General features: G+C 72.4%; 53 protein-coding genes and 2 pseudogenes (2 of these 55 only partly in view). 33 read left to right on the top strand and 22 right to left on the bottom strand.

Annotation, left to right across the window (positions count from 1 at the left end):
- A protein-coding gene (locus ACGFZK_RS10570) for a TetR/AcrR family transcriptional regulator (RefSeq protein ID WP_393848469.1) crosses the window boundary here: on the bottom strand, window positions 1–270 show its start. It extends 333 nt beyond the left edge of the window; 270 of the gene's 603 nt are visible here — the first part of the coding sequence; the start codon lies at window positions 268–270; its stop codon lies beyond the left edge, outside the window.
- Between the two features lie 142 nt (window positions 271–412).
- Between ACGFZK_RS10570 and ACGFZK_RS10565 the strand changes: the two genes are divergently transcribed.
- Window positions 413–1,402, top strand: coding sequence for an alpha/beta hydrolase family protein (locus ACGFZK_RS10565; protein ID WP_393848468.1), 990 nt, complete (start codon window positions 413–415; stop codon window positions 1,400–1,402).
- Window positions 1,403–1,409: 7 nt separating this feature from the next.
- On the opposite strand, the pseudogene ACGFZK_RS10560 reads toward ACGFZK_RS10565, so the two are convergent.
- The 3 genes and pseudogenes from ACGFZK_RS10560 to ACGFZK_RS10550 form a co-directional block, all read right to left on the bottom strand.
- Window positions 1,410–2,049, bottom strand: a pseudogene (locus ACGFZK_RS10560) (TetR/AcrR family transcriptional regulator).
- Window positions 2,050–2,194: 145 nt separating this feature from the next.
- Window positions 2,195–3,199: an SDR family NAD(P)-dependent oxidoreductase gene (locus ACGFZK_RS10555; protein WP_393848467.1), complete on the bottom strand. Its 1,005-nt coding sequence runs from the start codon at window positions 3,197–3,199 to the stop codon at window positions 2,195–2,197.
- Complete coding sequence (locus tag ACGFZK_RS10550) at window positions 3,196–4,398, bottom strand: glycosyltransferase (RefSeq protein WP_393848466.1); 1,203 nt, start codon at window positions 4,396–4,398, stop codon at window positions 3,196–3,198. The genes ACGFZK_RS10555 and ACGFZK_RS10550 overlap by 4 nt, the downstream gene beginning before the upstream one ends.
- A 73-nt stretch (window positions 4,399–4,471) precedes the next feature.
- Between ACGFZK_RS10550 and ACGFZK_RS10545 the strand changes: the two genes are divergently transcribed.
- Together ACGFZK_RS10545 and ACGFZK_RS10540 are read left to right on the top strand one after the other, a co-directional pair.
- Window positions 4,472–5,185, top strand: a complete 714-nt coding sequence (locus ACGFZK_RS10545; RefSeq protein WP_393848465.1) for a response regulator transcription factor — start codon at window positions 4,472–4,474, stop codon at window positions 5,183–5,185.
- Entirely contained in the window at window positions 5,182–6,570 is a 1,389-nt protein-coding gene (locus ACGFZK_RS10540; protein ID WP_393848464.1) for a sensor histidine kinase, read from the top strand. The genes ACGFZK_RS10545 and ACGFZK_RS10540 overlap by 4 nt, the downstream gene beginning before the upstream one ends.
- Before the next feature lie 35 nt (window positions 6,571–6,605).
- Here the strand turns inward: ACGFZK_RS10540 and ACGFZK_RS10535 are convergent, their stop codons facing one another.
- The 3 genes from ACGFZK_RS10535 to ACGFZK_RS10525 form a co-directional block, all read right to left on the bottom strand.
- Window positions 6,606–8,948, bottom strand: coding sequence for a catalase (locus tag ACGFZK_RS10535; protein ID WP_393848463.1), 2,343 nt, complete (start codon window positions 8,946–8,948; stop codon window positions 6,606–6,608).
- Window positions 8,949–9,056: 108 nt separating this feature from the next.
- Entirely contained in the window at window positions 9,057–9,266 is a 210-nt protein-coding gene (locus tag ACGFZK_RS10530) for a hypothetical protein (RefSeq protein ID WP_393848462.1), read from the bottom strand.
- A gap of 97 nt (window positions 9,267–9,363) precedes the next feature.
- Window positions 9,364–9,780, bottom strand: coding sequence for an SsgA family sporulation/cell division regulator (locus ACGFZK_RS10525; protein WP_393848461.1), 417 nt, complete (start codon window positions 9,778–9,780; stop codon window positions 9,364–9,366).
- 181 nt (window positions 9,781–9,961) lie between these two features.
- On the opposite strand from ACGFZK_RS10525, the gene ACGFZK_RS10520 reads away from it, so the two are divergent.
- The 8 genes from ACGFZK_RS10520 (at window position 9,962) to ACGFZK_RS10485 (ending at window position 14,485) form a co-directional block, all read left to right on the top strand.
- Window positions 9,962–10,123, top strand: a complete 162-nt coding sequence (locus ACGFZK_RS10520; RefSeq protein WP_393848460.1) for a hydrophobic protein — start codon at window positions 9,962–9,964, stop codon at window positions 10,121–10,123.
- Between the two features lie 195 nt (window positions 10,124–10,318).
- Entirely contained in the window at window positions 10,319–10,516 is a 198-nt protein-coding gene (locus ACGFZK_RS10515) for a CsbD family protein (RefSeq protein WP_393848459.1), read from the top strand.
- Between the two features lie 176 nt (window positions 10,517–10,692).
- Window positions 10,693–11,079, top strand: a complete 387-nt coding sequence (locus tag ACGFZK_RS10510; protein WP_393848458.1) for a hypothetical protein — start codon at window positions 10,693–10,695, stop codon at window positions 11,077–11,079.
- A gap of 54 nt (window positions 11,080–11,133) precedes the next feature.
- Complete coding sequence (locus ACGFZK_RS10505; RefSeq protein WP_393848457.1) at window positions 11,134–11,559, top strand: VOC family protein; 426 nt, start codon at window positions 11,134–11,136, stop codon at window positions 11,557–11,559.
- A gap of 112 nt (window positions 11,560–11,671) precedes the next feature.
- Entirely contained in the window at window positions 11,672–12,295 is a 624-nt protein-coding gene (locus ACGFZK_RS10500; RefSeq protein WP_393848456.1) for a dihydrofolate reductase family protein, read from the top strand.
- 57 nt (window positions 12,296–12,352) lie between these two features.
- Window positions 12,353–13,597, top strand: a complete 1,245-nt coding sequence (locus ACGFZK_RS10495; RefSeq protein WP_393848455.1) for a ClC family H(+)/Cl(-) exchange transporter — start codon at window positions 12,353–12,355, stop codon at window positions 13,595–13,597.
- A gap of 188 nt (window positions 13,598–13,785) precedes the next feature.
- A complete protein-coding gene (locus tag ACGFZK_RS10490; RefSeq protein ID WP_393848454.1) occupies window positions 13,786–14,061 on the top strand; it encodes an isoamylase early set domain-containing protein in 276 nt (91 codons plus the stop codon).
- Window positions 14,062–14,083: 22 nt separating this feature from the next.
- Window positions 14,084–14,485, top strand: a complete 402-nt coding sequence (locus ACGFZK_RS10485; protein ID WP_393848453.1) for a hypothetical protein — start codon at window positions 14,084–14,086, stop codon at window positions 14,483–14,485.
- Between the two features lie 92 nt (window positions 14,486–14,577).
- Here the strand turns inward: ACGFZK_RS10485 and ACGFZK_RS10480 are convergent, their stop codons facing one another.
- Window positions 14,578–15,027 carry an SRPBCC family protein gene (locus ACGFZK_RS10480; RefSeq protein ID WP_393848452.1) on the bottom strand — a complete coding sequence of 150 codons (450 nt, stop codon included), beginning with the start codon at window positions 15,025–15,027 and terminating at the stop codon, window positions 14,578–14,580.
- Between the two features lie 210 nt (window positions 15,028–15,237).
- Here ACGFZK_RS10480 and ACGFZK_RS10475 point away from each other — a divergent pair, with 210 nt between their 5' ends.
- The 3 genes from ACGFZK_RS10475 (at window position 15,238) to ACGFZK_RS10465 (ending at window position 17,704) form a co-directional block, all read left to right on the top strand.
- Complete coding sequence (locus ACGFZK_RS10475; RefSeq protein WP_393848451.1) at window positions 15,238–15,810, top strand: cytochrome b; 573 nt, start codon at window positions 15,238–15,240, stop codon at window positions 15,808–15,810.
- 45 nt (window positions 15,811–15,855) lie between these two features.
- Window positions 15,856–16,179: a divalent-cation tolerance protein CutA gene (cutA, locus tag ACGFZK_RS10470; RefSeq protein WP_393848450.1), complete on the top strand. Its 324-nt coding sequence runs from the start codon at window positions 15,856–15,858 to the stop codon at window positions 16,177–16,179.
- A 358-nt stretch (window positions 16,180–16,537) separates the two neighbouring features.
- Window positions 16,538–17,704: an alanine--tRNA ligase-related protein gene (locus ACGFZK_RS10465; protein WP_393848449.1), complete on the top strand. Its 1,167-nt coding sequence runs from the start codon at window positions 16,538–16,540 to the stop codon at window positions 17,702–17,704.
- A gap of 31 nt (window positions 17,705–17,735) precedes the next feature.
- Here the strand turns inward: ACGFZK_RS10465 and ACGFZK_RS10460 are convergent, their stop codons facing one another.
- Window positions 17,736–20,216, bottom strand: coding sequence for a CehA/McbA family metallohydrolase (locus ACGFZK_RS10460; RefSeq protein ID WP_393848448.1), 2,481 nt, complete (start codon window positions 20,214–20,216; stop codon window positions 17,736–17,738).
- A 209-nt stretch (window positions 20,217–20,425) separates the two neighbouring features.
- Window positions 20,426–21,217: an SDR family NAD(P)-dependent oxidoreductase gene (locus ACGFZK_RS10455; RefSeq protein ID WP_393848447.1), complete on the bottom strand. Its 792-nt coding sequence runs from the start codon at window positions 21,215–21,217 to the stop codon at window positions 20,426–20,428.
- A 153-nt stretch (window positions 21,218–21,370) separates the two neighbouring features.
- On the opposite strand from ACGFZK_RS10455, the gene ACGFZK_RS10450 reads away from it, so the two are divergent.
- Complete coding sequence (locus tag ACGFZK_RS10450; protein WP_393848446.1) at window positions 21,371–21,943, top strand: TetR/AcrR family transcriptional regulator; 573 nt, start codon at window positions 21,371–21,373, stop codon at window positions 21,941–21,943.
- Window positions 21,944–21,965: 22 nt separating this feature from the next.
- On the opposite strand, the gene ACGFZK_RS10445 is transcribed toward ACGFZK_RS10450, so the two are convergent.
- On the bottom strand, window positions 21,966–22,502 hold the full coding sequence (locus tag ACGFZK_RS10445; RefSeq protein WP_393848445.1) for an NUDIX hydrolase family protein: 537 nt from the start codon (window positions 22,500–22,502) through the stop codon (window positions 21,966–21,968).
- Between the two features lie 96 nt (window positions 22,503–22,598).
- On the opposite strand from ACGFZK_RS10445, the gene ACGFZK_RS10440 reads away from it, so the two are divergent.
- From ACGFZK_RS10440 to ACGFZK_RS10430, 3 genes are all read left to right on the top strand, one after another.
- A complete protein-coding gene (locus ACGFZK_RS10440; RefSeq protein ID WP_393848444.1) occupies window positions 22,599–23,384 on the top strand; it encodes a hypothetical protein in 786 nt (261 codons plus the stop codon).
- A gap of 404 nt (window positions 23,385–23,788) precedes the next feature.
- On the top strand, window positions 23,789–24,427 hold the full coding sequence (locus ACGFZK_RS10435) for a GNAT family N-acetyltransferase (RefSeq protein ID WP_393848443.1): 639 nt from the start codon (window positions 23,789–23,791) through the stop codon (window positions 24,425–24,427).
- 178 nt (window positions 24,428–24,605) lie between these two features.
- Window positions 24,606–26,201, top strand: a complete 1,596-nt coding sequence (locus ACGFZK_RS10430; RefSeq protein WP_393848442.1) for a hypothetical protein — start codon at window positions 24,606–24,608, stop codon at window positions 26,199–26,201.
- A 22-nt stretch (window positions 26,202–26,223) separates the two neighbouring features.
- Here the strand turns inward: ACGFZK_RS10430 and ACGFZK_RS10425 are convergent, their stop codons facing one another.
- On the bottom strand, window positions 26,224–26,799 hold the full coding sequence (locus ACGFZK_RS10425) for a MarR family transcriptional regulator (protein ID WP_393848441.1): 576 nt from the start codon (window positions 26,797–26,799) through the stop codon (window positions 26,224–26,226).
- Window positions 26,800–27,120: 321 nt separating this feature from the next.
- Between ACGFZK_RS10425 and ectA the strand changes: the two genes are divergently transcribed.
- From ectA to ACGFZK_RS10395, 6 genes are all read left to right on the top strand, one after another.
- Entirely contained in the window at window positions 27,121–27,681 is a 561-nt protein-coding gene (gene ectA / locus ACGFZK_RS10420; protein WP_393848440.1) for a diaminobutyrate acetyltransferase, read from the top strand.
- A gap of 69 nt (window positions 27,682–27,750) precedes the next feature.
- Window positions 27,751–29,019 carry a diaminobutyrate--2-oxoglutarate transaminase gene (gene ectB / locus ACGFZK_RS10415; protein ID WP_393848439.1) on the top strand — a complete coding sequence of 423 codons (1,269 nt, stop codon included), beginning with the start codon at window positions 27,751–27,753 and terminating at the stop codon, window positions 29,017–29,019.
- A gap of 109 nt (window positions 29,020–29,128) precedes the next feature.
- Complete coding sequence (locus ACGFZK_RS10410; RefSeq protein WP_393848438.1) at window positions 29,129–29,533, top strand: ectoine synthase; 405 nt, start codon at window positions 29,129–29,131, stop codon at window positions 29,531–29,533.
- Between the two features lie 62 nt (window positions 29,534–29,595).
- Window positions 29,596–30,498, top strand: coding sequence for an ectoine hydroxylase (gene thpD, locus ACGFZK_RS10405; protein ID WP_393848437.1), 903 nt, complete (start codon window positions 29,596–29,598; stop codon window positions 30,496–30,498).
- Window positions 30,499–30,616: 118 nt separating this feature from the next.
- The gene (locus ACGFZK_RS10400) at window positions 30,617–32,089 is read left to right on the top strand and encodes an MFS transporter (protein WP_393848436.1); all 1,473 of its coding nucleotides are present in this window, start codon (window positions 30,617–30,619) and stop codon (window positions 32,087–32,089) included.
- Window positions 32,090–32,222: 133 nt separating this feature from the next.
- A complete protein-coding gene (locus ACGFZK_RS10395) occupies window positions 32,223–32,852 on the top strand; it encodes an ABC transporter permease (protein ID WP_393848435.1) in 630 nt (209 codons plus the stop codon).
- On the opposite strand, the gene ACGFZK_RS10390 is transcribed toward ACGFZK_RS10395, so the two are convergent.
- The 4 genes from ACGFZK_RS10390 to ACGFZK_RS10375 form a co-directional block, all read right to left on the bottom strand.
- Window positions 32,827–33,432: a hypothetical protein gene (locus tag ACGFZK_RS10390; RefSeq protein WP_393848434.1), complete on the bottom strand. Its 606-nt coding sequence runs from the start codon at window positions 33,430–33,432 to the stop codon at window positions 32,827–32,829. The genes ACGFZK_RS10395 and ACGFZK_RS10390 overlap by 26 nt on opposite strands.
- 163 nt (window positions 33,433–33,595) lie before the next feature.
- Window positions 33,596–35,785 (bottom strand): catalase/peroxidase HPI, encoded by a 2,190-nt coding sequence (gene katG, locus ACGFZK_RS10385; RefSeq protein ID WP_393848433.1) that lies wholly within the window; start codon window positions 35,783–35,785, stop codon window positions 33,596–33,598.
- 188 nt (window positions 35,786–35,973) lie between these two features.
- On the bottom strand, window positions 35,974–36,774 hold the full coding sequence (locus ACGFZK_RS10380) for a VOC family protein (protein WP_393848432.1): 801 nt from the start codon (window positions 36,772–36,774) through the stop codon (window positions 35,974–35,976).
- 34 nt (window positions 36,775–36,808) lie between these two features.
- Complete coding sequence (locus ACGFZK_RS10375) at window positions 36,809–38,374, bottom strand: oleate hydratase (protein WP_393848431.1); 1,566 nt, start codon at window positions 38,372–38,374, stop codon at window positions 36,809–36,811.
- Between the two features lie 190 nt (window positions 38,375–38,564).
- Between ACGFZK_RS10375 and ACGFZK_RS10370 the strand changes: the two genes are divergently transcribed.
- From ACGFZK_RS10370 to ACGFZK_RS10360, 3 genes are all read left to right on the top strand, one after another.
- Window positions 38,565–39,233 carry a HEAT repeat domain-containing protein gene (locus ACGFZK_RS10370; RefSeq protein WP_393848430.1) on the top strand — a complete coding sequence of 223 codons (669 nt, stop codon included), beginning with the start codon at window positions 38,565–38,567 and terminating at the stop codon, window positions 39,231–39,233.
- Window positions 39,234–39,236: 3 nt separating this feature from the next.
- On the top strand, window positions 39,237–40,241 hold the full coding sequence (locus ACGFZK_RS10365) for a HEAT repeat domain-containing protein (RefSeq protein WP_393848429.1): 1,005 nt from the start codon (window positions 39,237–39,239) through the stop codon (window positions 40,239–40,241).
- Between the two features lie 337 nt (window positions 40,242–40,578).
- Window positions 40,579–41,004 carry a subtilase-type protease inhibitor gene (locus ACGFZK_RS10360; RefSeq protein ID WP_393848428.1) on the top strand — a complete coding sequence of 142 codons (426 nt, stop codon included), beginning with the start codon at window positions 40,579–40,581 and terminating at the stop codon, window positions 41,002–41,004.
- A 144-nt stretch (window positions 41,005–41,148) separates the two neighbouring features.
- Here ACGFZK_RS10360 and ACGFZK_RS10355 read toward each other — a convergent pair whose 3' ends face one another.
- Window positions 41,149–41,574 carry a hypothetical protein gene (locus ACGFZK_RS10355; RefSeq protein WP_393848427.1) on the bottom strand — a complete coding sequence of 142 codons (426 nt, stop codon included), beginning with the start codon at window positions 41,572–41,574 and terminating at the stop codon, window positions 41,149–41,151.
- A gap of 267 nt (window positions 41,575–41,841) precedes the next feature.
- Here ACGFZK_RS10355 and ACGFZK_RS10350 point away from each other — a divergent pair, with 267 nt between their 5' ends.
- Window positions 41,842–44,622 carry a BTAD domain-containing putative transcriptional regulator gene (locus tag ACGFZK_RS10350; protein ID WP_393848426.1) on the top strand — a complete coding sequence of 927 codons (2,781 nt, stop codon included), beginning with the start codon at window positions 41,842–41,844 and terminating at the stop codon, window positions 44,620–44,622.
- Here the strand turns inward: ACGFZK_RS10350 and ACGFZK_RS10345 are convergent.
- From ACGFZK_RS10345 to ACGFZK_RS10335, 3 genes are all read right to left on the bottom strand, one after another.
- Window positions 44,573–45,496 carry an alpha/beta fold hydrolase gene (locus ACGFZK_RS10345; RefSeq protein WP_393848425.1) on the bottom strand — a complete coding sequence of 308 codons (924 nt, stop codon included), beginning with the start codon at window positions 45,494–45,496 and terminating at the stop codon, window positions 44,573–44,575. The genes ACGFZK_RS10350 and ACGFZK_RS10345 overlap by 50 nt on opposite strands.
- A gap of 75 nt (window positions 45,497–45,571) precedes the next feature.
- Entirely contained in the window at window positions 45,572–47,902 is a 2,331-nt protein-coding gene (locus ACGFZK_RS10340) for a macro domain-containing protein (protein ID WP_393848424.1), read from the bottom strand.
- 94 nt (window positions 47,903–47,996) lie between these two features.
- Window positions 47,997–49,079, bottom strand: coding sequence for an AraC family transcriptional regulator (locus tag ACGFZK_RS10335; protein WP_393848423.1), 1,083 nt, complete (start codon window positions 49,077–49,079; stop codon window positions 47,997–47,999).
- A gap of 187 nt (window positions 49,080–49,266) precedes the next feature.
- Here ACGFZK_RS10335 and ACGFZK_RS10330 point away from each other — a divergent pair, with 187 nt between their 5' ends.
- The 5 genes and pseudogenes from ACGFZK_RS10330 to ACGFZK_RS10310 all read left to right on the top strand — a co-directional run bounded on the left by ACGFZK_RS10330 (window position 49,267) and on the right by ACGFZK_RS10310 (window position 55,294).
- Window positions 49,267–50,052, top strand: a complete 786-nt coding sequence (locus tag ACGFZK_RS10330) for a type 1 glutamine amidotransferase domain-containing protein (protein ID WP_393848422.1) — start codon at window positions 49,267–49,269, stop codon at window positions 50,050–50,052.
- 316 nt (window positions 50,053–50,368) lie between these two features.
- Window positions 50,369–50,881: pseudogene (locus tag ACGFZK_RS10325) on the top strand (ATP-binding cassette domain-containing protein); the annotation flags it as partial.
- A gap of 106 nt (window positions 50,882–50,987) precedes the next feature.
- Window positions 50,988–53,084, top strand: a complete 2,097-nt coding sequence (locus tag ACGFZK_RS10320) for a SpoIIE family protein phosphatase (protein WP_393848421.1) — start codon at window positions 50,988–50,990, stop codon at window positions 53,082–53,084.
- A 182-nt stretch (window positions 53,085–53,266) separates the two neighbouring features.
- Entirely contained in the window at window positions 53,267–53,500 is a 234-nt protein-coding gene (locus ACGFZK_RS10315; RefSeq protein ID WP_393848420.1) for a hypothetical protein, read from the top strand.
- A 60-nt stretch (window positions 53,501–53,560) separates the two neighbouring features.
- The gene (locus ACGFZK_RS10310; protein WP_393848419.1) at window positions 53,561–55,294 is read left to right on the top strand and encodes a HEAT repeat domain-containing protein; all 1,734 of its coding nucleotides are present in this window, start codon (window positions 53,561–53,563) and stop codon (window positions 55,292–55,294) included.
- 117 nt (window positions 55,295–55,411) lie between these two features.
- On the opposite strand, the gene ACGFZK_RS10305 is transcribed toward ACGFZK_RS10310, so the two are convergent.
- Both ACGFZK_RS10305 and ACGFZK_RS10300 read right to left on the bottom strand, forming a co-directional pair.
- Window positions 55,412–55,753: a hypothetical protein gene (locus tag ACGFZK_RS10305; RefSeq protein WP_393848418.1), complete on the bottom strand. Its 342-nt coding sequence runs from the start codon at window positions 55,751–55,753 to the stop codon at window positions 55,412–55,414.
- A gap of 185 nt (window positions 55,754–55,938) precedes the next feature.
- Window positions 55,939–56,020 carry the final stretch of a deoxynucleoside kinase gene (locus ACGFZK_RS10300; RefSeq protein WP_393848417.1) on the bottom strand. Its footprint extends 581 nt past the window's final position, so the window shows 82 of its 663 coding nt (coding positions 582–663); its start codon lies beyond the right edge, outside the window; it ends in the stop codon at window positions 55,939–55,941.

Raw genomic sequence — 56,020 nt, 5'->3', positions numbered from 1 at the left:
CGCCCCGGCCAGCAGGCTCGGTCCGGCCTCGGCGCACGCCTCGACCTGGTGCCGGTAGACGGCGACGACCAGATCCGCCCGCGTCGGGAAGTTCCGGTAGATCGTCCCCATCCCGACGCCGGCTCTGGCCGCGATCTCACGGATCGGCGCATCGACGCCGGAGCTGACGAACACCTCGGCGGCTGCGGCGAGCAGCGTCTGCTGGTTGCGCAGCGCGTCGGCCCGCTTGCTGCGTGCGGGAACCTCCCCGGACCGGCTCGTAGTGGGCACCACACTCTTCCTTCCGCTGCCGTCGACAAACGGAACACTACTCCGTTTACAAAGCGGAGCGCTGTTCCGTATATTAAGCGGAACGACGCTCCGCTTTCGGTTCGGGGCCGTCGGCCGGGGCGATCGAAGGGACAGACGCATCATGAGCACATCGACGTACGCATCCGGCACCGACGTTGGCACCGACGTTGACACCGCCGGCGCACCCGTTCCCGTTCTCTCGGTCGCTCCGGTGGTGCTGCCGGCCCCCGACCGCGCCGTGGACCTGCAGGTGCGCGTCTCCGCGCCCCTGACCGGGAGTGATCTGCCGGTCATCCTCCTCTCGCACGGGCAGGGGTACTCGAACCACCTCTCCTCGATGAACGGCTACGCCCCCCTGGTCGACTACTGGGCGGCGAACGGCTTCGTCGTGATCCAGCCCACCCACCTGAGCTCGAGCACGCTGAAGCTGGCCCCCGACACCCCCGGGGCGCCGCTGTACTGGCGATCGCGGGCCGAGGACATGCGGCGCGTTCTGGACCGGCTCGACGAGATCGAGGCCGCGGTCCCGCAGCTCGCCGGGCGCCTGGACCGCGGCAGGGTCGCCGTGGCCGGGCATTCGATGGGCGGGCACACCGCGGGCCTGCTGCTGGGCGCCCGGCTCACCGACCCGGAGGACGGAACGGAAGTGGACCTGGCCGAGCCCCGGATCTCGGCGGGTGTGCTGCTCGCCGCGCCCGGCAGGGGCGGCGACGCCCTCGTCGAGTCGATGGCCGAGAACCTCCCCTTCCTCTCGACCACGGACTTCTCCCGGATGGCGACGCCCACGCTCGTCGTCGCGGGCGACAAGGACGTCTCCGCCCACCTGACGGTTCGGGGCCCGGACTGGCACGCCGATCCGTACGTCCTCGCCCCGGGTCCCAAGTCCTTGCTCACCCTGTTCGGCGCGGAGCACGGTCTCGGCGGCATCTCGGGATACGACGTGGCCGAGACCACGGACGAGAACCCCGAGCGGGTGTCCGCGGTCCAGCGGCTCACCCGGGCCTATCTCCGTTCCACGCTCTATCCCGGGGATCCCGCGTGGCAGTCGGCGTGCGAAGCGCTGACGCTCGGCCCCGACCCGCTCGGACGGGTCGAGTCCAAGGAGGCCTGACGAGGCGTCACTGCAGCCCCGCCGGGCGGGATGGTCGGTCCCCGGCGGCCGGTCCCCGCCGTGTGCGGGCGTCGAGGACCGCGGCGGTGAAGCCCGCCAGCTGGGCCCGCATCTCCGCGCGGGAGACGCCCTTCTCGCCCGCCAGGTACGCGACCAGGTCGGCCCGGGTGGCGGCGAGCGGCGCGTGGGCGGTGAAGTCGCTGTCGGCCGGACCGGGGATGCGGTGCAACAGGTCCCGGAGCAGCGCGTGCCAGCGCTCGTAGTGCTCCGTCCGGTAGGGCTGTCCGCGCCGCTTCCCTCCAGCGCCGGCGCGAGGTGGCGGTTGTCGAGCTTGAGGCACAGGACCGCGTCGAGCAGGGCCGGTACGCGCTCGAGGGCGGGCGTTGCCGGCCCCCCAGCGGCCGCGGACCCCGTTCGACCGCCTCCCTGACCGGTTCGAGGCGCGCCTCGTACAGCGCGCGGATCAGCCCGGTGCGATCGCCGAAGGCGCGGAAGAGGGTCGCTTTGCCGACGCCGGCCGTGGCCGCGATGTCGGCCATGGTCACTTCGTCCGGGCTCCCGCAGTCGGCGACGAGGGCGTCGGCGGCGGCGAAGACGGCCGCCCGGTTGCGAACCGCGTCCTTGCGGGGCTTGCGTTCGGCGGTCATGCGGTCATGCGGTCATGCGGTCATGGGGTTCCCTCCCGGTTGCGATACGGACCCTCACCGGCCGCCCGCCCCACCGTTTCCGGCTGGTCGCCGAACGCGATCTGTCCGCGTTCGCCGCGAGCCCGGCCTGATCGGCAAGACACCCCTAGACCGCGTAACGGTCCGGGGCGAACAGGGAGGGGTTCGCCGCGATCCAGTCCGATGTGCGGCGCAGGCCCTCCTCCAGGCCGACCCGGGGCCGCCAGCCCGCCCAGTCGCGGGCCCGGGAGTTGTCCGACAGCAGCCGCTGGACCTCGCTGCCCGACGGGCGCAGCCGGGTCGGGTCCACCACCACCTCCGCATCCCGGCCGGAGGCCGTGATCAGAGCCTCGGCCAGGGCTCCGACGGAGATCTCCTCGCCGGTGCCGAGGTTGACCACCTCGCCCAGCGCCCGGTCGCACTCCGCCACCGCCAGGAACCCCTCGGCCGTGTCCGTCACGTACGTGAAGTCCCGGGTCGGTGTGAGCGAGCCGAGCCGGATCTCCCGGGATCCCGCGTGCAGTTGGGCCAGGATCGTCGGGATGACCGCGCGCGCCGACTGGCGCGGCCCATAGGTGTTGAAGGGGCGTACCACCGTCACCGGCAGTTCGAAGGCGTGGTGGAAGGAGAGCGCCATCATGTCCGCGCCGATCTTCGACGCGGAGTACGGGGACTGCGGCTGCAGGGGGTGGCCCTCGGAGATCGGTGCGGTCAGCGCGGTCCCGTAGACCTCGCTGGTCGAGGTGTGCACGAGGCGGCGCACGCCGTGCCGGCGGCAGGCCTCCGCCACGTTCTGCGTACCGGTCACGTTCGTCTGCACGTACGCGCCCGGCGAGGCGTAGCTGTACGGGATGCCGATCAGCGCGGCCAGGTGGAAGACGGTGTCGCAGCCGGCCACCGCGTCGCTGACCCGGCCCGCGTCGCGGACGTCGCCCGCCCACATCTCCACCGGGCCGGCCGCGCCGTCCGGGTCGGCGAGGTAGCGCGCCAGGTGTCCCTTCTCGGCGTACGGCTTGTAGTGGACGAAGGCGCGCACCCGCGCGCCGCGGGACACCAGCAGGTCGACCAGGGTCGAGCCGATGAACCCCTCGGCGCCGGTGACGAGGACGGTGCGGTCGGTCCAGCTGTTCATATGCGCTCCAGGCGGGGGTGGGGGTGGGAGTCGGGGTGGGGGACGAAGCCGGCGACGCGCAGGACCTGCGCCGCCAGCAGTTCGGCGGCCCGCGCGTGCGGGCCGGGGTCGGCGGCGCCCGCCATCGCCGCGAGCCGCGCCGGATCGGCCAGCAGCGGGCCGATGAGGCCGGCCAGGCGTTCGGCGGTGGTCTCGGCGTCGGGCAGCAGAAATCCCGCGCCCGCGTCGGTCAGCACCCGCGCGTTGTGGGTCTGGTGGTCGCCGGGGGCGTACGGATACGGCACCAGGACCGCCGGGACCCCGGTCGCCGCCAGCTCGGCGACCGTCGCCGAGCCCGCGCGGCACACCACCAGGTCGGCGGCCGCGTAGACGAGGTCCATCCGGTTCAGGTACGGCACCGCCCGCGCGATGCGCTGCCCGCCGGAGGCTGCGAGATCGGCCACCGCGGCGGGGAGCGCGTCCGGGCCGGTCTTGACCAGGAGCTGTACGTCGTCGCGGTACTGCCACAGACCGGCCAGCGCGGCCGCCGCCCGGGTGAGGCGGACGGCGCCCAGGCTGCCGCCGTTGAAGACGACCAGCCGCCGCCCCGCGGGGACCCCGAGGGACCGCCGGGCCTCGGCGCGCAGGACAGCCCGGTCCGGCCCGGGGAGCTCCGCGAGGCTCGCGAGCGCCGCGGAGATCGGCATCCCCGTGGTCAGGGCCCGGTCACCGCCCGAGAGATGGACCCGGCTGCGGTCGAAGGCCACCGCGACGTGGGGGGTGAGGCGGGCCGCGAACTGGTTGGCCCGGCCGGGCACCGCGTTGGACTCGTGGATCACGGCCGGCAGCCCGGCCAGCCGTGCCCCGAGCACGGCGGGCGCGCTCGGATAGCCGCCCATGCCGACGACGACGTGGGCGCCCTGGGCCCGGATCACCGTGCGGGCCTGGTGCGCCGAGCGCAGCAGAGCCGCGGGCAGCAGATAGCGCTTCGCGCCCAGCGCCGGGTCGAAGGGGATCATGTCGACGGTGTGCAGGCGGTGGCCGGCGCCGGGGATCAGCTCGGTCTCCAGGCCCCGCTCGGTCCCGATGAACGAGACCACGGCTGCGGGGACGGCGGCGCGGAGCGCCTCCGCGAGGGCCAGGCCCGGATAGATGTGCCCGCCGGTGCCGCCCGCACCGATCACGACGGAGAGGGCCGCAGGTGTGTGTGGTGTGGTCATGGGCGCACACTCCCGGTGCGCCCTAAGAACGTTCTAAGAGGTTCTCTCAGAAGCCTTTGGCAGGCTTTGCCCCATGAGCTCCACGGACAGCACAGGTAACACGGCCGGGCAGCGGATCCTCGTCGTCGACGACGAGCCCGAGGTACGGGTGGCCGTCGAGGACGGGCTCAGCGTCGAGGGGTACGAGGTGCGGGGCGCCGCGGACGGACTGGCGGCCCTCTCGCAGGTGGCGGTCTGGGAACCCGACGCGGTCGTCCTGGACGTGATGATGCCCGTACTCGACGGGCTCGCCGTCTGCCGGCAGCTGCGGGCGCTGGGCGACCGCACCCCCGTCCTCGTCCTCACCGCGCTCGACTCCGTCAGCGAGCGCGTCGACGGGCTGGAGGCGGGCGCCGACGACTACCTCGTCAAGCCGTTCGCCCTGGACGAGCTGGTCGCCCGGGTACGTGCGCTGCTGCGGCGGGCCGCGCCCGGACCCGCCGGCTCCACCCAGCTCGCCTTCGCCGACCTCGTCCTCGATCCCGCGACCCGCACCGGGCGCCGGGGCGGCCGCCCGCTGGAGTTCAGCCGTACCGAAGCGGCCCTGCTGGAACTGCTCCTGCGCCACCGCGGCCAGGTGCTCCCGCGCGAGCTGATCCTGGAGCTGGTCTGGGGACGGGACTTCGGGCCGGACTCCAACTCCCTGGCCGTCTACGTCGGCTACCTGCGCCGCAAACTGGAGGCCGGCGGCGAGCCCCGGCTGGTCCACACCGTCCACGGGGTCGGCTACCGGCTGGATGCGGCGTGAGCGGCGGCCGCCGGCGGCTCGGCCGGGCCTGGCGCAGGCGCCGGCCCCTGCGGACCCGGCTGGCGCTGTCCGTCACCGCCGCCGTGGCCCTCGTGGCCGTCGGGGTGTGTGCGGCGGCGTTCCTGGTGGTCCGGACCGCGCTCTACCAGCAGCTCGACCTCAGCCTGACCCAGTCCGCGCGGCTCGCCGCCCAGCGCAACCCCGGGTCAGCGCCGGGCACCCTGGCGGGGGAGTGCCGCTTCCTGGCGGCTCCCGCCTGCGCGGACGTGGTGGCCGCCGACCCGGCCAAGGACCCGGCAACGCCGGGACTGCTCCCCGTGGACCCGGCCGCGCGGGAGGTCGCCGAGGGCGAGCGGGCCCCGTACTACACCAACATCACGCTGGCCGGGCACCCCGCCCGGATGCTCACCACCGACTACGCCAAGGGCCGGGCGCTCCAGGTCGCGCTGCGGGCCGACACGGTCGAGGACGGCATCGAGGAGGCGGCCTGGTGGCTCGTGCTGACGGCGGCGACCGGTGTGCTGCTGGCCGCGCTCCTCGGGTACTGGGTCTCGCGCACCGGGCTGGCCCCGGTCACCCGGCTCACCGCGACGGCCGAGCGGATCGCCGCCACCAGGGACCCCCGGCACCGGATCGAACTGCCGCCGCCGGGGCGGGAGGACGAGATCACCCGGCTGGCCACGAGCTTCAACACCATGCTGGGGGAGCTGGAGCAGTCCGTCACCGCGCAGCGCCGCCTCGTCGCGGACGCCTCGCACGAACTGCGCACCCCGCTGACGGCACTGCGGACCAACGCCGAACTGCTGGCGCGGGCCGACCGGCTCACCCCGGACCAGCGCGAGCGGGCCTCCGCCGCGCTGGGGCGGCAGCTGCGGGAGGTGACGGGCCTCGTCAACGACCTGATCGAGCTGGCGCGCGACGAAGAGCCGCAGCCGCTGGTGGAACAGGTCCGGCTGGGCGCACTGGTGGAGCACTGCGCGCAGGCCGCGCGGACGCACTGGCCGGCCGTTCCGTTCCGGGTGCGGGTGCCGGCCGAGCCCGTCGTGGTGCCGGGCGTCCCGGCGCGGCTGAGCCGGCTGCTGGGGAACCTGCTGGACAACGCGGCCAAGTTCAGCCGCAGCGGGCTGCCCGTGGAGGTGGACCTGGTGGCGGGCGTCCCGGGCGGCCGGGGCCCGGAGCTGACGGTCCGTGACCACGGGCCGGGCATCTCGACGGAGGACCTGCCGTACGTCTTCGACCGGTTCTACCGGGCCGGGGCGGCCCGGGCCCTGCCGGGGTCGGGGCTGGGCCTGGCCATGGCACGGCAGATCGCACGGGCGCACGACGCCGAGCTGACGGCCGAGGCCGCCCCGGGCGGGGGCGCCCTGTTCCGGCTCACGTTCTGAGCGCCCCGGCGTCTCGTACTCCTTCGGGGTGGGCGTTACGGGGCGGGCGGGGCGGGGAACCGGTCCCACACGCGGTGCTCGGCGAGCAGGGCTGCCAGAGCCTTCGACGCGGAGACCGGGGTGGCTGCGTCGACGACGCCGGGAGCGCCGGCCGGGACCCCTGCCTCCTCCAGTACGGCCCCCGCTCCGTCCCAGCCGCCGATGGCCTTGGCGTGCCGGAACATCTCCGATACCAGCAGGAGCACCCGGGGGTCGGTGGCCGGGAGCCGCACGCCCTTGCTCCGGCCGCCCTTCGCCCGGCCCGCCTTGGCGTCACGGGCCCCGGCGGCGTCCGCCGCGGGTCCGGGTGCGCCGGCGAGGAGCAGGGCGTCGAACTCGATGGACCGGGCGGTGGCGAACGTCCGCTGTACGGTGACGGCGGCCTTGCCCGTGCCGAGGGAGCCGCCGGTCGGGGCGATCACCAGGGGCGTCATCCCGGCGGCGCGTACGGCCTTCTGCGCGGCGGCGACCCCCTTCACGTCGCTGTCCGGGCCGGCGACGATGCCGACGACCCGCCCGTCCAGCGGCCAGGTCCGCCCGACCTGGGACAGGGCGGGGCTGGGCTCGACGCTCGCGAGCGGCTCCGCGGCGGCGGGGGCGGGGAGGCCGAGACCTGCGGCCACCTGCTCGCACAGTGCGGGGTCGATGCGGGCGAGAACGGTGAGCACGCGCTTCCTGATGGTCTCCTCGTAGCACTTGGACAGTTCGAAGGTGTAGGCGGCGATGATGTGCTCGCGCTCCACCGGCGTCATGCTGAGCCAGAACTGACGGGGCTGGCTGAAGTGGTCGTCGAAGGACTCCGGGGCCGCCCGTTCCTTGCGGGCCGGCGGCAGGCCGACCGGTACCTCGATGAAGGCGGCCGTGTCCTCGCCCGCCAGGAACGGGCAGCCGCCGTCCAGGCTGTTGGGGCGGTAGGGGGCGACACCCGAGTGCACTGCGGTCTGGTGCATGCCGTCGCGGAGCATGTCGTTGACGGGTGCGTGGGGCCGGTTGACCGGAATCTGGCCGAAGTTGGGGCCGCCGAGCCGGCTGATCTGGGTGTCCAGGTAGGAGAAGAGCCGTCCGGCCAGCAGCGGGTCGTCCGTGACGTCGATGCCGGGAACCAGGTGGCCGGGGTGGAAGGCGACCTGTTCGGTCTCGGCGAAGTAGTTCTGCGGGTTCGCGTTCAACGTCATCAGGCCGATCGGCCGGACAGGGGCCAGCTCCTCGGGGACGATCTTCGTCGGGTCGAGCAGGTCGATGCCCTCGAAGGTCTGGTCCGGGGTGTCGGGGAAGGTCTGGATCCCCAGTTCCCACTGGGGGAAGGCACCGGCCTCGATCGCGTCGGCGAGGTCGCGCCGGTGGAAGTCCGGGTCCATCCCCGCGGTGATCTGGGCCTCCTCCCACACCAGCGAGTGCACACCGAGCCTGGGCTTCCAGTGGAACTTCACCAGCGTCGTGGCGCCCTCGGCGTTGACCAGGCGGAAGGTGTGGACACCGAAACCCTCCATCATCCGGAAGGAGCGCGGGATGCCCCGGTCGGACATGTTCCACAGGGTGTGGTGCGTGGCTTCGGTGTGCAGGGACACGAAGTCCCAGAAGGTGTCGTGGGCGCTCTGGGCCTGCGGGATCTCCCGGTCCGGGTGCGGCTTCCCCGCGTGGATGACGTCGGGGAACTTGATCGCGTCCTGGATGAAGAAGACCGGGATGTTGTTGCCCACCAGGTCGAACGTGCCCTCGGCCGTGTAGAACTTCGTCGCGAAGCCCCGGGTGTCCCGCACGCTGTCGGCCGACCCGCGGGATCCGAGCACGGTGGAGAAGCGCACAAAGACCGGAGTCTCGGCGCCCTTCGCCAGGAAGGCGGCCTTGGTGACCTGGGCCGCGGTTCCGTAGCCGGTGAAGACGCCGTGCGCGGCCGCGCCCCGGGCATGGACCACGCGCTCGGGGATCCGCTCGTGGTCGAAGTGCGTGATCTTCTCCCGCAGGTGGTGGTCCTGGAGGAGGACGGGGCCACGGGCTCCGGCCTTGAGGGAGTGGTCGCTGTCGTACAGCCGGGCGCCCTGCGCCGTGGTCAGGTACGGGCCGGCCTGGGCGACGGCAGCGGCCGGCGCCCCGGTGGCCTGACCGGTGGGACTCAGGGTGTCGGGCCCGCTCTGGTCGGCCTTGGGCGGCAGGGGCTCCCGCGGCGTCACGGGTTCGGCGAGCGAGGGCGGCCCGGGAGCGGGCGCCCCCGGGGTCACGTCCCGGCCGCGGGGCGTGGACCGAGGGGTGGGCGCAGGGCCGGCGGTGGCCTTGCCGGACGTCGCCTTGCCGGGCTTGACGGCCTTGCCGGACGTCGTCTTTGCCGCCTTCTTGACCATGACGTTCCTTCCACTGATCGAGGCATGGCGGGTTCCCTCACCCGAGGTCGACCGCCGGTGAAGCATCGACTACCCGATATACCCCGAATAATCCATTTCGCACCGCTGCTATCCGGCGCGGTACTGCCCCTGGCCCTGACTCTGACCTCGCCCCTGCTCCTGATGACGGCCGGCGCTGTCGCCGTCGAACCAGTAGTCGCCGGCCGCGAGGTAGCGGAAGGAGCGGCCTGCCCCGGCTGCCAGGGCGGCGGGCGGGGCCTCGGTCGGCCCCGCGAGCGGGACCTCGGTCTGATCCATACGGCGCTTGCGTTCGAGCACGGCGGAACTCCAGTCCGGAACGGGAGATACGGGGGTCCGCATCAGGATGACCCAGAGGCGTGTGCCACGCAGGTCGACCCCGGCCTCCGCAGTGCCCTCAGTCCGGGCACTGGATCCTGTGGAGGAACCCGTCGACGTCCCAGGACTCGGCCCCACGCGCCACCAGGAGGTAGGACTGCTCGAGAAAGTCGCTCACCTGGGCTGCGTCAGCGATCAGCACCGCCGACTCGTAGCCGGCCTGGGTGTACCCCCACAGCTCCATGACCAGAGTTCTGTGTCCGTCCGCCCACCGGGGGCGGAGGCTGATTTCGCCGGCCCCCACCGGGCGGTGCACTCCCTCGGCCAGCATGTCCCGCTCGAAGTGCCACGGAATGGGTTGCCCGCTGTCGAGCAGGAAGTCGAACCGGACCGCGTAGGGGTCGGACGGGTCGTAGACGGCCCGCGTCGGCACCGGCAGGAGGCTGCCGGCCACGGCGAGTTGCGTCGAGATCGTGTCGGAAAGACAGGTCGGCAAGGGGACCTCCACGGGGCAAACGGGTGACCGGCCCTCGCATGCCCGCCGAACGTGCCCCGCACTCTGGGCCAACCGTATGAATCCCGCCTCGTGCGGTGTGATCGTCATCCGGAGGGGATCCGGAAACTCCCGCGTATGCCGCGAGGGCGGCAGGGCACACGGGCTGTCGGAGGTGGTAACCGTGGTTCCCCTGTTGCTCGTTCTGCTGCTCGTCCTGGTCCTCTTCGGCGCGGGTTTCGCGGTCGAGGTCCTGTGGTGGGTCGCGCTCGCGGTCCTGGTGCTGTGGCTGATCGGCTTCGTGGCCCGCCCGGCGAGCGGTGGCGGACGCTGGTACCGCTGGTAGCTCGCGATCGACGGCGTGAGCCGGACCGGCCCGGCTTCGGCCGGCCGAACGGCACGGCCAGGACCCCGGGTGGGAACGGCGCGGCCGCGCCGATGCCCGGGGGACGATGCGAAGGCCGTCGTCCTCGCCGCGCGAGATAGTCCCAATTCGTCTAGTTTGTCCCCGTCAGGGTTCCTCACGACAAAGGAGTTCACCATGGCTGACAAGGGAAAGATGGACCAGGCCAAGGGCAAGGCCAAGGAGGCCGCCGGCAAGGTCACCGGAAACGACCGGATGAAGACCGAAGGCAAGATGGACCAGGCCAAGGGCAAGGCCAAGGAAGCGATGGGCGAAACCGAGGAGCGCGCCCGTGGCGTCCAGGACTCGCTGCGTGACAAGCGCGACAGGACCTGATCCCGCCCCGACGGGTCCCCTCGGGGCTCGTGGGTGAACAGGATGCGGCCCCCGGCGCCTCGGCGCCGCGGGGCCGCCCCCCTGTTCCCGACGCCCCGGCGTCCCGACTTCCCGGTTCCGCACCGCAACCGCACCACACCGTGCCACAGGGCGCGGCACGAGAGAGGCAGCCCCCGATGGACAGCCAGGACAAGGACAACCCGGCGGCCGAAGTGGTGGTGGCAGTCGGCGACTGCTCTTCCGAGGACGCGCACGCCGTTCTCGACCTGCTCGAGCGTTCCTTCCCGGCGGAGGCCGCGGCGGGCGGCCCGGCGGAAGGCGGCCGGGCCGCAACCGTGTGGAGCGCGACCCTCGACGCCGCGAAGCCGGCGAGGCCCGCGGAAGCGGGGGAGCGGCAGGCAACCGCCGTCCGGCTGAAGGACACGGTCAGTGTCACCCTCCAGGGAGGCCCCCGTGCGGTGGAGCGGGTGCAGGCCGCGCTCGCCGGGCACTTCACCGTCGAGGACCTGGGAGCCGTATCGGGCGACCAGGAGAAGGAGATCGGCCTGCGCATCCGGTCCTGAGTGCGGACCGTGCACGGACCGTGTACGGGCGCCGACTCAGGGCAAACGCGCTGCATGACCGTACCCAAGACAACCGTTCTCGTCCTCGACAGCGCCGAGCCCGAGCTGCTGGCAGGGTTCTACGCCGAACTGCTCGGTGGCACGACGGCGCCGGCGCCGGACGACGGGGACCTCCTCCTCGTCACCGGCGGCACCGGAGTGGTGGTCGGAGTCCGTCGCGACCCGGACCACGTCCCGCCGAGCTGGCCGCTCCCGGAGGGTTCCCAACAGGCCCATCTGTGCATCCTCGTGCAGGAACGGTGCCTCGACGACGCCGAGCGCGAGGCCGTGAACCTCGGCGCCCGCCCGGTGGCCGCGGAGGACGACGGCAGCCTGCCGGGCAGCCGGACGACCCTGCGCCGCTACGCAGACCCGGCCGGCCACGGGTTCGTCCTCATCGCGGTCCGCGAGGACCTCCCCGCCGGAAGCTCTCCCCGATAGGCGTTCCCGGAGCGGACGACGTGCGCTTCGCCGGGTCGGGAGGCGTCCGGCTGCCGCGTGCCCTTGGATGGGCCGTACGCGGACGGACCGACCACCAGCTCCGGAGACCGGCATGAGGAAGATCAAGGCGCAGCTGTTCATCTCGCTCGACGGCGTCGTCGAGGCGCCCGACCAGTGGCACTTCCCCTACTTCAACGAGGAGATGGGGGCAGCCGTCGACGCCACCCTCGGCCGGGCCGACACCCTGCTGCTCGGGCGCAGGACCTACGACAGCTTCGCGGGCGCCTGGCCGGACCGGGAAGCGGGAGGCGGGGAGGACGCCCCGTTCGCCAAGGTGCTCGGTGACGCCCGCAAGATCGTGGTGTCCAACAGCCCTCTCGACTTCACCTGGCGCAATTCCGAGCAGCTCGCCGGCGAGCTCACCACCGCGGTCGCCGCACTGAAGAACGAGCCGGACGCGGACACCCCCGTCTGGATCAGCGGCTCGGTCTCCGTCGTACGCCAGTTGGTGGCCGCCGGGCTCCTGGACGAGCTGAACCTCCTGCTGCACCCGATCGCCGTGCGCAACGGCCTGCGCCTGTTCGAGGAGGACGCGCCGTCGATCCCGCTGGAGCTGGTGTCCGCCGAGACCTTCCGGACCGGTGTGCTGAACCTCTTCTACGCCGTGGCCGCCGCACCCGGCGAAGGGTCGTACGAGGATGCCACGACCCACCTGCCCCAGCCCCCCCAGCCCTAGCGGGTGCGGCGCATGCCCGGCGTTCGGCCCGGTCGGGGGAGTGACGGGCGCGTCTTCTTGATCGCGGCGCTGGCGGGCTGTCCGGTCGGGCTGGTCGGCGGCGGATTCCGGTGGTGCCTGGAGCACGCCGACAGCCTGCGCGCTTCGGTTCTGGAGGCGGCTGCCCGGCTGGGGGCGGTGGGCTGGCTGATCCCTGTCGTCCTCACCGCGGTGGGCGCCGCGGTGGCGTGCCTGATCGCCCAGCGGGTCCCGCACGCGGCGGGCAGTGGGATCCAGCACGTGGAAGCCGTGTGGCGGCAGGAGGCCGAGGCCCGTACGGCCTGGCTGGTGCCAGCGAAGTTCGTGGGCGGTCTCGTCGCGATCGGCTCGGGCCTGGTCCTGGGAAGAGAGGGGCCGATCGTCCACATGGGCGCCGCGATCGGGTCCGCGGCGGGCCGGCGCGGCCGGCTGGTCGCCGAGGACGCCCGCATGCTGCACACCGCGCTCGGTGGGGCGGGCCTGGCGGTGGCGTTCACCGCTCCGCTGGGCGGGGTGCTGTTCGTCTGCGAGGAGGTGACCCGCACGGTCCGGCCGCGTCTGGTGCTCCTGACGATCGTCGGCACCGTCACGGCGGTGGCCGTCTCCCAGCTCATCGTGGGCGACGCGCTCGTCCTTCCGCTGCCGGCCGTCCCCGCCCCGTCGTTGTGGATGCTGCCGGTGTTCCTGCTCTGCGGGATCGCGGCCGGGGCGCTGGGCGCGGTCTACGGCGCCCTCGTCGTACGGACACTGGAGGTGTGCGACCGGCTGACGCGGGTGCCCCTCGTGGTCCGTGCGGCGGGCATCGGAGCCGGGGTCGGCGCGCTGATGGCCCTCGATCCCCTCCTCACGGGCGGTGGTGACCAGCTGAGCGAGCGCCTGCTCGCGGGCGGAAGCCTGACGGTGGCGGCGCTGGTGGTCTGCCTCGCCGTACGGTTCCTGGCCGGGCCGCTGAGCTACGCGGCCGCGACTCCCGGCGGGCTGTTCGCTCCGCTGCTGGCCCTGGGAGCCCTGTGGGGGACGCTCACCCACGCGCTCGCCTCCCCCCTGCTGCCGGCCGACTCGGCGGGCCCGGCCGTGTTCGCCGTGGTGGGGATGGCGGCCGTGTTCACCGGCGTCGTACGGGCACCGCTCACGGGAGTCGTCCTGGTCCTGGAGATGACGGGTGCCGGCGTCCTCCTGATGCCCTTGCTGGTCGCGTGCTTCGCCGCGACCGTGACCGCGGACCGGCTGGGGAGCGAACCCATCTACGACACCTTGCGGCGCCGGATGCTGGAGCGCGCCTGACGACTGCCGGGCCGGACCGGGCTCTCCCTTCCCTTTCCTCCCCTTCCCGCCGGTGCGGAACGGCCACCACCCACAGGCGGCCACCCGGGTGACTTCCGCCCGGACCGCGGCCCGGCACGGGCCCCCGCACGCACGGCGGCGTGAGGATCCACGGGCTGATTCCGTTTCTTTACGGCTGGAGGCTTTCCGTGCTCGAACGCAAGCAGCTCAAGGGCCGCACACAGGTCACCTTCATCCTGCCCGAGGACACTCCCGACGGGCCGGTCAGTGTCGTCGGGGACTTCAATCACTGGAACCCGGCAGCCCACCCCCTGGAGCCCCGCGGGGACGGAAGCCGCGCCGCGGCCGTCGCCCTGCCCGTCCACAGCGCCCACTCGTTCCGCTACCTCGCGGCCGGCGACTACTGGTTCGACGACGAACAGGCGGACGGCCACGACGGCACCAACGGCCGTATCCACACCTGACGACGACCGAGGTGAGACCCCTGTGAGCAGCCCGATCGGCCTTTCGGAGGACGGCCTCGCCGCCCTCCACCATCTGAGGGAGCTGCGGGAGATCAACACCGTGGTCCTCCGGTTCGCCGACACCCCGGACGTGCTGGTCCCGGAGATCGAGGGCAACCTGACCCCTGACGAGCTGGTGCAGGGCCTGCCCTCGGACGAACCGCGACTGGTCGTCCATGAGCTGGCGTTCGCCAGCCCGGAGGGCATGCGGCGGAACGAACGCCTCCTCATCTTCTGGATGCCGCCGCCGGCCGGTGAACAGGAAGAGACCTACACGGCCGGGTACACGGCCCTGAAAGAGCTCCTCACCGACGTCCACGTCCACCTCATCGCCAGGCGGGCGGACCAACTGGGGTACCGCCGGCTGGTCGCCCTGGCCGGCTGAAGCCCTCTGAAGGGCCGGCCGCAGACCCAGGCCCGGCGGGCGCCCGCCGGGCCTGGACACGGCGCAGGGGGAACGCGGCCCTGCGGGCCGTGTCAGACCTGACCCCGCCACTGCCCGGTGGCCGAGCCGTGGTCCTCGATGAAGTGCTTGAACCGCTTCAGGTCTCCCTTGACCTGCCGGTCCACGAAGCCGAGCTTGTCGCCGATGTTCTCCGCCATCCCCTCGGGGTCGAAGTCCATCATCAGCGTGACCTGCGTATGGGACGGATCGATGGGATGGAAGGTCACGAGGCCCGACTGCTCGCTCTCGCCTCCCACGGTGACCCAGGCGACCTTCGTGTCGGGGATCTGCTCGGTGATTTCCGCGTCGAATTCCCGTTCGACACCGGAGATCTTCGTCACCCAGTGCGTGAGCGTGTCCGAGCGCTGCTCGATCCGCTGCACGCCGTCCATGAACTGCGGGAACGACTCGAACTGCGTCCACTGGTCGTACGCCGTGCGGACCGGGACGTTGACCTCGATGGACTCCTTGACCGTCGACATGACGCGTCTCCTTTGCGATGGGTGGGGGGAGCGGGAACCGGCTCTCGTACCTGTACGGCTCCCGCAGGGCAAGGCATCCGTGCCCTCTCACCGCGCGCCTTCCCCGGCGACCGGGTGCGGACTCCCCGAACGAGCCCACTTCCCGGACCAGGCGGCCCCCAGCAGTCGCGGCCTCTGCGCCGGGAGGTGTGCGCGGGGCATTCTGGGCAGATGACGGAACCCGGCGGTCCGAGCGCGCGCCGGCGCAACGGCGCGTACGGCTACGGGCTGGTGACCAAGGTGCTGCACTGGACCGTGGCAGCTCTGCTCCTCGTGCAGTTCTCCGTGGGATACCGGCTGGGAGGCGACGGAGGGCACGGGCGCGGACGGGGACGAGGACGGGGCGCGGATTCCGGGCGAGGGAGGGGGCGGGGAGGTGCGGACGGATTCGATCCGTTCGGCGACGACCGGCTGCTGACCGTTCACGTGCTGCTCGGGCTGGCGATCCTCGTCCTGGCGGTGGTACGGCTCGCCTGGCGACGGGCAACTCCCCTGCCCCCGTGGTCCCCGGCGCTCTCCCCGCGCGAGCGAGGACTGGCGCACTGGACCGAAGTCTTCTTGTACGGGGCGCTCCTCGCGATGCCGCTCACCGGGCTGTGGCTGGTGGCCCTCGGCGATGACGACGCACTCGCCCCGCACGTCGCGGCGCACGTGGTGTTCTTCGTCGCGCTCACCGCACACCTCGGGCTGGTGCTCAGGCACACGGTGGTCCGCCGCGACCGCCTGCTGCGGCGCATGCTGTGAAGCCGCTCACCGTAGGGTGGCCGGACCCGATCAAGGAGGACCGGCGTGGCGAGCATCGTGATCGCGCAGACGACCGTGGACGACGAAGCGAAGGCGTACGAGATCGCGCGGGCCGCGGTGGAGGCGAGGCTGGCCGCCGGCGTGCACATCGACGCGCGGATGACCTCCTTCTACTGGTGGAAGGACGCGGTGCAGCACGAGCGGGAGTACCGGCTCTCCTTCAAGACGACGGCGGAGAAGGTCGCCGAGCTGGGGGCGTGGATACACGAGCGCCACCCCTACGAGGTGCCGCAGTGGATCGTGCTCCCGGCCACCGCGGCCTCGGAGGAGTACCTGGCGTGGGTGGTGAAGGAAACCGCGACGGAGTAGCCCGCCGTACGGACCGAGGACCTCGGACGGGGCGTAGGGGGTGCCCTGCCGATCAGACCGGAGCAGGGAGCGGCCTGATCGGCAGGACGCCGCCCGGCCACATGATCAACCCGTGGGAAATGCCTGTGCTCCGGCGGCGGGCCCGCGTTAGTGTGACCCGCATGAACGTCACCGGCCCCAGCACCACCGCGACCGCGCGAGCGACCAGCTCGCCGGTTGCCGCCGCCTGACTTTCCCCTCTCCCCGGCGACCGGAGAACGGTCCGCCGGTAGTGCCGCGGCATCCGCTGCCCCCGGTCGGAGACCCAACGGTCCCGTTCTCCGGTGCCTCCCCGCTGTGTTGCGAAGGAGCCACCCCCATGAACACCGAGCAGCTGGTCCGCACGTTCGTCGAGTACTTCGAGGAGCGCGAGCACCGGCGCATCGTCGGCTCGACGCTGCTGCCACCACCCGGCGACCCCGTACTCTTCACCACCTCCGGCATGCACCCGCTCACCCCGTACCTGGAGGGCCGCCCCCACCCGCTGGGCAGGCGGCTGGTCAACGTCCAGCGCTGTCTGCGCACCACGGACCTGGACGAGGTCGGCGACGCCACCCACCTGACGGTCTTCGAGATGCTCGGCAGCTGGTCGCTCGGCGACTACGACGGCCCGCTCAGTCTCGGCTGGGGCTACGGGCTCCTCACCGAGGGACTGGGCGTCGATCCCGGCCGGCTGTACGCCACCGTCCACGCCGGGGACGACCGGACCGGGCCGGACACCGCCTCCCTCCAGCTGTGGCAGGACCGTGGCGTTCCCGTCGAACTCACCGTGGAGGACAACTGGTGGTCCAACGGACCCGTCGGGCCGTGCGGTCCCGACTCGGAGATCTTCCTGTGGAGCGGCGACGGCCCGCCCCGGTCGACGCCCACCCGCGACGAGCGCTGGGTCGAGGTGTGGAACCACGTGACGATGAGCCACCGCCGGCTCGACGACGGCTCCCTGGTGCCCCTTCCCCAGCGCAACGTGGACACCGGCCTCGGCCTGGAGCGGCTCGCCTCACTGCTCCAGGGCAAGTCGTCCGTGTTCGAGTGCGACGTCTTCGACCCCTGGCGCAGCCTCGTGCCGCGCCTGTGGCACCTGGACGAACGGTCGCTGCGCGTGGTCTGCGACCACTTGCGCTCGGCCGTCGTGGTCCTCGGCGACGGCGTGCGCCCGGCCAACACCGGCCGGGGCTACGTGCTGCGACGCCTGGTGCGACGGGTGCTCACCCTGCTGTGGCGGGACGACCCCTCGCGTGGCCTCGAAGACCTGCCGGACGAACTGGTCCGGCACACCCTCGACCACTTCCGGCAGGACGGGCACCCGGGCGACGTAAGGCGGCTCCTGCTGGAGGAGGAGCAGCGGTTCCGCCGGCTGCTGGAGCGCGGGCGGCAGGTCCTCGCCCGCCCGCGGTTCCAAGGCCCGCTGACCCAGGAGGACTTCCACTACCTCCACGACACGCACGGACTGCCGCGCGAGCTGGTCGTGAGCCTGCTGCAGGAGTGACGGCGATGCGGACCGCCGGCCCGGCTCCTGCTCACGAGTCCTGGCCGGCGCTGACGGCCGTCACGTGCGTGGAGCCGTCGCGCAGGGCGGTGATGCGGACCTGTCCCGCGGGGAAGGGGTCCCTCCCGTTCGGGCCCGGTACCTGGGCGAACGGCGTCCAGGCACCGTCAGGCTTCCTGACGTTGTGCCAGATCCGTCCGTCGAGCCCGACCGCCACCACCTGGGCGGAGCCGTCGGGCGTCCCCGCGATGCCGATGGCGCTGGCCCCCATGGTGGCCGTGGTGACCCCCCGCGGGGGCCGGAATCCGGTCCAGGAGCCGTCCGCCCGCCGCAGCTGGTGGTATACGACCCCGTCGAGGCCGATCGCGAGGACCTGGGAGGACCCGTCCGGCATCCCGGTGATCGCCAGAGCCGGTCCGGAAAACGCCGGGGCCCCGTTGTACCCGGCCAGGCGTCCCCAGGCGGTCCACGCACCGGTCCGCCCGCGAACGCAGTGGTACATGGCGCCGTCCGTGCCGTAACTGAGCAGCTGGGCCGACCCGTCGGGCATGGCGGTGATCGAGACCTTCGCCGCGCCCCAGCGGCTCGCCGCGGTGAAGCCGGGCAGGGCACGGAAGCCGGGCATCCCGCCGTCGGCGCGCCGCTGCTGGTGGTAGGCGGTGCCGTCCATGGCCGTCACCACGATCTGGCAGGTGCCGTCGGGGAAGGCCGCGATGTCCGCCTCCCGGACGGTGAACCCGGTCGAGCCGCCCGGCCCCGCGACGCGCTGCCAGGGCTGGAGCGTGACCGAGCCCCGTACGACGGTCAGCCACAGGCCGTTGTCGGCCGCGATGCCCAGCACCACGACCGAGCCGTCCGCCCGGCCGGCCACGGCGCTCTGGACCCCCGCGAACGAGCCGGCGCCGACCGCGCCCGGCAGCGGACGCATACCGCCCCACGACCCGTCGGCGCGGCGCTCGGTGTGGAAGAGGACCCGCTGCTCGACGTCGTACGGGGGCAGTTGCGCGGAGTAGAACCACACCGGGTTGGTGAGGGCCACCAGTTGGTCCAGCGTGGTGGAGGCGGGCTTGGGCCGACGCACCTCGGCCCGTACGAACAGGGAGGCCTTGCCCCAGCCCCGCCAGCGCAGTTGACCCCTGCCGCTGCCGTCGATCCAGGTGGCGGCCATGATGCCCCACTCGGTGTACAGCGTGGCGATACTGTCCGGGGCGCCCGTCACGTTCAAGGTCACGTCGACGGCGTCGAAGAACGACAGGGGCAGCTCCTCGCCGGGCCCGGCGACCGCTGCGCCGGTGCGGGCGGTGAAGTCCAGGGTCACGGCCGCGGATTCGACGGCGTACGACCGGCCCAGGCGCAGCGCGTCCAGTACGGCGGACGTCGACAGGCCGGCCGCGTGCACCACGTTGTGGGGCCGGCCGACGGCGTCCGTGTGGCTGTGCGCGTCGCTGTTGCCGACGGCGGCGACCCGCTTGCCGAGGCAGAGCATGACGTGCCAGGCGGCGATGTTGGCCGCGTCGTCCAGGGTCCAGGGTCCGTTCCACACCTCCAGCGCGTCCACGCGGTCGAGGCCGAACTCCCAGAAGGATCCCGCCGCCGGAGTGAGCGGATGGGCGGCGATCGTGAGTCCGCCCAGGCTGTGCACGCGCCGGGCATGGCCCTCGAACACCCCCGGGTTGGCGGGGCCGTAGCGCCAGTCCACCCATTCGCCCTGCGGCAGCCCGACGGCCAGCCAGTGGCCGTGGCGGGTGGTGACCTCCTCGGCGTTGATGACCAGCAGGTCGGTCGGGACGTTGCCCTGCCAGGTCACGCCGGTGGAGTGGGTGTTGTGGTCGGACGTGGCGATGAAGTGCAGCCCCTCCTGGCGGGCGGCCGCGACGATCTCGTCCACCGTGCGCTTCCCGTCGGAGTGCACGCTGTGCAGGTGCAGGTCGCCCCGGTACCAGCCCGGGCCGCGCCCCGCCACCGAGGCCGGCAGGATGTCGTACGGGGTCCGGGGGAGCGGGTCTCCGGAGTGCAGGGTGACGTCGACCTGCCAGGCCATACCCCCGGCGCTGCCGACCATGGGCCCCAGGATGACGGACCAGCCGCCGCTCTCGACGGGGCCGGGCGCGTAGCCGGGAGTGGCGTCCGCCGCGGAGAGGGTGAACCCGGTCCGTTCGCCGCCCGACCAGCCGCGGAAGCCGGACGGGCCGAAGATGCCGAGGTCCAGGATGCCGGCGGCGGCGTCGTGGGTGGTGGCGACGGAGATCCGCTGGACTCCGGCCGGGACGTCGAAGGCGACGTACGCCCACTGGTCGGTGCCTTGGGGGGCGCGACCCCGGTAGGTGGTGGTCACCGCGTCGGTGCCCTGGCCCCGGGTCGCGGCGTACGCGATCGGTGCGGGAACCAGCGCGGCGACCCCGCCCGCGGCCAGCAGGGCCCCTAATCGGAGCAGGGACCTGCGCTCGACGTGCGGGTGGGGGGCGGACGCATCGCTCGGGAGGTGTTCGCTCGGCACAGCCGTGCTCTCCATTCATGGGGGGTGGCATGGAAGGCGTGCAGGTGCGAGGGCGTGCGGGAACGCGGGGACGCGGCAACGCGGGAAACGGGCGTGGGCGGATCCGCACGAAGACGGGGAGCAGGCGGAGCAGGTGGAGCAGGTGGAGCAGGTGGAGCCGGGAGGGCCGGAGCGAGCGGCGGCCGGTCCCGCCCGGTGGTGCGGGCGGGACCGCCGGCGCCTCGCTAACGGCGTGAGCGCTGGGCCTCGACGATCTGTCGCACGGAGCCGTCGACGTCCGTCCGGGCCTGGATCCGCTCGGCGAACCCGGGGAACTGCCCGGCGATGGCGCTCAGCAGCCGCAGTTCCAGCGGTGCGACGTTGACCTCGCACAGGTCGCGGCGGACGGCCCGTACGACGCCGTCGGCGACCTGTTCGGGCGTGACGGTCCTGATGCCGTTCGGCGGGGTGGCGCCGGTGGCCGCGAACATCCCGGCATCGCGCACGAAACCGGGCTGGACCAGCGAGACCCCCACCCCCGTACCGCTGAGCTCCTGGCGCAGGGCGAGCGCGAACCCGCGCAGCCCGAACTTCGTCGCGTTGTACAGGGAGGTCGACTTGGTCGCCGCCTTGCCGGAGATGGAACCGACCAGCACGATGTGGCCGCGTCCGCGGGCCACCATGTGCTCCGCGAGCAGCCGGGAGAGCAGGACGGGCGAGCGCAGGTTCACGTCGAGGGCGCGGTCGAGCTGGTCCTCGGTGTAGTCGAGGAGGTCGCCGCTGGCGGGCAGGGCGGCGTTGGCGACCAGGACGTCCGCCTCGGCGCAGCTCCCGGCGAGGCGTACGACGTCGGACCGTACGGCCAGATCGGCGACCACGGTGCGGGCGCCACAGGCGTCGGCGGTGGCCTTGAGGGCTTCCTCCCGCCGCCCGGTGACCGTGAGGCGGGCGCCCTGCGCGGTCAGGCGTGCGGCCAGGGCGGCGCCTATGCCTCCGGTGGCGCCGGTGAGCAGAACGTTCGATCCGGATATGTCCACGACCACTCCCGTGCGGCGTTGCGGTGTCGGTCAGTCAGTTGTTCGTTCGAACGAACAGTAGGGATGAGGCCTCTCCTTGTCCACACCCCGGTCGTCCCCAACTCCCCAGCCCCGCCCGGGCGGCCGGATCGGCCGATGGGGCAGAATTACGCCATGTCCCATGCTTCCGACACCCGCCAGAGCATCATCGACGCCGTATTGCGGATCATCGGGCAGGACGGCATCGCCGCCCTCACCAACCGGCGGATCGCCAAGGAGGCCGGAGTCTCCCTCGGTTCCGTCACCTACCACTTCGCGACCCAGCACGAGCTGCTGCGCGAGAGCCTGCTGCACTTCGTGGCCGAGGAGACCCGGCACTTCACGGCGCTCGCCGACGCGTGCTCCGACGAGAGCTTCGACCTCGGGCAGGCGGCCGAGGTGGTGGCCCAGGTCGCGGGCGGCAACGCCTTCGACAGCCGCCACATCGCGCCGTTCGAGCTGTACGTCCAGGCCGGCCGCGACGAACGGCTGCGCGCCGCCGCGGCCGAGTGCTTCGCCGCCTACGACCTGCTGGCCACCCGGATCCTGACCCACCTCGGGGTCCCGGACCCCGAACGCCTGGCCGGCGTGGCCGTCGCCCTCGTGTTCGGGCAGCAGCTGCGCCGCCTGGCGACCGGTGCCCCCGCCGAGGACCTCGTCGACACCCTGCTGGTTCTCACGCAGTTCACCGCGACGAAGGCCCCGTAGCCGGCGAAGGCGCGCGGCGGCTTCAGTACGTGTGCCCCACGTGCGCGAGGGCCTGCTTCAGCAACACCGCGTGGCTGTCCGGCATCTCGCCCTGCACGGCTGCCGAGAGCGCTTCCTGCGGGGTGAACCAGACCAGGTCCAGGGCGTCCTGCCGGGGGCGGCAGTCACCGGTGACCGGCACGATGTAGGCGAGTGACACCGCGTGCTGGCGGGGGTCGTGGTAGGGGGTGATGCCGGCTGTGGGGAAGTACTCGGCGACGGTGAAGGGCTGGAGGGAAGGGGGGATGCGGGGGAGGGCCACCGGCCCCAGGTCCTTCTCCAGGTGGCGGAGCAGCGCGTCACGGATCCGCTCGTGGTGCATGACACGGCCGGACACCAGAGACCGGCTGATGTTCCCGTCCGTGCCGATCCGCAGGAGCAGCCCGATGGTGGTGACTTCGCCGGTGTCGTCCACGCGTACGGGGACGGCCTCGACGTACAGGATCGGCATCTGTGCCCGGGCCGTGTTCAGCTCGTCGCTGGTCAGCCAGCCGGGCGTGGTTTCGGTCGTGTCAGACATCCCTTGATCCTACGGTCAAGGGCGGGTCCCGGCCCAGATCGCGCGTCCAGCAGCCCGGCGGGGCCCGGCATCGGGCGGCTGACGTAACGTTCGGGCATGAGCATGCCGCCGCCCCAGCAACCCCCCGGCCCGTACGGACCCCCGCAGCCCCCGAACCCGTACGGTGCCCAGCCGTACGCCGCACAGCCCGCGCACCAGCAGCCGTACCCCGCTCAAGCGGCCTGGGGGCAGCACCCGATGGGCACGCCGCCGCGCAAGCGCCGGACGGGCATGGTGATCGGGATCGTCGCCGCATCGCTGGTGGCGCTCGGCGTAGTCGGCGTGCTCGTGTCCGTGGCGGGCGGATCCGGTTTCCCCGAGGCGCGCTACCGGCTCATCGTTCCCAAGACCGTGGTCGACGGCAAGTACGAGCTGGTCCAGGACCTTTCGGCCACCGAGGGGAAGAAGGCGCTGAAGGGCAGTTACGACTCCAAGATCCGCAATCCGGAGCCGGTCGTCGGTCAGTACACCTCCACGTCCTCGAAGGGGGCGAGCGCCCTGGTCTTCTCGGGGATGTACGGCCAGTTCAAGGACCCCGCGAGCGCCCGCAGGAAGATGCTGGACGGCGCCGCGGACTCCGAGGGCGCGTTCCTGGCCGTCCCCGCGCGGGACGTCACGCCCACCGGTTCCGGCATCACCCTGTCCTGCGAGGTGCTGACGATGACGCAGGGCTCGGCCCAGAGCTCCCTGCCGATATGCGCCTGGGCCGACGAGAACACCGGCGCCTCGGTCGGCTTCGTCACTCCGGAGACCGCGCAGCAGAAACCCGAGGCCGTCGACCTCGTCAAGATCGCCGAGGCGACCCTCAAGGTGCGTGCCGAATCCCGGCAGCCGATCGGCTGATGAGGCGGCCTCCGCTCGGTCGTCGCCCTGACCGCGGAGGCGCTCAACCGGGCCCCGCCTCGGCGGCCCCCGGCGTCACGCTCGGGACAGCTGGGTGGACGCCCAGTGGTGGAACAGCGGCGGATGCGGCTCGGGCTTCACGCCCAACACCTGGATCCTGAAGCGCACTTCCTGGCCGGTGAGACCCCCCGCACGCCGGCGCACTGCGAGCGGGAGCACCCTTCCGGAATCCGGTCAGGCCGTCCGAGGGCGCGTGGCCGGCTCCGGTGCGCCGAGTGGCGCCGGTACCCGAGAACGCGCGCGGGGTACGCCGTCCGCCGGAGCCGGCGGTGAGCGGGTGGCTCGTACGGCGTGTCCGGCGGTGTGGACGGGGGTGGCGCGGTCGTGCTGCCTAGCGTGGCCCCATGAGCACACGACCCTCACTGCCGTTGGCCGGGTACGGGATCCGGTGCGCCCGGCCCGACGAGTCCGGGGCGGTCGCCGCGCTCCTGGCCCGCGCCTTCGCCGACGATCCGGTCATGGCGTGGATGGTTCCCGCCGACGACCGGGAACGACGGATCGCCCGGTACTTCCGGCTGGCCCAGCGGCAGCAGCGGCCGCGCGCGGGCGCTGTCCGGGTCGCCGCCACGAGCGAGGGACGGTTGCTGGCCGCCGCGCTCTGGTCGGGGCCCGGGCGCTGGAAGACCTCCGCGGTGCAGGAGCTGGCGGCGCTGCCCCGGTACGCGGGCGTCTTCGGCCTCCGGGGGATGCCGCGGGCCGGGGAGCTCCAGAACGCCATGCACGAGGCCCATCCGGAGACCCCGCACTGGTACCTGCCGTCCGTGGGGACGGATCAGGGGCTCCAGGGGATGGGGGTCGGCTCGGCGCTGCTGCGTCAGCAGCTGGCCGACTGCGACCGGTTCGGGCAACCCGCCTACCTGGAGTCCAGCAACATCACCAACGTCCCCTTCTACGAAGGGCTGGGCTTCCGGGTGACCGGTGAGATCCGGACCCCGGAGGGCGGGCCGACCCTCTGGCCCATGTGGCGCGACCCCCACGGTTAGACGGTGTCCTGCGGATCTTCCGGCCGTCGTCCCAAGCGGCTGGAACACTCTCAAAAGGGCGGCAACTGCCCTGCCGGCTCCGTTGATTGACGAAACGATCACGCTTGCGTTCCGGATAAATGATCTGGAAGCCTCCGTTTGACTCACCTGTCATACGAGTAACGGAGGCAACCCCCGTATGCCCTCAAGCCGAATACGTCGCGCCTGGCTCGCGGCAGCCGCCGCGGCGGCGCTCGCGTTCACCGGTCTCGCGACGCCGGCGCACGCGCAGGACCTTCCGCCGGATGTGCCGGGGTCCTGGATCCAGGAGCCCCGCGCCACCGAAGGCACCCCCTCGGCCTTCGGTACCCGCGCCTGGACCGCTCCCGGTGGCGCGGCCTCGCCCGGTGACTTCACGCTGTCGCCCGGCGAGATGAACGCCGAGACCACCAAGCGGGTCGCCCGTCTGGACTCGGTGCTGCCCAAGTCGGGCGTGCAGAACCTGCTGGACGGGGCCAACCGCACCGTCCAGCCCTGGTGTTCCCGCGACCCGTTCGGCACCGCCCCGGACCCCGACATCAAGTACTGCCTGCAGGGCGACGACTCCGTATCGCGGGAGTGGGTCCCGCAGGGCTTCACCGGCGTCTCCGACGCCAAGGACAACGAGCTGTGGGGCGACGCCGGGAACATCCAGCTGTTCGCGTCCTACGACGGATGGGACCCGGGCCGGGAGGACGACCCGCTCCCGGCGGCCGGCGACTGCACCACGGCCGAGCTGGAGGACAACGACGCCTGCAACCAGAAGGGCGTCCGGATCACCTTCGTGCAGAGCCGGACCAACCCGGCCACCGGCAGTCCCGAGGTCAAGTACCGGCACGTCCTGCTGGGATGGACGTACGTGAACTCCGCCGACCACGTCTCCTTCGACGGGCTGCACGCCGCCGAGTACCCGATCCAGAAGGGCGTCCACGCCGGCGGCATCGTCTGGTACGGCAACTACCTCTACGTCGCGGACACCCGCAACGGCCTGCGTGTCTTCGACATGCGCTCCATCATGGACCTGGACCCGGACGGCGACCCCGCCACGCACGACGAGATGGGGACCGACACCGACGGGGTGAAGACCACCTCCAACGTCGAGGACAGGACGAAGGTCGGCCGGCACGACAACGTCTGGTACAGCTTCGGCTACCGCTACGTCATGCCGCAGGTGGCCGCGTGGAAGTTCAAGGCGACGCAGAACAACCCCAAGGGTTCCTACGCCTGCGTCTCCACCGGCGCCCCGAAGGGCTCCTACGTCTCCCTGGACCGCAGCACCACCCCGGACCGCCTGATCATGGGTGAATACTGCCGTCCGGAGAGCGGCTACCCCTCGACCGGCCGCATCGCCTCGTACCCGGTCGCGGCCCTGGAGGGGCGCTCCGCCGACGTCACCGCGCAGGGCTGGGCCAACTACCTGCCCATGCCGAACGGCGGTGCCCAGGGCGCGGCCGCGTACGACGGCACGCTCTACGTGAACGAGTCCAAGGGCACGGACGAGCCGGGCAACCTGTGGCGCTACCGCTGGAGCAACGGCCAGCTGGTCCAGGACGGTCAGGCCGTCAAGACCGCCCGGGGCGCCGAGGACCTCTACGTCGAGCGCGGTACGGGACGCCTGTGGTCCGTCTCCGAACACCGCCCCGGGTCGGAGCCCGACTGCCCGGCGAACCGGGACCCCGCCGACCCGGCGGGTACGGACTACTGCCAGCGCGTGCTCTACGGACACAAGCTGAGCTGGCTCGACGCCCGGCCGTAAGCACGGTCCACGGCGGCCCGGCTCAGCGCAGGACGTAGGGCTCCGTCCACCCGAGGGGGTGCGGGAGAGCGTGGGGTCCGCCCTCGGCGGGCTCCACGCCCCCGGCGGCGAACGCGCCGAGCGCGCCGACCAGTACGGCGCGTTCGGCGGGCCGGAGCCGCGCGAGGGCGGCGGCCGTCTCCGTCCGGCGCCGGGCCGTCACGTCCGTCACCAGGCGCAGGCCGGAGGCCGTGGCGGTGAGCACCGTCTCCCGCCGGTTCTCCCGGTTGGGCCTGCGGTCCGCCAGGCCCGCGGAGATCAGCCGGTCCACCATGCGCATGGCGGTCGACGGGTTGACCGCCATCAGCCCCGCGAGGGCGACCAGCTTCACGTGGCCGCGCGCCACCAGGACCTGGAGCATCCGGAACTGCGCGAGCGTGACCCCGTTGGCGGCCCCGCCGTCCCCGCCCCCGTCCCCGTCCCCGTCCCCGGTGGCGACCGCCAGGGCCCGGGCGGAGATGGACGCGAGCAGGTGGGAGGCGGCCAGGACCGCGCGCGTCACCTCGTCGACCTCGTCCGCGGCGGGTGACGGATCCGCGGGTCGCAGTTGCTCGGTCATACCCCTTTGTACCGCCTGACCGTGCGGGGCACCCGACGGACCGAAGGGGCCGACGCGCCTTTCCCGTTCCGCCGTGGCGAAACGGGGCCGCAGTCGAATGTCATGGCTTTCACATCGTAAATCTGGCACAGGGCAAAGACGTTATCATCTCGTGACCTTTGCGAGATCGGGGATAATTTGTCCGGATAAATCTGTGCATTCTCCATGGGCTGGCAGAGGTCTGGGCCGCCCGGGCGGCGTTGTGGGATAACACGGACGCATCGCCTGCGGAACCCCGTACCGGCATGTCTTTTCGGCCGATGATCGGTAGCTTCGGCCCGCATGACCGCTGCTCGTGCAGACCTGGCCACCCGTTCCCGAACCCCCACCCCCACGACGACCCCACCCGGAATCCGGGCCGACCGCCCCGACGTCTCCGACGGCCCCGACCTCTGGCGCATCGCCCGCGACGCGAAGACCCTGGACGTCAACTCCCCCTACAGCTACCTGCTGTGGTGCCGGGACTTCGCCGCCACCTCCGCCGTCGCCCGCGACCGCGACGGCCGGCCGGTCGGCTTCGTCACCGGATACCTGCGCCCCGACGCCCCGGCCACCCTGCTGATCTGGCAGGTCGCCGTCGACGCCGCCGTCCGCGGGCAGGGGGTCGCCGGATACCTCCTCGACCACCTCACCGCACGGGTCGCCGCCGAGCACGTGCTCGATGCCCTGGAGACCACCATCAGCCCGGGGAACACCGCGTCGGAGCGGCTGTTCGCGTCCTACGCCGAACGCCACGGCGCCCACCTCGCCCGGGAGGTCCTCTTCGCCGTGGAGCACTTCCCCGGCGGCGCCGGGCACCACGACGCCGAGGTGCTGCACCGCATAGCGCCCCTGGCCCACTGACCGACCACCGACCACCGATCACGTTCGCAATCGTCCGTCACCGGACACCGCAGGAGAGGCAGGTCCCCCTTGACCACGACAGCACCGATCCCGACCGTCTTCGACACCGTCGAGTCGGAGGTCCGCAGCTACTGCCGCGCCTGGCCCGTCGTCTTCGACCGCGCGCAGGGAAGCCGCCTCTACGACGAGAACGGCCGCGCCTACCTGGACTTCTTCGCCGGCGCGGGCTCGCTCAACTACGGGCACAACAACCCCGTGCTCAAACAGGCGCTGCTCGACTACGTCGCACGCGACGGCATCACGCACGCCCTGGACATGTCGACGACCGCCAAGCGGGCCTTCCTGGAGACCTTCCACTCCACCGTCCTCGCCCCCCGCGGCCTGCCGTACAAGGTGATGTTCCCCGGCCCCACCGGCACCAACGCCGTCGAGGCGGCGCTGAAGCTGGCGCGCAAGGCCAAGGGCCGCGAAGCGGTCGTCTCCTTCACGAACGCCTTCCACGGCATGTCCCTGGGTTCGCTCGCCGTGACGGGCAACGCCTTCAAGCGCGCCGGCGCCGGCGTCCCGCTGGTCCACAGCACGCCCATGCCCTTCGACAACTACCTCGGAGGCGTAGTTCCGGACTTCCTCTGGTTCGAGCGGCTCCTGGAGGACCAGGGATCCGGCCTCAACAACCCCGCCGCCGTGATCGTCGAGACGGTGCAGGGCGAGGGCGGCGTCAACGTGGCGCGCGCCGAGTGGCTGCGCGGCCTCGCGGACCTGTGCCGCCGCCGGGACATGCTGCTGATCGTCGACGACGTGCAGATGGGCTGCGGCCGCACCGGCGACTTCTTCTCCTTCGAGGAGGCGGGCATCACCCCCGACATCGTCACCGTCTCCAAGTCCATCAGCGGCTACGGACTGCCCATGTCGCTCTGCCTGTTCAAGCCCGAGCTCGACATCTGGGAGCCCGGGGAGCACAACGGGACGTTCCGCGGGAACAACCCCGCCTTCGTCACGGCGACCGCCGCACTGGAGACGTACTGGCGCGACGGCGTCCTGCGCGAACGCACCCGCGTCCAGGGCAACCGCATCGAGCAGGCGCTCGTCGACCTCTGCGCGGACCACGAGCGGGACGGCGCCTCGTACCGCGGCCGCGGCATGGTGTGGGGCCTCGAGTTCACCCGCAAGGAACGCGCCGCCGAGGTGTGTCACCGGGCGTTCGAGCACGGCCTCCTCGTCGAGACCTCGGGCCCGGAGAGCGAGGTGGTCAAGCTGCTGCCCCCGCTCACCGTGTCGGCGGACGAGCTCGACGAGGGCCTCGACATCCTCGCGCGGTCCGTCCGCGAGACCGGCTGACCCGCCGCACCCGCCGGTACCACCCGACCCGATCCGACCCCGTCCGAACCCACCCGACACCATCCGACGCCATCAGACACCATCCGACACCACGAAAGGCAGCACCACCGTGATCGTCCGATCCTTCCGGGACATCGAGGGCACCGACCGCCACGTCAGGGCGGCGTCGGGCACCTGGGAGAGCAAGCGCGTCATCCTGGCGAAGGAACGCGTCGGCTTCTCCCTCCACGAGACCGTCCTGTACGCCGGCACCGAGACGTCCATGTGGTACGCGAACCACGTCGAGGCGGTGGTGTGCGTCGAGGGCGAGGCCGAACTCACCGACGAGGAGACCGGCGAGCGGCACACCATCACGCCCGGCACCGTCTACGTCCTCGACGGCCACGAGCGCCACACCCTGCGCGTCATCCGCGAGTTCCGCTGCCTGTGCGTCTTCAACCCGCCGGTCACCGGCCGGGAGGACCACGACGAGAACGGCGTGTACCCGCTGCTCACCGAACCGGATCCGGTCTGACCGACCCGCCGTCCGACCCGGTCCGCACCCACCGAAAACCGAGAGGAGTGGCAAGCACCGCCATGACCACTGTCACCGAACGCACCCTCGCCGACCTGTACCCCACCCGGGGCTCCGAAGAAGTCCTCATCGGGCGCAAGGACCCCGTCGTGTGGTCCGAACCCGGCACCCCCGGACCGTTCTGGGCGCGTGAACTGGAAGGCTTCGAACGCGACGGCTTCCTGACCGCCGAGCAGCTGATCGGCCCCGAAGAGGTCGAGGAGTACCGGGCCGAGATGGACCGGCTGGTGACGGACCCCGCCGTCCGGGCCGACGAACGGGCCATCGTGGAGCCCGGCTCGGGCGAGGTCCGCTCGGTCTTCGAGGTCCACCGCATCAGCGAGGTGTTCGCACGGCTCGCCGCCGATCCCCGGATCGCGGACCGGGCCCGGCAGATCCTCGGTTCCGACGTGTACGTCCACCAGTCCCGCATCAACGCCAAGCCCGGCTTCGGCGCGAGCGGCTTCTACTGGCACTCCGACTTCGAGACCTGGCACGCCGAGGACGGCCTGCCGCGGATGCGGACGGTCTCGGTGTCCATCGCCCTGACGCCGAACCACTCGACCAACGGCAGCCTGATGATCATGCCGGGTTCGCACCGGACGTTCCTCGGCTGCGCGGGTGCGACGCCGAAGGACAACTACAAGAAGTCGCTGCAGATGCAGGACGCCGGAACGCCCACCCCGGAGGCCCTCACCCGGTTCGCCTCCGCCTGCGGGATCCAGCAGTTCACCGGGGTGGCCGGATCGGCGACCTGGTTCGACTGCAACGCGATGCACGGTTCCGGGGACAACATCACCCCCTACCCGCGCAGCAATGTCTTCCTGGTGTTCAACAGCGTGGAGAACCTGCCGGTGGAACCCTTCGCGGCGCCGGTCCGGCGCCCGTCCTTCATCGCCTCGCGCGACTACACCCCGCTGCCCTGACGCACGCACCCGCGCGCGGGCGCGGCGCGGCCGAGTGGACAGGGGCGGACACGACTGGACAGTGAACGCCCCCGCAGGGCCTGGAATGTGGACGCGGCCCGACACGAGGCTGTGCGCCATGAAACTTGGACGCACGAAGGACGGGCCCGCCGCCCCGGCCCGCCCGGGAGCCGCACTCGCGGCGCTGGCCGCAGCGCAGTTCACCGTGATGCTGGCCACCTCGATCGTGAACGTGGCCCTGCCGCAGATCCGTTCCGGAGTGGGCCTGTCGGACGGCGGCACCACATGGGTGGTCAACGCCTACGGCCTGGCATTCGGGGCGCTGCTCCTGGCCGGCGGCCGGGCAGGTGACCTGCTCGGCCGCCGCCGGGTGCTGATCGCCGGCCTCGCGGTGTTCGCGGGGGCCTCGCTGGCGGCGGGCCTGGCCGGCTCCCCGGGCCTGCTGATCGCCGCCCGCGCCGTGCAGGGTGCCGGCGCCGCCGCCGTCGCCCCGGCCGCCCTCGCCCTGACGATGGACCTGTTCCCGCCCGGTCCCGGTCGCGGCAGAGCCCTCGGGGTGTGGGGCGCCGTCTCCGGCGCGGGGGGAGCGGGCGGCGTACTGCTCGGCGGCGTGCTCACCCAGGCGTGGGGCTGGCCCTGGATCTTCCACGCCGTCGCGCTCGGGACCACGCTGGTCCTCGCCGCCGTGGCGATGCTCGTGCCGCGTACCGCCGCCCGTGGAGCCGGGCGCTTCGATCTGCTGGGTACCGTGGCCGTCACCCTCGCCCTGACCTGCCTGGTCTGGGCCCTGACCACCGCACGCGCCGCCGGCTGGACGGACGCCGGCGTGGTGGCCGCCCTCCTCGGGGCCGGGGTGCTGCTCGTCCTCTTCGTCCTGCTCGAGCGCCGCCGAGCGGACGCCCTGATACCGCCCAGGTTGTTCACGACCGGCCGCGTCGCTGCGGGCAACCTGCTGATGGCGCTGCTGGGCTCCGTGTGGATCGCGCTCTTCTTCTTCCTGCCGCTCTACCAGCAACAGGTCCTCGGCATGAGCCCCCTGGCCACCGGTGCGGGCCAACTCCCGCTCGCCGTGGCCAACATGATCGGCGCGGTCGTGGCACCCCGTCTCGCCGGCCGCATCGGCGCCCCGGCGACCCTGACCGCAGGCCTGCTCGCCGAGGCCGGGGGGTTGCTGTGGCTGGCTCAGATGCGTGCGGACGGGAGCTATCTCGTCGACGCCCTCGGTCCGAGCGTCCTGGTCGGTCTCGGCCTGAGCGTCGCCTTCGTCCAGCTCACCGTGCTCGCCGTGGACGGCGTCCCGCGGCAGGACGCGGGCCTGGCCGGCGGGCTGGTGAACACCACCCGCCAGGTCGGCGGTGCGATCGGCCTGGCCGCGCTCGCCACCCTGGCCGGATCCGTCACGGCCCGCGCATCCGCTCACGAGGCTCCGCTGGAGGCCCTCACCGCGGGCTACCGGGCCGCCTTCGCGGTCTCCGCGGCCGTCCTGGCCGCCACCGCGGTCCTCGCCGTGCTGCTCACCCGTGCGATCCGCCGCCCCCGCGGCGTCCGCCGGCCCGCCACGCCCGGATCGGCGGCAGCGCCCCTTCCGTAGACGCGGCGCAGCCGGACCACGGGTCCGGCGCCGACGGCCGCTCGCTCACCGGTCTGCCGAAGCCACGCCTTCCCGCGCCGCCGTCGCCGTGCGGCGCCTCCCCTTCCCGCCGTCCCGGATGGAGTCGTCCACCATGTCCAGTCACACGACCGTCTCGCCGCCCACCGCCCCTGCCCACCCCGCCCGTCACCCGCACGAGGTCGACAACCGTGCTGCCTACCTCAGCTTCGGACTCGCCTACGTGCTCGGCCACGGCGCCGCCGCGGCCTCCCACGGCGACGCCGGCCTGCTCGACCTGCCCGGCTGGCTGCCCATGACGCTGCTCGCCGCAGGGCTCGCCGCCGGCATCGTCCTGGCCACCGTCGCCGCCCTGCGGGCCCAGCGCGGGGCCACCGCACCGCAGATCCTCTCCGGCAGACTGCTCGGCACCGCCTGGATCGTCGGGTTCACCGCCCTGTTCCTCGCCATCAGCGGCCTCACCTCCGCGCTCGACCTGCCGGAACTCGAGTCCGTCCTCTGGCCCGCCGGCTCCGGACTCGTCGTAGGCCTGCTCTACCTCGCCGAAGGCGCCGTACGCGGCAACCTGCTGCACTACGGGCTCGGCGTCTGGCTCGCCCTGACCTCCACGGCGGCGCTCCTGCTCACCACCCCCGGCCTCTACTGGGCCCTCGCCCTCGCGGGCGGCGGCGCCTACGCCCTCGCCGCGGCCCTCGAACACCGCCGCCTCCAGGCCCTCGTCAGGGCCGCAGGCCGACCCGCCTGAGCGCCACCTCGGAGAGCTCGCCGATGACCTGCTCGTCCCCGCGGCGCCAGGCGTCGGCGAAACCGCCCGCAGGCGTCGGGAGCGCGGCGAGGTCGCCCAGCGGGCCGGTGAGGGCGCGCAGGGCGAGCAGGTCGGCGCCCCCAGGTGCGGCGAACAGGTGCCGCAGGGTGTTGCTGCGCCGGATCCAGCGCAGGCGTGCGGGGAGCCACAGCAGCAGTACGACGGCCACGGGGAAGACGATCAGAGCCGCCGTGGTCAGGGTGGCCACCTGGCTGACGGCGTCCTGGAGCGACTGCCCGGCGTCGGCGAAGCCGGTACTGGCGTCGGCTGCGGATTGCAGGGGCTTCTTCAGGAGGTCGCCGACGAACGGCACGTTCGAGGCCGCTTCACCGGCGTTGTCGAGTTCGGTGGCGAGGCTGTCGCCCGAGCTCTCCACCCGCCGCCCCGGCTCGGCCAGCAGCATGATCGCTTCGTGGACGGCCAGGGCGAACCACACCGCGGCGGCCACCAGGACCACGGCGATCAGGTCCGCGAGCACCTGGCGGTTCCGGCGGGCTGGAGTCTGGGCGTAGAGGCGCATCGGCGGGCTCCCGTTCGGGTGAAGAGGCCGGTCTCCGGTCTGCAGGGAGACTTCCCTGCGAAGGGGCGCGCGAACGGGCCTTGCATGAGGCAGCTGCTTGGCGCAGCTGACCCGGAGGGGCCGGCCGGCCGTCGTACGGCCGACCGGCCCACAGGGGGACGGCCTAAGCGAGGTCGAACCGGTCGAGGTTCATCACCTTGTCCCAGGCGGCGACGAAATCGCGTACGAACTTCGCGCCCGCGTCCTTCGACGCGTAGACCTCCGAGAGCGCGCGCAGCTGGGCGTGCGAACCGAAGACGAGGTCGACCGCGGTGGCGGTCCACTTGACGTCGCCCGTGGCGTGGTCCCGGCCCTCGAACACGTTCTCCGCCGCGTCCGACGCCTTCCACTCCGTGCCCATGTCGAGCAGGTTGACGAAGAAGTCGTTGGTCAACGCCTCCGGACGGTCCGTGAGGACGCCGTGCGCCGACTGCCCGAAGTTGGTGTTCATGGCCCGCATACCGCCGACGAGGACCGTCATCTCGGGTGCGGTCAGGGTCAACATGTTGGCACGGTCCAGCAGAAGGGACTCCGGGGACAGTTTCTCCCCTGGCCGGAGGTAGTTGCGGAATCCGTCCGCCTTGGGCTCGAGTACGGCGAACGCCTCCACGTCGGTCTGCTCCTGCGAGGCATCCGTACGCCCCGGTGCGAACGGGACCCTGATGTCGTGCCCGGCGTTCTTCGCGGCCTGTTCGACCGCCGCGCATCCGCCCAGCACGATCAGGTCGGCGAGCGAGACCTTCGTTCCGCCGGTCTGTGAGCCGTTGAAGTCCTGCCGGATCCGATCGAGGGTCTGCACCACCTCGGCCACCTCGGGCACGTCGTTGACCGCCCAGTCCTTCTGCGGCGCGAGTCGGATCCGTGCCCCGTTGGCCCCGCCCCGCTTGTCGGTGCCGCGGAAGCTCGACGCCGACGCCCAGGCGGCGCCGGCCAGTTGGGGGAGGGACAGCCCCGCGGCGAGGATCGTGGCCTTGAGGGCCGCGACGTCCTCGTCCGAGACCAGCTCGTGGTCGACCGCGGGGACGGGGTCCTGCCAGAGCTGCGGTTCGGGGATCCACGGGCCGAGGTAACGCGACAGCGGACCCATGTCACGGTGCAACAGCTTGTACCACGCCTTGGCGAAGGCGTCCGCGAGCTTGTCCGGGTTCTCGTGGAAGCTCTTCGCGATCGGTGCGTAGACCGGATCCATGCGCAGCGCCAGGTCCGTCGTCAGCATCATCGGAGCGTGCTTCCTGGACGGGTCATGGGCATCCGGCACGGTGCCCTGGGCCGCAGGATCCGTGGGAGTCCACTGCTGCGCACCGGCGGGGCTCGTCGTCAGCTCCCATTCGTACCTGAACAGGTTGTCCAGGTACCCGTTGTCCCACTTCGTCGGCTCGGAGGTCCACGCGCCCTCGAGCCCACTGGTGAGCGCGTCGGCGCCCTTGCCGCTGCCGTAGGTGTTCTTCCAGCCGATGGCCTGCTGCTCGATGGGGCAGGCCTCGGGCTCGGGACCGATGTATTCGGCACCGACCGCGCCGTGGCACTTGCCGAACGTGTGGCCGCCGATGATGAGCGCGGCCGTCTCCTCGTCGTTCATGGCCATGCGCTTGAACGTCTCGCGAATGTCCCGGGCGGCGGCGATCGGGTCCGGGTTGCCGTTGGGCCCTTCCGGATTGACGTAGATCAGGCCCATCTGCACGGCTCCGAAAGGACCGGTGAGTTCCCTGTCACCGCTGTAGCGTTCATCTCCGAGCCAGGTGTCCTCGGGCCCCCAGAAAATCTCCTCGGGTTCCCAGATGTCCTCCCGCCCGAAAGCGAAACCGAAGGTCTTGAAGCCCATGGATTCCATGGCGCAGTTGCCGGCGAAAACCAGCAGGTCCGCCCATGAGATCTTCTGACCGTATTTCTGCTTCACCGGCCAGAGAAGACGGCGCGCCTTGTCGAGGCTCGCATTGTCCGGCCAGCTGTTGAGGGGCGCGAACCGCTGGGCGCCCGCTCCGCCGCCACCCCGGCCGTCGGCGATGCGGTACGTCCCGGCGGAATGCCAGCTCATCCGGATGAAGAGCGGCCCGTAGTGGCCGTAGTCCGCGGGCCACCAGTCCTGCGACGCCGTCATCACCTCGAAGACGTCCCGCTTCAGAGCGTCGAGGTCCAGGGTCGCGAACTCTTCCGCGTAGTCGAAGCTCTCGCCCATCGGATTCGCCGCAGGGGAGTGCTGGTGGAGAACCTGGAGATCCAGCTGATTCGGCCACCAGTCCCGATTCGACCTGGGGCGAGTCGGCGCGGGGGTCGGGGCAGGGATTACCGGGTTCTCGCTGTCGCTGCCGGACACGTCCGTCCTTCTTCCTGTGTCGCTGTTTCCATCTGCTGGCTGCTTGCTCGTGACACTGTCTGACTTTCAGAAGCGAACGACGCCGATGAACGAGCGTGTGTCGGCGCGTCCGTATGGTCGCGCACCGGAGGGCTCCCTCCTACGAGAACACGCAGAGCGCCGCATTTTCGGAGTGAGCGCGGAACGGCTCAGCCGCTGACCGGAGCGAGTACCACGAAGTCGGCGTTCGACGGGTCGAGGCAGACGGCGAGCCGGCCGACGCCTTCCGCGTCCTGCGGGCCCATCTGCACGGTGCCGCCGTTCCCGGTGACCTTGGCGACGGCCGCGTCACAGTCGGCGACGGCGAAGACGGGGTGCCAGTACGGCCGTCCGTTCGTGAGGGAGAGGTGCTCCGCGGGCAGCTCCATGAGACCGCCGTGCATGCGCTCCTCGGGAAGCCCGGCGGGAGTGATGAGGGTGTACGTGCCCCCGCCGCCGCCGGGCATCCCCATGTCGCGGAACTGCCAGCCGAAGACGCCGCCGTAGAACTCCTTCGCGGCCGCGGCGTCACTCGTGTACAGCTCGGTCCAGCACAGCGAGCCCGGCGCGTCCACCAGCTCGACGCCCGTGTCCCGGCCCGGCTGCCAGACGGCGAACTGTCCCCCCAGCGGGTCGCTGTACTGCGCCATCCGGCCCCACTCGTCGAGGTCCCTCGGAGCCACCCGAACGGTGCCGCCCGCGCGTTCCACCGCCTGGGTGGCGGCGTCCGCGTCGGCGACGCTGTGGTAGATCATCCAGGCCGGGCGGGCGCCCTCCTCTGTGAGCTTCCCGAGCCCGGCGACGATCTTGCCGTCCTTGCGGAACATGCCGCCTTCCATGTCCTCGCCCTCGCCCATGGGCTCGTAGTCCCATCCGAGGACGGCGCCGTAGAAGGCGGCGGCGGCCGGGACGTCGGGGGCGCCGAGGTCGAGCCAACAGGGGGAGCCGGGCACGAAGTCGGTGGTGATCACGAGGGTGTTCCTTTCGCAGGTCCTGGTTCGGGGGTCAGCGGCGGTGCATGGTGTGCAGGGCTTCGAGCAGGACCTTGGGGTCGTGGCCGCCCTTGTGGACCGGCGGGGGCTGCCGGTCCAGGTGGAGCAGTCGTGCCACGGCGGTCCAGGCGGTCCGTACCGAGTACTCGACGGTGAACACCACGTCGTCGGGGACTTCGGCGTACTGGCCGATGAAGGCCAGGTTGGTGGACCCGGCCGGTACGACCTCGGGTCGGTCGCCGGCCTTGCGGACCAGGAACTGGCTGGTGATGTACGGCATCAGGGCCGGCCGCACGATCGAGGACTCGAGGATCTGCTCGCTCTGCGCGAGCCGCAGGTGCCCGAGCACCTCGGTCAGGACCTCCCGGCCCGTGCACTCGGCCATGGTCTTGCCCACGTGGTCGCCCGTCCGGTCGGGGAACAGGGCGTAGCCCCACCAGACGTAGGTGTCCTCGGGTTGGTCGTGGAAGTGGGGCTGGTGGTTGAGGACGATGGTCACCAGCCAGCGGGAGTCCTTGAAGGTGATCAGCCCGCCCTTGCCGGCCTCGCTGCCGGAGAACTCCTCCATGGCCTTGAAGAACGCCGGATCCCCGGTGGTGACGGTGAATGATCCCCAGGTGGAGTCCCGGACCGAGGAGTCGAACACCGAAGGGTCGCCCAGGTGGGGGCGCTTGGCCGCCAGGGTGTGCCACAGGCGCCACGAGGCGTCGGGGGCGGAGGTGTCCGGTACGGGGGCCGCGTCGGTCGATCCGAGGGAGGAGTTCGCGGTCATCGAACCGTTGGTGACGAACACCAGGTCCTCGGGGGCGACGGGGATCCGCTCGGCCCCGCCGTCGCGCGTACAGGTGAGGGAGGTGACGGTGATGCCGTCTCCGTCGGCCAACTCGGCGTCCGTGACCGTGGTGTTCATCTCGAAGGTGACGCCCTGGCCGCGCAGCCAGGCCTGGAGCGGGCGCACGATCGAGTCGTACTGGTTGAAGCGGGTGCGGTAGATGCCAGACATGGCGTCGAAGGTCTTGAAGAGGTGGACGAACCGGTTGAGGTAGCGCCGGAACTCGATCGCCGAGTGCCAGGGCTCGAAGGCGAAGGTCGTGCACCACATGTACCAGAAGTTGGTGGTGAAGAACTCCGGAGCGAAGCAGTCGGAGATGCGCTTGCCGTCGAGGCGCGATTCGGGGATGGCCACGCACGCGGCCAGGTCGAGCCGGTCGCGCTCCGAGAACCCCATGGAACGGGTGTCGACCCGGCGGCCGGCGGCGTCGACGAGGCGGGCCTTGTCGTTCCAGGCGAAGTCCTCGTGGAAGGCGAAGGTGTCCTCGGTGACCGAGGTGTCCGGCGGGTCCAGGGAGGGGATGGAGCGCAACAGGTCGTAGGTGCACTCGAAGTGCAGCTCGAACATCCGCCCGCCGCGCATCGTGTAGCCGGCCTCCGGGCCCCCCGCCGCGTCCAGGCTCCCGCCGGTGCGGTTCTGGGCTTCCACGACCGTGATGTCCCCGCCCGCGAACCCGCCCTCCCGGATCAGCAGCGCGGCCGCCGACAGCGAGGCGATGCCCGCACCCACGAGATAGGCCTTGGCCACGACGCGTCTCCGCTCACCGGGGGCCGGGCCGGCCCCGGTCGGCCGCACGGTCCCCTCGCCAGCCGACCACCCCCTGTGGGGTGGCCGCAATCCGGGTGCGCCATTGGGAGGGGCCGGGAGCTCGAGGCACGGCCGCTCTTGACCTTGACACGATGACAAGGTCTTCACTGCGGTCGAGGAGGTGGTGGCGATGACCACTGCGGAACAGGACACCCCTACGGTGAGAGCGCTCCAGGGGCTGGAGGACGGCCGCGCTTCGGTGCGGCTGAGGGCGGCGATGGCGATCGGCTCGAACCCGGACCCGCGTGCGGTCGGGAAGCTCGTCGAGCGGTGCTCGATCGAGCCCGAGTTCTCCGTACGCGAGATGCTGACGTGGGCACTCACCCGTCACCCGGCGTCCCTCACGGTCCCGCGGCTGATCGACGAGCTCCGTTCCGAGCGGCCGCAGGCACGGAGCCAGGCGTTGCACACGTTGTCCAAGACCGGCGACCGGCGGGCGTGGCCGGCGATCACTCCGGCGCTCCTGTCCGACGGCGACGACGAGGTGGCGCGCACTGCCTGGCGCGCGGCGGTGGCGCTCGTGCCCGAGGGCGGGGAGCCCGCACTGGCCGGAGCACTGGTGACACACCTCGGGCGGGGCGGGCGCGAGATGCAGTTGAGCCTCAGCCGGGCGCTGATCGCCCTCGGCGAGGCGGCACTTCCGGCCCTGAGCGCAGCGATGACGGATGCCGCCCCTCACGTGCGTCATCATGCGGACGCGACGGAACGGCTGCTGCGCGACCCGGATGCCGGGTTCGAGTTCGCGATCGAGGAGGCGAAGCGCGTTGCGGCCCTGCAGGACCGGCCAGGAGGAGCGTAATCAGTGTTGATCGGTGATGTGGCCAGGCGGTCCGGAGTCAGTGCCCGCATGCTCAGGCACTACGACTCGCTGGGCCTGGTGCGGCCGACGGGACGCACCGTGTCCGGCTACCGCGAGTACTCCGGCGAGGACATCCGGCGGATCTTCCACGTCGAGAGCCTGCGCTCGCTGGGGCTGACACTGCGTGAGGTCGCGCGCGCCCTGGACGACCCCGGCTTCAGGCCCTCGGAACTCGTCGACGGGCTCGTCCGCCAGACGCAGGAGCGCATCGCCGTCGAGACGGCGCTGCTCACGCGGCTGCGCCGGATCGGCGCCGCGGAACCGGCCGACTGGGAGGACGTCCTCCAGACCGTGGCGCTCCTGCACGCGCTGGGCTCGGAGAGCGCCGCGAAACGCCAGCGCGCGGCGTTGTCCTCGAGCGAAGAGGTGCCGGTACCCGTGGACGCACTGGTCGAGGCGGCGTTGAACGAGGCGGATGCGAACGTGGCCGGTGCCCTTCGCTGGGCCCTGGCCCAATCGGGCGGGGCCGCGCTGGAACTGCTGGCGGAGGGCCTGGCCTCACCGGTGGCCGCGGTGCGGGAACGGGCCGTCCGGTCCATCGCCGAGATCCCGCACGAGCGGGGGAGCGCCCTGCTGCAGGGCGCCCTCACGAGCTCCGACGCCGTGGTCCGCAGGCAGGCGGCCCTCGCGCTCGGAGCGCGTGGAGAGACCGACGCGGTCCCGACGCTCGTCGACATGGTCGTCGAGGGGACGAACGACGTCGACGCGGCCGACGCGCTGAGCGCCCTGGCGAGCCGCCCCGCGGCGGCCGATCCGATCGCCACCACGCTCGTGGGCCGTCTCCCGCACGGCCCCGACGGAGCGCCCGCCCGGCGACGGCTGACACAGGCGCTCGCGGACATCCCGGGAGCCACGGCCTCGCACGCCCTCGCGCAGCTGTCGCGCGACGAGGATCCCGCCGTCGCGCTGACCGCGCGGTACGTCCTGACGCTCCGCGAGGCGCGATAACGGCCGTGCGGAGGGTGCGCTGCGGGCTCGTCACCGCATCGATTCGGTCACTCTGGGAGGCTGTTCGGTGAACCGAGAGTGGCCGTCACCTGGGCCGCGGGTGCGGAGCGGCGCGTCACGGGGGCCGGTGTGCCGTGCACCGGCACGGTGCGGGCCTGCGGGTATCCGGCCGGAGCTGCACGAACACCCGTTTGGTGCCCGATATCCGAACGAGGTGTCCGTAAATCGATCGCTCATGTGCGGCACGCCTTCGTGTCTGGCAGGCTCAGCCTCACTTCAGCGCTGCATCGCAGATTCGGCCTGCCCCGCAGCCTTCGAATTGAAAGCGAGTCTTCTCATGCGTCACCGCTTAGCCACCGTCTCCGCCGCCGCTCTCCTCTGCTTCGCCGGCGCCACGGGCCTGGCGGAGGCGAGCCCTGCGAGCCTGTACGGCCCCTCCGCCCTGGTCTTCACCATCGCCCAGGGGGACGACGCCGCCACGGGCACGGCCCTGCGGGCGGTCACCCTCAGCTGCGCCTACACCGCCGAGGGCACGCACCCCGCGCCCAGGGCCGCGTGCGACGCCCTGAACGCCACCGGCGGCGAGTTCAACCGCCTGCTGGCCGCTCCGAATCCGGACCGCGCGTGTCCGAGGAACTACGCCCCCGTCACCGTCACCGCGGACGGCGTGTGGCAGGGTGACCGCGTCGCGTGGAAGCACACCTTCTCCAACGCGTGCGTGATGTCCGCGACCCTGAACGGCAACGCCGTCTACGCCTTCTGACGCCACCGCGCCACCGCGCCACCGCGCCACCGTGCCACCACGCGACCCCGGCTTCCGGCGCCGGACCAGCCGGGCGCGATCGCGAGCGCGGAGGGGGCCGGCCGCCCTGTGGGGTGGCGGCCGGCCCCGGTGGGCCCGGGCGGGTCAGTTCTGCCAGGGGGTCCAGCTGCCGCTGTTCAGGCGGTGCCGGGACCAGCGCTCACCGTCCATGCCGACGATCGAGATGGTCGGGTTCCAGGTGTTGTTGCCCTCGATGCGGACTCCGCTGCGCACGGTGCCGCCCATGGAGGTCCAGTCGCTCCAGGAGCCCCCGGCGTACTGCCAGCGGGTCCACACCGCGAAGTCGGTGCCGATGACGAAAACCTGACGGTTTCCCGCCGGGTACGTCATCCAGGCCTCGCCGTACTCACAGACGTAGTCACCACCGAGACCGGACACGTGACAGTAGCCGGCAGCGGCGGCGGGCGCCGCCGCCTGCGCCGGGGCGGCGGCGAGGCCGGCGAGGGCGGCCCCGGAGAGCGCGAGGGTGGTGACCGCGAGGGCGGACCGGCGGAGGATGGCCAAGGTCATGTGTGTACTCCCCAATCGGGATGACGGAACGACTTGACGGTCCGAAGACTTCCAGCGGCCGCCAACGAAGCTCTAACGGCCCGCTAACGCTCCGCCGGCGCCGCCGCCGGCCTCACCCCCCGGCACGCTCGCCTTCGGCCTCGCCTCCCGGCGACGGGCCGAGGCCGTACTGACGGCGCCGGAACAATCCGACTTATCCTCGGCCAGGGGCTGTCACCAGAGGAACAGAACGGTACGAAGCGGTACGGGTCGACAAGGGTGGGATCTGTGCAGTTCCGCGTGCTGGGGCCGGTCTCCGTGACGACGGCGAACGGCGGTCCGCTCCCGCTCGGCCCCGCCAAACGCCGAAGTCTGCTGGCCATGCTGCTGGCCCACCCGAACGTGCCCGTCGGTGTCGACCGGCTCACCGAGGCGCTGTGGGACGAGGAGCCGCCGAGGCACGCGCGCACCGTGCTGCAGGGACACGTCTCCCGGCTCCGGGCGGTCCTCGCACAGCACGACGCGGCCGCACACGGCGTGGAACTCCTCACCCAGGGAGCGGCGTACCGGCTGCGCGTGCCCGAAGCACTCGTGGACGCCCACCGTTTCGAGGAGGCGCTCCGGCTCGTCCGGCAGGGCACGGAACCGGGGGAGACCATTGCACTCCTGCGCGAGGCACTGGGGCTGTGGCAGGGACCGGCGTTCGCCGGGACCGTGCACAGCGCACCGCTGGAGGCCCCCGCGCACGCGCTGGAGGAGCTGCGTCTGACGGCCGTCGAGGCGTTGGCGCGCGCGTACGGGCAACTGGGCGACCACACCGCGGCCGCGACCGTGCTGCACGCCGAGGCCGCCGCGCACCCCCTGCGGGAGCCGCTCGTGGCCCAGCTGATGCTGGCCCTGGCCCGGGCGGGCCGGCAGGCGGACGCGCTGGACTGGTTCCACCGCACGCGGAAACTGCTCGCCGACGAGATCGGCGTCGACCCCGCGGCCGTGCTCACCGACGCGTACGACACCCTCCTGCGCGCCGACCCCGCAAACGGCAGGCGGCCGGCGACCGCCGGCCACACGACAGCCCGGCCGCCGGCCGCCACGCCGCACGAGCCCGCCGTAGGGCCCGCAGCCACACCCGAACTGCTGCCCCGCCGGCCGCGGGGCTTCATCGCGCGGCAGGACGAACTCGCCGCCCTCGACCGCATCACGACCGCCACGCCGGGCCCCGTCGTCACCCTCACGGGCAGCGCCGGCGTCGGCAAGACCGCGCTCGCCGTGCACTGGTCGCACCGCCGCCGCGCCGACTTCCCCGGCGGCACGCTCTTCGCCGACCTGTGCGGCTTCAGCCCCACCCCGGCCCGCGACACCTGCGCCGTGCTCCGCGAGTTCCTGCTCGCGCTCGGCGTCCCGGTCGAGCGGATGCCGGGCGCGCCCGCCGCCCTCGGGGCCCGCTACCGCGAACTGACCGCCGGGCGGCGCCTGCTGGTCGTCCTGGACAACGCCCTCGACTCCGGGCAGATCCGCCCGCTGCTGCCCGGCGGGGACGACTGCGTCACCCTCGTCACCAGCCGCGACCGGCTCGACGGCCTGGTGGCCACCGACGCCGCCCGCCCCGTGACGGTCGGCGCGTTACCCGCCGCGGACTCGACGGCGCTGCTGGCCGCCGTACTGGGCCCGGAATCGGTGGCGGCCGAACCGGAGGCCGCCGCGCGACTGGCCGGCCTGTGCGACGGACTGCCGCTCGCGCTGCGCGTCGCCGCCGCCCGGCTCGCCACCCGTCCGCACCGGGGCCTGGCCTCCTTCGCCGGTGAACTCGCCCACGAGCAGCACCGGCTAGACCTGCTCAGGGCGGAGGACACCGGCGTCGCCGCAGCGCTCGGCCTCAGTCTCCAGCACCTGCCCGAACCGGCACGGCGGTTGTTCCACCACCTCGGCCCGCACACCGGCGCCACCCTCGACACCGGCACCGCAGCCGCGCTCGCCGACTGCCCGCCGTCCCAGGCCGCCCTGGCGCTGGACCAGTTGGCCTCGGCCCAGCTGGTCGTCGAAACGGGCCCACGGTCCTACGTGCTGCACGATCTGGTACGCCTCTTCGCGCGCAGCCTGGCACCCGACCACGAACCCGGGGGGCTGCTCCGGCTGCTCGACCACTGGGTGCAGACCCTGCTCGGGGCGTGCGCGGCCGCGGAGCCCGGGGGCGAGCCGTGCTGCGCACTGCCTCCCGGGGCACGGCGATCGGCCGAGACCCGCCGGTTCGCCGACCGGACGGGCGCGCTCGCCTGGTACTCCGCCGAACGCGGCACCCTGCGGGCCACGGTCGGGGCCGCTGTCGCGGCGGGCCTCCACGACCGGGCCTGGCGGCTCGTCCTGCTCCAGTGGCCGCTCATCGTGTGGCAGGCCCGCGACGGCTGGGTGCCACTGATCGAGCAGGGCCTGGCGTCCGCGGAACTGGACGGTGATCCGGCGGCCCAGTCCCGGGCGTTGGCGCTGCTCGGCTGGGTGCTGTCCGAGGAGGGCAGGCCCGAGGAGGCGCTGAAGCGGTTGGAGCGGGCCCCTGACCTCGCCGTGCGGGCGGGGGACGTCGCCGGGGAGGCGGTCGCCCGGATCAACCTGGCCGTCGCGCTCATGCGGCACGGGGACCGCGAGCGGCCCGGCGGCCTCTTGGCCGACGCCCTCGCCCTGGCCGAGCGGGAGGGCCTCACGGAGACGGTCACCCTGGCGCACCAGCACCTCGCCCAGCACCTGCTGTCGGTCGGAGCCGCCGCCGACGCCGCCGCACACGCCGTCCGCGGCCTGGCTCTTGCCGCGCCTCCGCTGGCGGCCCCCCGGCGGGTGGTGCTGCGCACCCTGCACGGTGAGGCGCTGGCCGCCGTCGGGCGTACCGATGAGGCCGTGCGACAGCTCTCCGAAGCCATCCGGGAGGCTCGGGCCAGCGCCTACGAGGAGGGCGAGGTCGCCGCGCGGGTGGCACTGGACGGGCTGGCGTGGAGGGTGGCGGCGCGCAGGGGGCCCTGCGCGCCCTCCCCTCTCAGCGGGTGCCGCTCCGGTCCGCTACCAGACGGATCGCCGCGATCGTGAGGTCCGGGTCATGGAGCTGGACGTAGTGGTCGCTGCCGGTCGCCAGGAGGTGCGGGGTCTGCGGCCGCATCTTCACGAGTGCTTGTTGGGCCTTGGGCCAGGCCGCTTCCAGCTGGGCGAGGAGCTCCCGGGACATGGTGGCGGGCGCTGCGAACGGCGCGGTCTTGCTGAGTACCGCGACCGGGACCGCCGGGAGCGGCCCGCCGCCGTCGAGGGCCCCGACCCCGCCGTCGATGTCGACCTGCTCGAAGGCCGGGTCGGCGTCGAAGGGTGTCCCGGGGTGCCGCAACGCCTCGACGTACGCCGCCCAGTACGTCCCCATCGCAGGCTTCAGCCCGGGCCCGAGCGCGTCGACCAGGACCAGCCCGCGGACGTGTTCCGGGTGCGCCTGTGCGTACCGCAGGGCGAGCATCCCGCCGAAGGAGTGCCCCACCAGCAGGTACGGACCCGGTACGCGCCCGGCGGACAGCAGCCGGTCCAGGTCCTGGACCATGGCCGCCAAGGGCCGGGTGCCGCGCACGGGCGTGCTGCGCGTGGTGAGCGTCGGTGGCTGGGTGTAGCGGATGGTGCCGGGCCGGTCGTAGGTGCACACACGGGTGAACGCGGCCACGCCGGGCAGCACCGCCGGGGTCTTCGGCACCGGCGGGGTGGTGTCGGTCAGCGACCACGGGTCGGAGGCCTCGTGCAGCCCGGACAGCAGCACCACGGTGGGGCTGCCGGATCCCGAGCACTGCAGGTACAGGCTCCGCCCGCCGCCGATGTCCACCTGCCGCCCGGAGTCGCCCGAGTCCCCGGTGCCCGGTCCGGTGGTGGCCGTCATGAGCAGGACGGCCACCACCGCAGCTGCCATCCGGCCGGGCGCACGCCATCGCATACCCCCAGCCTCCCGCGCGGTCCGCCGCCCCGCCATCCGGCCCTGGGCTGCGGGCCGTCCCCGCCAGTGCGTGGTTCAGGACACGAGGGGTGCGGCGTCCACCTCGGTCAGCCTGACCGTGCACAGTCCGCCGCGCTCGCTCGTCACGTCCGTCACCTTGAGCTGCGTGCCCGGCGCGAGGATGTACTCCTCCTCCCCGGTGAAGGCCGAGAAGTTCCGGATCCCGACCGCCTGGGCGGGCGTCACCTCGAACAGCGTCCGCTTGCCGCGGCTGCCGAGGAAGGACCGGGCCACGTTCCGCTCCGAGGTGCACGAGGAGACGCCCCACCACGTGACCGTCCGGCCCACCGGGTACTGCGCCCGCAGGTCCAGCGACACACCGCGCCACAGCGGCTGGGTGTGGGCGGGCAGCCCCGAGACCGCCGAGAACAGCAGCCGCAGGTACGGCAGGTAGGGCGTGACCCTGGTGCGGTCCGGCGAGCGGAGGACGGCGTTGATCTCGCGGTAGAAGGCGGACTCGCAGGTGTAGAGGTAGAGCGCGGAGATCGCGTCGGCGGACGGCCCTCCGGCCGCCTCGTCCGCCCGTCGCTTGCCGAAGTCCCGTGACCGGTCGATGTGTTTCGCCAGCCCGGCCAGCGCCTCGGCGACCGGTGCCACGGCGTCCTGGAAGTCCATCAGCGGGGTATCGAACACACCGGTGATCGCGGGGAGGACCAGGCCCTCGTCCTTGACGCTGGTGAGTCGCTCCAGATACATCTGGTGCAGGTTCATGGTCGACTCGATGAAGGCGCCCATGCGCGCCGCGACGCCACCGTCCGCACCGCCGCCGCCGGCCGCGCCCGCGTTCCAGCCCTTGCTCGGCAGCCAGTCCACGCCGTCGGCGCCCAGCGACGCCAGGGCCTCGTTCACCATGGCGAAGTGGTCGCCCTCGCAGAAGATGTCGCCCTGCGCCGCCGGGTTCGCGTGGTCGATGTGCCGCACCTCGACGTCCGGGTACTTCTCCTGGAGCCGCAGGACGACCTTCTTCAGGTTGCGCGCGTGCGCCCCCCACCAGGCGAACACGACCCCGCGGTCGTCCTCGTCCGCGTCCTGCTTGGCCTTGAGGATCTCCTCGACGATCCTCTCGGCGACGGGCCGCCAGAACGCCGTGTGCTGGTCGGCCCCCATCGCCCCGTCGCCGCTGGCGGTGAGCGAGGCGTTCAGCAGCAGTACGCCCTGCGTCAGCATCGCCTGGAACCACTCCGGCGGCTGGACGGTGTCCCGCTCCTTCAACAGCGCGCGAACGTCGGCGATCGGAGTCTTCTTGGCTATGCCGTACTTCCACATCGCCGCCGCCTTGATGATGCAGCGGATGCTGACGACCCTGCCGAACTGACTGTCCTTCCAGTCGTTGAAGGTGTTGTCGAACATGGCTATGCCCGTCGCGCTCTCCGGGCGCGGGTACGGGTTCTGGCCGAAGACGACGACCTTCCACTTGTGCGGGGGATGGGGCTTGAGAGCCTGGAAGGTCAGCTCACGGACCGGCACGACCTCGGGGCTGCGCCCCTTCCCGATGAACCCGCCGGCGTTCGGCTGCGCCTCGATGACCGGCTTCAGGAGCGGAAGCCAGGGCTCACCGCCGCCGTCGAAGAGTTCGGTGAGGGCCAGGGGATCGGTCGCGTCGGTCACGGGAGAAGGGCCTCCGGTCGTCGTGGTCGCGGCAGGGACGTGGCCGGTGGGGTGGCCGGCGGGCTGGACAGGGGCTGAGGCCTTCGGCGGCACGATGCGCACGCGCTCCTCGACCGGCGCGTTCTCGATGCCGTTCAGCTGCGTGATGATCGTGGCGCGCAGTTCGTCGTCGTCCTCGAACCAGTGGTCGTGGAAGAGCGTGTAGCCGGTCCACATCAGGTTGGCGCACACCCGGGCCGGGACCCGGCCGGTCTGTGCACCCATCCCGACCAGCGCCACCGAGCGGATGCTGCCCGGCACCTTCCGGTTCTGCCGGTGGACGGCCTGGAACGCGGCGGCGCACGACAGGGCCACGTTCAGCGTGGCGCTCACGTTCTGCGAGGACTGCACCATGGTCGGCGTCGATATCAGGTACCGGGGAACGGTCGCCCCCGACGGGACACAGACGGCGCTGCCCACCGGGAGGACACCGGCGAAGCGGTCGCGGATCGCCCGCTGTACACGTACCTGTATGCCGGATCCGAGGTGCCGCTTGATGACGGCGTCGACCCCACCGTCCATCCGGCCACGGGAGTTGGTCGGGGTGACCCAGGCGTCGACGTCCTCGTCGAGGATCGAGCCCTTGTGGATCTCGATGCCGGGGGTGTCCGCGAACGCCGCCCTCCACGCCTCCACCACACGCTCGTTGACGTCTGTCAGCACCACCCTGAGCGCGGGCGGAGTACTGCTCTCGGTCATCGTCCACTCCTTGTCGGAAACGGCCCTTGCAACACCTCCAACCTAGCCGCCACCACTGACAACGCAGCTCCGGGAAACGGACGGTGACCTGGGCTCACGACTCCGCGGACGCGCGGCCGCCGTCGCCGCCGGCGGCCCGTACGGGGCCTGCGTGCCGGGCCCGGTACGTGCCGGGGGTGATGCCCTCCCAGCGGGTGAACGCGCGGACCAGGGCGGTGGCTCCGCTCAGGCCGACGAGGGGGGCGATCCGGTCGAGCGGCAGGTCCGTGGTCTCCAGCAGCCGGCCGGCCCGCCGGTGCCGGGCGGCGTCGAGAAGGGCCCTCCAGGAGGTGCCCTCCTCCTGGAGGGCCCGGCGCAGGGTGCGGGGGCTGAGGTGGACGCCCTTGCCCGCGTCGGCGGGGCCGGTGCCGTCGAGCGGGGCGTGGTCCAGCCACTGGCGGACCCGCTCCGCGAGGGTCACGGACGCCGACAGTTCGCGGAGCAGCCGGTCGGCGTAGGCGCGGTGCAGGGCGCCGAGTTCGGGGTCGTGCGGGGCGCGGGGCCGGTCGAGGTCGCGGTTGCCGACGGTGATCGCGTTCCCGGGGGCGTCGAAGCCGACGGGGCAGCCGAGGATCCGGGCGTACGGTTCGGCGGAGCCGGTACGGGCGTGGGTGAAGGACACCGACAGGGGCGCCCAGTCGTCCCCGGCGATCCAGCGGGCGGCCCGCACCATGCCGGTGACGACCGCCTCCACCTGCTGGGGGTGCATGGTGGCGGGGTCGACGGTCGGCCGGTAGCGGATACGGGTGGCCTCGCCGCCGCGGTGCAGGGAGACCGTACCGGCCTGGCTGACCAAGGGGTGGTAGCGGACCGCCGCTTCGGCGGCCTCCGCGAGGCTCGCGCAGGTGAGGACCACATGGCCGAGGACGTGCAGGCTGCCCGGCTTGATCCCGTCCCCGACGCGGAGACCGGCGTGCGGGTCGCCACCACGGGCCCCCGGACCGCCGTCGGCGCCGCCGTCACCGGTGCTGCCGCCGATCAGAGTGTCCCAGAGGGCGCGCACCTCGGTGAAGGGGAGCCGGTCCCGGGGCGAGGCCCAGGCGCCGGGACCGGACACGGCATCGGCGCCGTCCGTCGTCGCGTTCAGGACGGCGCGCGCGTAGCACGCGGCGACGGTGGACGGCTCGATGCTGGGCATGGCGGTCAGTCAATGCCGGGGGTGTTCCGCAGTCAACCGGCTGTGGGGGGCCGGGGAGTCAACGAGGTGGCCGCCAGGGTCAATGACCCGGGCCGGCGGCGCTCCTAGGGTCGGGCTGCCCGTTGCGGCAGACCGGCACGCGGACAGGCAGGCAGTTCGCGGTATGCGCATCCGAAGGAGCACCCTCTTGATCGTCTTTCTGCTGCCCTCGTCCGGCTACGACCCGACCGAGGCGGCCGTGCCCTGGGCCGCGTTGCGGGACGCCGGGTACGACGTGCGGTTCGCGACGCCCGACGGGCGGGTCGCGCCGGCCGACCGCCGGCTCACCGACACCGGCTTCTCCTGGCTGTCCCCGTGGCTGATGACGCGGCGCGCCGAGCTGGCTGCCTACCGGAGACTGACCGACGACGCGTGGTTCCGCGCCCCGTTGTCGTACGCCGAGGTCGACCCGGCGTGCCTGACGGGGCTGTTCGTGCCCGGCGGCCACGCCCGGGGGATGCGTACGTTGCTGGAGGACGCGACCGCGCAGCGGTTGTTCGCACGGGTCTTCCTGGTGGGGCTGCCGGTGGGGGCGGTGTGCCACGGTGTGCTGCTGGCGGCCCGCGCGAAGGACCCCGCGACCGGCCGGTCGGTGCTGTACGGGCGGCGGACCACGGCCTTGACCTCGCTGCTGGAACTCACCGCCTGGAACCTGACCCGGCTGTGGCTGGGCCGCTACTACCGGACCTATCCGGCGACCGTCCAGGCGGAGGTCACCGCGGCCCTCGCCGATCCGGGCCACTTCCTGGCAGGCCCGCCGCTGCCCGTCCGGGACACCGCGACGCGCCCCGGCCGCGGATTCACGGTGCGGGACGGCAACTACGTCTCCGCCCGCTGGCCCGGCGACTGCCACCGGCTGGCGGCGGACTACCTCGAGCTGGTCCGCTCACACCGGCGCACCCCCGCACCGTCCACCCCTGAGAGCGGGAACTGACGTGGCATGGCGCAGCAGCGGCGGTCGCCACCGTGCAGGCCGCCCGCAGTCATACGCCACGGCCTAAGGGCTGTCCCGTAATCCCCGGCGGGCGCACGACGACAGCTACGGCACCTCGCTGCGTTGTCGGAACGCCCGAATACGCACAGTATGAGGACGCTCCTCCGCCTTGCGATGCACCGCATCTGACGCCGTGCGCTGATCCACCGGGGATTACGGGACAGCCCTTAGTCTTGATCTCCCGGCCTCCTGGATCGAGGGATCATGGACTCCGGTGAGGGCCGGTTCGACGTCCCGGAGGCGGGACGCCAACGAGACCGCGCTCGCGACCGTCCTGACCGGCGCGACCGGGACCGTCCAGCCGCTGTGGCGCACGTACGACGCGCGGACCCGCGAGCGCGCCCGCGACCGCCTCGCCGAGATGAACTGCAAGGAGCTGGCCGACAGACCGTACGGTGTGTGCTCCGGCGGCCAACGGGCCCGCATCCTCATCGCTCGCGCGCTCATCGCCGACCCGTCCTTGTTGCTCCTCGCCGAGCCGTTCAACGCGCTCGACCTGCCTTCGCGCGAGGACCTGATCGACGCCCTGCACCGACTCGCCGTCGAGCGTCCGGACCTGGCGACCGTCACGGTCACCCACCACGCGGAGGAACTGGCCCCGAGTACGAGCCACGCACTGCTGCTGCGCGAGGGCCGCGTCCACACGGCGGGCCCGGTCGCCGCCGTCCTGACCGGCGACCTGCTCACCGCGTGCTTCGGTCGCCCGATCGAGGTCAGCCGCCACGACGGCCGCTGGGCGGCCCGGTCCGGCCGCGGCCACGACCGCTGAGCGCCACCGGCCCGTAGGGGGAGGGGCCGCCCGGCGAGGCGCGTGCTGCGGGTCGCCGGGTCTTCCCTCGCGGACGATACTGAAGGTCACGGTGCGTGGAGGCGACATGCGTGAACCGGAGCATCGCGGCCGGGGGCCGGCCCCGGCCCCCGTCAGCGACACGGCAGCGGTCGTCCTGGACGACGAGGGCGTGGTCATCGCCCGTTCGGAGTGGGCCGCGACGCTGCTGGAATGCTCGCCGGGCCGGACCTGTGCGCCCTTGCTGCGGATGCTGCCGCGGGCCGGAACGGATGCGGGACCGGCCGGCCACCCGGTGACCGTTCCGGATGGCGATCATGACGGTCAGAAGGTCCCGCTGGTCTGCACGGTCGTCCCGCTTGCGGCTCACACTCCGGACGGCCTTGGCACCGAAGCGCAGTGGCTCGTCCTGGTCACCCCGGCGGAAACGGCGGTTGAGGCGGCCGAGCGAGATGCGTGGAGACGCCGGACGGGGCTCTCCCAGGCCGCCGCCGCGGGCATCGGCACCTCGCTGGACGTGATCGAGACGGCCGGGACCCTGGTGAATCTGCTCGTCCCCGATTTCGCCGACCTGGCGACCGTGGACATCGCCGAGGAGGTGCTGGTGGGCGACGAGCCCCCGCACCTCGACACCAGCGGCGACGTCCGCCTGCGCAGGACCGCTGCCGCGCAGAGCCCGGAGATATCCGCCGAGGACCTGCTGGCGGTGGGAGAGGCGCTTCCTCCCGTAACGGACAGTACGTTGATGCGCCCCCTCATGCAGGGGCTGCCCGTGCTGGTGCCGGACGTGGCCGTCCTGCACGCGAAGCTCGGCGTGGATCCGCAGACCCTGCCGTTGTTCGTCCCGAGCGGAGCCCACTCCTCCATAGCGATGCCGCTCTACGCGCGAGGGCTGGTGCTCGGCTGCGTCACGGTCTGGCGCAGTCAGCTGCCTTCCGCGTTCGGCGAGGAGGACGCGGCCCTGCTGCAGGACGTCGTCTCCAGGGCCGCACTCGGCGTGGACAACGCGCGCCGTTACACCAAGGAACACCGGTCGGCGCTGGCCCTGCAGCGAAGCCTGCTGCCGCACTCCGCCCTGGACGTGGCGGCCGCGGACACGGCGGGGGTGTACCAGCCTGCGGGCGGTGGTGTGGGGGTCGGCGGGGACTGGTTCGACGTGATCCCCTTGTCGTCGTTGCGCGTGGCCTTCGTCGTCGGGGACGTCGTCGGACACGGACTGGAGGCCACCGCGGCCATGGCGCGGCTGCGGACCGCGGTGCAGACCCTGGCCGACCTCGATCTGGATCCGGGTGAGCTCCTCACGCACCTCGACGACCTGGTGCTCGGTTTCTCCGACGAGCAGATGGCCGGCGAGTCCCGCTCCGAGGGCTCGGAGCGGGACTCGCGCTCGGAGCCGGCGGTGCTGGGAGCGACGTGTCTGTACGCCGTCTACGACCCGGTGACGGGGCAGTGCGCCGCTGCCGCCGCGGGACATCCGTCGCCGGTCCTTCTGCCGCCGGACGGCGAGCCGGTCCTCCTCGGCGTGACGCCGGGGCCGCCGTTGGGGGTGGGCGGAGTGCCGTTCGAGGTGACGGAGTTCGGCGTGCAGCCCGGCAGTCTGCTCGCCTTCTTCACGGACGGACTAGTGGAGAGCCGCGGTGGCGACATCGAGGAAGGGATGGAGAGACTGAGGGGCTCGCTCGCCGGAGCCGACCCGAGCCGGCCGCTCGACGAGATCAGCCGGAGCATGTTCGACGGGGTGCGGCCCCAAGAACCCGTCGACGACGCCGCCTTGCTGCTCGCCCGCATCCACGCGCTCTCGCCCGATCAGATCGCCGAGTGGGAGTTCGCAGCCGACCTCTCTCTCGTCGCGCACGCTCGGGAGCGGGTGGTGGGCCAACTGTCCGACTGGCAGTTGGACGAACTGGGCTTCGTGACCGAACTCGTCGCCAGCGAGCTCGTCACGAACGCGATCCGCTACGCGGGCGAGCCGGTCGGGCTCCGGCTGATCCGCGACCGGGGCGTGCTCGTCTGTGAGGTGTCCGACCCCAGTAGCACCCAGCCGCGCCTGCGTCGTGCCCGGGAGACGGACGAGGGCGGGCGCGGCTTGTTCCTCGTGGCCCAGCTCACCGACCGTTGGGGCTGCCGGTTCACCAGTACAGGGAAGACCATCTGGACGGAGCAGCCCATAGGCGGCGCCCCCTAGGTTCCTACGACGTCGGCACCCTGCGGACGGGTCCTCCTGGGCCGGTGAGGTGAACCTGTACGGCGGATGGCGGCGGGGCGGGTGGCAGCGGTGGCAGTCCGCCGGGGCGCACCCGAGGCTCGTTCTTCGGAGACGAGCACGAGGAAAGGGCAGCAGCGATGTCGCATGCCAAGGAGGAGGGCGTGGCCGCGCGCCCGATCGATACGGTGGACCGGCGTCGGAACCGAGCCGGACACCTGCGGACCGCGATCAGGCGGACCAACCTGCTACCGGCGTTCCTGGTGCTCACCGTCATGATGGTGGCCCTGTGGCTGATGGGTATGCCGTTTCTCCAGGCCCTGACGATTTCCACCGCAGTGAAGATCACGGTGGCTCTGCTGGAACTCCGCCGGCTGCCCGACCCCGTCGACAACTGACGCGAGTCCTCCCCACGGCCCGCCTGCCGGCAGCGCGCGCCGCCGAGCTGGGAAAATACCGTGCCGCCCGTCCTCCTGCAGTGCCAGGCTGTTCCGGACGGGGGACGGCTGCTGGGGAGCGAGGCGGGGGACATGTGGGAAGCGCTGGACGCGGTGGACTGGCGGGCGCTGGACGCGGTGGGGCCCGACCATCCGGCCACCGACGTGCCGAAAGTGCTGCGCCGGATCGCCCGGGCGGACGCCACCACCAGGCCGGAGGCCGTGGAGCGGGCGTTCGCCGACCTGCAGGACCTCCTGTGCGCCCCGGGGCGGTTCACCGACGTGGGCACGGCCGCGCTGCCGTTCCTGGTGGATCTCGCCCTCGACCCGGAAACGGTCAAACGGCCGGACCTGGTCGAACTGCTGACGAGCCTGGCCGCCGACGGCGACGGCGAGGGCGGGGTCGGGCGCAGGGAGGCCGCCGCACGGGCGGCCTGGCGGCGGCAGTGGCCCCGCATCCGGAGGCTGCTCGACGACGGGGATCCGGTGGTCCGGCGGGCCGCCCTGCGGCTGATCGCCGACCGGACCGCGCCCCTGCTGGAGCGGTGGCACGAGGAGAGGGACCTCTCGGTCCGGGTGGCCCTGTTGCTGGCGCTGGGCCGGGCCGCGGCCGACGAGGACCCCACGGAGTCGACGCACGCCGAGGTACGGGCCGTGCTGGACGGTCTCCTCCACGGCGAGAACCCGGTGCTGCGGGTGGCGGCCGTGATCGCCACAGCACCTCTGGATCCACGGGTGCCGCTGCGTGCCCACCCCATGCTGCTGGAGATCCTCGCCGATCCCGTGGTCGCCCCGGAGTTCGGGGAGGTCTGGTACGCCCTCGACTGCGACATCCCGTACGAGCGCAACGACGTCGCGGCCTGGGTCGTGGGCCTGCTGGAGCTCGACATGACGGTGGCGACCTCGTTCGTGGCCGCACTGGCCGAGACCGGGAGCCGGATCGGTGATGCGGAGCTGCGCCGGTGCGCGCTGGACGAGGCGTGGCGACTGCTGTTGGCACGGCCCTCAGTGGAAGCGGCCGTGCTGCCGCTGGCGGCCGGGCTGCTGGCCGACCCGGACGACGACGTGCGCTACCGGGCCGTGCATCTGCTGGCGGTGCTCGGCCACCGGGCGGCCCCGCACGCCGACCGGCTCGCCGCCCTCCTCGACGACCCCGGGGAATCGAGGCTCTTCGACGGCACGGTCGGTATCCACGCAAGCTGGGCCCTGGCCCGGATCGGGGACCCGCGCGCCCTGCCGGAGCTCGTCGAGCGGCTCGTCGCGCACGGGGACGTGTGGGGCCGGGGCTGTCTCCCGGGCGAACCGCGGCATCCGTCCGTCGCCGACGTGCTGCGGCCGCTGCGCGCACACGCCGAAGTGCTACTGCCCGCGGTACGAGAAGCCCTTCGGGACGAGGTCTCCCGCACGGGGTGGCTGGTCGAGGACCTGCGAACGGTGCTCCATGCGTGGGGGGAGAACCCGCTGCTGCCCGGTGAGCCCACGCCGTACCCGCAGCCGTGGGAACCACCGTTGCCGGGGCCGGCGGAGGCGGAGGCGACGGTGCTCGCATACGCCGCCGACGGACAATGGCGCTGGGCGTTCACCATCGCCCTCGACACGCTCACCCACCACGGACACCTCACCCCACCGGTCCGGGAAGCACTGACGGCACTGAAGGCCGCGGACTGCCGACTCTCGGAGCACGGCGACTACCGGGCGATCCTCCAGGACGAGGAGATCCGCGCACGGATCGACCGGGTGCTCGCGCTGCCCTAGGAGAAACCCGACGTACGCGGGACGCTCGAAGGCGCCATGGACGGTCTCGGCCGTCGTCCGGACCGCCCGGACCGCCTGGGCGGGCCGGGCGACGAAGCACCGGCCCGGAGCCGGTTCCTAGGCGGACCTGCGGCGCATAGCCCGACGGATCCCGTACAGGACGACGAGCAGCACGATGACGACGACCACGCCGATCAGGAGCTTCTTGAACAGCCCGCTCTTCTTCTTGCTCTTCTTCTTCTTCTTGCTCTTCTTGTCCCCGGTGGTGGCCCGGACCTGGGACGACATCGGCGCGTGGAGACCGGTTGCCACGCCGGCGCCGGCGAGGTGACCGCTCTGCGGGAGCGCCGCGGCGGCCGGGGCCTGCCGGGCGGCCGGAGCGGCGGCCGAGGCCGTTGCCGCAGGGCCCAGTAGCAGCCCGGCGACCACGAAGAGCGGGATGAGTGCGGCTGCGACCATCGGGCGCTTCTTCGGATTGCTGTTCGTTGTCACTGTCTCCCCTGTTCTCCTTGCCCTGGCCGGGACCGGTGGGATCCGGAAGACCAGGGCTAGGGAGCATCGTCGACGAGTTCGACCGCCCCGGCAAGGACATGAGCCGCGCGACGTCGTCGAACGACCGGGCGACCGGTCGGCAGACGACGGGCTCAGACCCGGCGTGCGACGGCCGCCAGAGTGTCCTTGACCTCCTGCACCACGCGGGCCGCGTCCTCGGGGTTGTTCACCACA

Source organism: Streptomyces sp. NPDC048257 (assembly GCF_043201855.1).
GTDB lineage: Bacteria > Actinomycetota > Actinomycetes > Streptomycetales > Streptomycetaceae > Streptomyces.
This window is presented reverse-complemented; position numbering and strand designations above follow the sequence as displayed.

What these genes read in the sequence shown, in the direction of transcription:
- ACGFZK_RS10320 (WP_393848421.1), top strand. Translation starts at nt 50,988, where the DNA reads ATGCGTGAACCGGAGCATCGCGGCCGGGGGCCGGCCCCGGCCCCCGTC.
- ACGFZK_RS10555 (WP_393848467.1), bottom strand. Translation starts at nt 3,199, where the DNA reads ATGAACAGCTGGACCGACCGCACCGTCCTCGTCACCGGCGCCGAGGGG.
- ACGFZK_RS10430 (WP_393848442.1), top strand. Translation starts at nt 24,606, where the DNA reads ATGCCCTCAAGCCGAATACGTCGCGCCTGGCTCGCGGCAGCCGCCGCG.
- thpD (WP_393848437.1), top strand. Translation starts at nt 29,596, where the DNA reads ATGACCACTGTCACCGAACGCACCCTCGCCGACCTGTACCCCACCCGG.
- ACGFZK_RS10515 (WP_393848459.1), top strand. Translation starts at nt 10,319, where the DNA reads ATGGCTGACAAGGGAAAGATGGACCAGGCCAAGGGCAAGGCCAAGGAG.
- ACGFZK_RS10535 (WP_393848463.1), bottom strand. Translation starts at nt 8,948, where the DNA reads ATGGTCAAGAAGGCGGCAAAGACGACGTCCGGCAAGGCCGTCAAGCCC.
- ACGFZK_RS10450 (WP_393848446.1), top strand. Translation starts at nt 21,371, where the DNA reads ATGTCCCATGCTTCCGACACCCGCCAGAGCATCATCGACGCCGTATTG.
- ACGFZK_RS10475 (WP_393848451.1), top strand. Translation starts at nt 15,238, where the DNA reads ATGACGGAACCCGGCGGTCCGAGCGCGCGCCGGCGCAACGGCGCGTAC.
- ACGFZK_RS10480 (WP_393848452.1), bottom strand. Translation starts at nt 15,027, where the DNA reads ATGTCGACGGTCAAGGAGTCCATCGAGGTCAACGTCCCGGTCCGCACG.
- ACGFZK_RS10390 (WP_393848434.1), bottom strand. Translation starts at nt 33,432, where the DNA reads ATGCGCCTCTACGCCCAGACTCCAGCCCGCCGGAACCGCCAGGTGCTC.
- ectA (WP_393848440.1), top strand. Translation starts at nt 27,121, where the DNA reads ATGACCGCTGCTCGTGCAGACCTGGCCACCCGTTCCCGAACCCCCACC.
- ACGFZK_RS10505 (WP_393848457.1), top strand. Translation starts at nt 11,134, where the DNA reads ATGACCGTACCCAAGACAACCGTTCTCGTCCTCGACAGCGCCGAGCCC.
- ACGFZK_RS10395 (WP_393848435.1), top strand. Translation starts at nt 32,223, where the DNA reads ATGTCCAGTCACACGACCGTCTCGCCGCCCACCGCCCCTGCCCACCCC.
- ACGFZK_RS10425 (WP_393848441.1), bottom strand. Translation starts at nt 26,799, where the DNA reads ATGACCGAGCAACTGCGACCCGCGGATCCGTCACCCGCCGCGGACGAG.
- ACGFZK_RS10500 (WP_393848456.1), top strand. Translation starts at nt 11,672, where the DNA reads ATGAGGAAGATCAAGGCGCAGCTGTTCATCTCGCTCGACGGCGTCGTC.
- ACGFZK_RS10340 (WP_393848424.1), bottom strand. Translation starts at nt 47,902, where the DNA reads ATGACCGAGAGCAGTACTCCGCCCGCGCTCAGGGTGGTGCTGACAGAC.
- ACGFZK_RS10545 (WP_393848465.1), top strand. Translation starts at nt 4,472, where the DNA reads ATGAGCTCCACGGACAGCACAGGTAACACGGCCGGGCAGCGGATCCTC.
- ACGFZK_RS10360 (WP_393848428.1), top strand. Translation starts at nt 40,579, where the DNA reads ATGCGTCACCGCTTAGCCACCGTCTCCGCCGCCGCTCTCCTCTGCTTC.
- ACGFZK_RS10445 (WP_393848445.1), bottom strand. Translation starts at nt 22,502, where the DNA reads ATGTCTGACACGACCGAAACCACGCCCGGCTGGCTGACCAGCGACGAG.
- ACGFZK_RS10440 (WP_393848444.1), top strand. Translation starts at nt 22,599, where the DNA reads ATGAGCATGCCGCCGCCCCAGCAACCCCCCGGCCCGTACGGACCCCCG.
- ACGFZK_RS10460 (WP_393848448.1), bottom strand. Translation starts at nt 20,216, where the DNA reads ATGGAGAGCACGGCTGTGCCGAGCGAACACCTCCCGAGCGATGCGTCC.
- ACGFZK_RS10435 (WP_393848443.1), top strand. Translation starts at nt 23,789, where the DNA reads ATGAGCACACGACCCTCACTGCCGTTGGCCGGGTACGGGATCCGGTGC.
- ACGFZK_RS10355 (WP_393848427.1), bottom strand. Translation starts at nt 41,574, where the DNA reads ATGACCTTGGCCATCCTCCGCCGGTCCGCCCTCGCGGTCACCACCCTC.
- ACGFZK_RS10565 (WP_393848468.1), top strand. Translation starts at nt 413, where the DNA reads ATGAGCACATCGACGTACGCATCCGGCACCGACGTTGGCACCGACGTT.
- ACGFZK_RS10510 (WP_393848458.1), top strand. Translation starts at nt 10,693, where the DNA reads ATGGACAGCCAGGACAAGGACAACCCGGCGGCCGAAGTGGTGGTGGCA.
- ACGFZK_RS10335 (WP_393848423.1), bottom strand. Translation starts at nt 49,079, where the DNA reads ATGCCCAGCATCGAGCCGTCCACCGTCGCCGCGTGCTACGCGCGCGCC.
- ACGFZK_RS10550 (WP_393848466.1), bottom strand. Translation starts at nt 4,398, where the DNA reads ATGACCACACCACACACACCTGCGGCCCTCTCCGTCGTGATCGGTGCG.
- ACGFZK_RS10345 (WP_393848425.1), bottom strand. Translation starts at nt 45,496, where the DNA reads ATGCGATGGCGTGCGCCCGGCCGGATGGCAGCTGCGGTGGTGGCCGTC.
- ACGFZK_RS10305 (WP_393848418.1), bottom strand. Translation starts at nt 55,753, where the DNA reads ATGGTCGCAGCCGCACTCATCCCGCTCTTCGTGGTCGCCGGGCTGCTA.
- ACGFZK_RS10400 (WP_393848436.1), top strand. Translation starts at nt 30,617, where the DNA reads ATGAAACTTGGACGCACGAAGGACGGGCCCGCCGCCCCGGCCCGCCCG.
- ACGFZK_RS10370 (WP_393848430.1), top strand. Translation starts at nt 38,565, where the DNA reads ATGACCACTGCGGAACAGGACACCCCTACGGTGAGAGCGCTCCAGGGG.
- ACGFZK_RS10465 (WP_393848449.1), top strand. Translation starts at nt 16,538, where the DNA reads ATGAACACCGAGCAGCTGGTCCGCACGTTCGTCGAGTACTTCGAGGAG.